The organism is Pseudoalteromonas sp. P1-25, from assembly GCF_001401805.1.
GTDB lineage: Bacteria > Pseudomonadota > Gammaproteobacteria > Enterobacterales > Alteromonadaceae > Pseudoalteromonas.
Window position 1 is genome coordinate 115344 of sequence record NZ_LKDW01000003.1, and the last position, 57671, is coordinate 173014.

Genomic DNA, 57671 nt, shown 5'->3' on the forward strand with positions numbered 1-57671 from the left:
TGTATTTTTTATATTCAAGATATAATTGTTGCGCCTAGTTATCAAAAACAAGGTATTGGTCGTTTAGTAATGACCCACATTGAAAACTACTTAACCAACACTTGTTCTAATGGCGCTACAGTAGGTTTATTAAGTGCTCACGGTAAAGAAAGCTTTTATACACATTATGGTTATGTAAAACGCGATGGCGATGTTTTAGGGCTAGGAATGTGTAAGTTTATTAGCAGGTAATAATAAATATTGCTCAATTTTTTTATATTTCCCATTAACTCTGTAAGTCAGATTGTTCTAGTTAATTCATCATTTTTTTTGATGGCGTGGCTTCGCCACTTATCCGACCTACGTTAAAGGTAGGTTGGTTAAGCCAAAGGTGCCACCCAACAACGTTATAGGTTCACGCCTGAAGCTCCAATGCTAGCGCTGAGCTGAGCTGAGGTAAATTAATATCTAACTCAGCTCTTTTATCGCGTTACTTATTCCATTTAAACTCAGCGGGTACATGCGGTTGTTCATTAACTGTGTAATCAATGCTATTTAGAGTCAACAGATTAATGTTAAGTGGCTATTATTTTGTAGTAAGTTAGTAAGTGATTTGATAAGTTAGCCGGGTAAAGATATTAATATGCATGTTATGAAACGGCATACTATTAGGTTTTATTATTTGATGTTTAATCTACAAGGAAGAAACCATGAAATTTGATATGGCAATTACAGACAACTTCGCATCATTTTATGATGAAAAAGAAGGAAGTCATATTTTCATAGATAGTTTTGATAATGAAAATTTTGAAGTGAGAGTAGGAAGCTTAGAAGATTCGAAGCCCGTTGGTAATGTAGTTGCTTTTACTGATGTTGAACTGAATTCGAAATTATTGGAGTTATATAATAAGCACATTGGAGGTGCATAAAATGATTACTGAAGCTGAAATATCTGCATTAGAAAGTTCGGTCAATGAAATACTCCGTAAACACAATATGTCATTTAAAATGTCAAAACACTTTGTCAAAGACAGGATGAATGACTCTCGTAACACCCCAATGATTATGATTGCTGAACTAAACAGTATATTCAACCGTTTAACCGCGAGACATAAAGAGAATATTTTAAATCTTAAGCACAATAGTACATTTAATATTCGGTGCACAATCTCACATATTAATATGCCGTGCGCTGTAAATAAGATTCAAAGCCATTCTGGTGAGCATCATGAGAACATTGTAATTACAGTAATGAGAAAAGCTGAATGGAAATCAAAGGACTCTGCAGAGTTCTTAATTTAACTATAAATAATAAAATAGAGACTCTAAAAACTAAAACTTGAGTTTTTAGAGTCTGGCGCAATGAGCAAACGTGATTTATTTTCAGAATTAACGACAGCACTTGATGATGCTAAAGCACATTCACAAGGAAAGCTTACGTTACGTACTCATGCGGTAAATGATATTAACGATCTTGCTATCTCACCCGATGAAATAGTAAATAATAGAGAAACATTTAATATGTCGCGCGGTGTATTTGCAAACATTTTACATACCTCAGCAAGAACGCTCGAAAACTAAGAACAAGGGCGCAGCGCACCGAATGGCCAAGCGATAACATTGTTAAAGCTTGTGCAGCGTCATCCTGAAACATTGAACCATATAGCTGAGTTGTAGGCCTCTAGCTACTCTTTTTTCTATCATTCTAAGGGACTAAAATGAATGACACTAACTTTATAATACGTGTGCTAAAGTGGGCAACACTACAAGAAGAGTTTACTTTCTAGCAGCTATGTAAAGCTGTCCTGCTAAGTGAAAAAGAGCAGGAGCAGTTAAAACGGTTAATTCATGATAAATCACTTTTGTTTCACTCACACACATCATTCTATAGTTCGGTAGCCAGACCTGGGTCGGATATTAAATTATTTGCAAGCGCAGAAGATCACTTTAGATTTTTAGAGTATGTAGAGCTTAATGAAGCTAGGGAATCAGCAAAAGATGCAAATAGAAAAGCTTTATTTGCGATTTGGATAGCTATTTTATCTACGGTCGTATCGATTTTTCTATCTATACTGTCAATTGAATCGGATTTAAATATACCGGATAAGCTATATTCAACCATAAATAAAACAAATAAAAGTGTTGTGGGAGAGCTCACCGAAATTAAGAATGATAATCACGAGCTAAAGAAAAAGTTAATCTCGAATTCTGTTTGTTTAATTAATACTGACCCTACCTATAAATAACGCGGTACATCGGCTTGTTTCTAGTTCATTCATAATATGTTGTCGGATGGCGTGGCTTCGCCACTTATCCGACCTACGTCAAAGGTAGGTTGGTTAAGCCGAAGGCGCCACCCAACAAAGTTCTGGATTCACGCCTGAAGCTCCGCTGCTAGCGCTGAGCCGAGGTAAATTAATATCTAACTCAGCTCTTTTATTGCGCTACTTATGCCATCCAAACTCAGCGGGTACATTCTGTTATCCATCAGCTGCTTTATAAAATCAATTGATTGATAGTACGGCCAGTGTTCAACCGGTTGTGGATTGAGCCATGCGACTTTATCAAAGTGGTTGGTTATACGTTGCAACCAAGCACTGCCGGGCTCTTCGTTGTAATGCTCTACCGAGCCGCCCGGGTAGGCTATTTCGTAAGGACCCATAGTGGCATCGCCAACAAATATTACTTTATAGTCGCTGGTAAATTTATTAATCAGCGTCATGGTGTCGATGATGTTTGAATGGCGGCGCGCGTTGTCTTGCCAAACGTGCTCGTATAAACAGTTATGAAAGTAGTAAAACTCTAAATGTTTAAACTCGCTGTGGGCGGCGCTAAATAGCTCTTCGCAGGTATGAATGTAGTCATCCATTGAGCCGCCAATATCAAATAGCATTAATACTTTTACGGCATTATGGCGCTCGGGTGCCATTTTTACATCTAACATGCCGCCTTGTTTGGCGGTTGCACGAATAGTCTCGTTTAAATCAAGGGTATCGCTTGCGCCAGTGCGGGCAAATTTACGCAGCTTTTTAAGGGCGAGCTTTATTGTACGTGAGCCAATTTCTCTGTCGGAGTCTAAATTGCGGTATTCGCGTTTATCCCACACTTTTACCGCTTGGCGATTGCGGTTACCGTCTTGCCCTATACGCACGCCTTCTGGGTTATAGCCGTAGGCACCAAAAGGCGATGTGCCGCCAGTGCCCACCCATTTATTGCCACCTGCGTGGCGTTTTTGTTGCTCTTGTAAACGCTCTTTTAGGGTTTTCATAAGCTCGTCAAGCCCACCCATGGCTTTTAGCTGGGCTTTTTCTTCATCGCTTAGGTGTTTTTCAAACTCTTTGCGTAGCCAATCTTCAGGTAAGTTGTGTTGTTTCTTTAAACTCTCGAGCAAATCAAGGTCGGCAATGCCGCTAAAGTAATCACTAAAGGCTTTGTCGAACCTGTCAAAATGGGTTTCGTCTTTTACCATTATGGTGCGGGCTAAATGGTAAAAGCCATCTACGTCGGCAAATATAACGCCTTTTTTTAAGGCGTTTATTAAATCGAGTAGTTCGCGCAGACTTACCGGTAAGCGGTATTCACGCAGTTTGAAGAAAAACGCAATCAACATATTAACGGCGGCTCATAAAGGCTAATTTTTCGATTAGGCTTATGTCTTGCTCGTTTTTAAGTAAAGCGCCAAACATTGGCATTAAGCCGCCTTTTTGGGTTTTGTCGTGTAGTGTTTTTGCGTCTATGTCTTCTGCCATTAAAAGCTTTAACCAATCGAGTAACTCACTGGTAGAGGGCTTCTTTTTAAGGCCGTTGGCTTCACGTAAGTTAAAAAATACTTCGAGTGCTTGGCGTACTAAATCTTGTTTAACATTAGGGTAGTGTACATCAACAATTTGCTGCATTTCCTCGCTGCTAGGAAAATCAATATAGTGAAAAAAGCAGCGGCGTAAAAAGGCATCTGGTAGTTCTTTTTCATTGTTTGAAGTGATGATCACAATAGGGCGCTCTTTCGCTACAATGCGCTCGTTAGTTTCGTAAACGTGAAACTCCATCTTATCAAGCTCTAGTAGTAAATCGTTTGGAAACTCGATGTCGGCTTTGTCTATTTCATCAATTAAAAGTACAGGGCGTTTGCCGTTAAGCTCGGCATAGTTAAACGCTTGCCACAATTTACCTTTTACAATGTAGTTGCCAATGTTGTGTACGCGTTCGTCACCTAATTGGCTGTCGCGTAGGCGCGATACGGCATCGTATTCGTATAAACCTTGTTGCGCTTTGGTGGTTGATTTAATGTGCCACTGAATAAGTTCGGTATCTAAGCTTTTTGCAAGCTCCTCAGCCAGCATGGTTTTACCCGTGCCTGGTTCACCTTTAATTAATAATGGTTTTTCGAGCATAATGGCGGCATTTACAGCCTGTTTTAGTGAGCTGCTTGCGATGTAATTGTCGGTAGAATTAAATTGCACGGGTTACCCTTATCTGGTCTGAGCAGTATTAAATGTGGTTTATAATGCCATAGTTAATCTGCAGGTCCAAGGTATGCAAAACGAGGTATGGTTTCGCCATCTTTTTCAACGGCTTCTAAAAACATACTTAGTGGGCGTGCCCACATGCCGTACTCGCCATACAGGGCTTGGTATATAACTAGTCGCTCGTCGGTTTCACTGTGTTTAGCTACGTAAAATACTTTGTATTGCGGCCCTTTGTAGTGCTGATATATGCCAGGTTTGAGGGAAAGCGGTTTTATTGCTGTAGTCATGTTTTGATCTCTTGTATAATTGCGTTTGCTTTTTATTATGCCAAAGAATACACCAACATTATGAATTATATTTCTCTCGATGATCACAAAAAGGCCTGGGTTTTTCGTCATAAAGACCTCCCTGTATCTGATGAAGACGCTGCGCGTATAAAACCCATGACCAGCGAACGTGCTGCGGTGCTTTGGAGCACTATGGTGAGTCGCGAGTTCGACCACCCCGATTTTTTTGATAAAACCGATTGGTGCGGTAAAGAAGAAAGTTTTAGCGATGAAGTAAACTGGGAAGAGGCCTGGGAAAATGGCGATGAAAGCTTACCACAAGCCATATTGGCTCATTTAGATTGGCAGGCTAATACCACTGTTTATTTTTGTATGGCGCGCGATAACGTTATCGAAACCACTTTTGATGTATTTAAACGCAATTGGCAAAACTTTATGTTTTTAGCCGATGGCAGTTTATTAATTGGTAAAAAGCGCAATACAGTGGTGCAATTTTTAGAAAGCGGCATTGCTAAGTTAGGTGAAAAGCCAAGCGCTTAAATTGCTAGGCGCGCTTAAAAAATAGCCGTTATTGTGCTATAAAACAGCTACCTAATTGTTTTTTGAGTATAACTATTGGTAGCGAAGAGTCAGCCACTTGCCGCGCAGCAGCAAGAAATATGGCAAAGTGATGCGCAAAAAGTGCTGTATGCACAATTGTGCAATGCGTTTTATCAGCGAGAGGTGCAGCGCCTAGTTGCTGAGCCTAATGCCGATAAACTACGCCGCCAACTTAAAAGCTTACCGTATTACATAGAGCGGGCGGCGACGTTGGTTGCCAATGGGAGTTCGCCGTTTACGCTCGACTCACAAAATGGCTCATGGCTTGAAAAACAAAAGCCAACGCCACCAGAGGTTAACGCTCAAGCAAATGAACTTTTTTATAAAGAATATGCCAAAGTGGGGCTAATAGTGCCGGTGTTATTAAATAGCCATGACCAAGTGAAGCTAAGAATAGACAGCATAGATCAAGTAAGCGACAATAAACTGCATTGCAACGAACTAGGTTGGTTCGATTTTTTTGGCAAGGGTCTAGAGCATGCAAATGCGCAGTTGGTAAAACCCAGTAAAATGAGTTTAACAGCCGCGTGTTGTGGGCATCAGTGGCAATTTTCAAAACGCTGCGCACCTAGGCTACTTTCACTGCGAGAAATGCTATTAGCGGGTAATATTAATTGGCGTAATATAAAACGTCCACGAGCCTAATTTTATTTAAAAAACGAATAGGGAGTGTTAAATGCGGTTGTTTCAGCTTGGCCTGTTGTGCTTAGCACTGTTTATACAATACCGACTTTGGTTTGGTCATAACGGTGTGCAAGATTATACGCGTTTAAAAGCGGCCGTTGTTTCTCATCAACAAACAAACGAAAAACTAATTAAGCGCAATAAAGTACTTACCGCCGACATAGAAGATTTAAAGCTTGGCCAAGAAGGCATAGAAGAGCGCGCTCGTAACGAATTAGGAATGATTAAACCGGATGAAACATTTATACGTGTTTTACCGGGTAAACAACATGAAAATTAATACTACAATTGCTGCCATCGTCCCTGCTGCCGGCGTGGGTAGCAGAATGCAGCACAGCGCACCTAAGCAGTATATTAAATTGGCAGGAAAAACTATTTTAGAACATACGCTTTGTAAGCTTTCGCAGCTTCAAAGTTTAAGCCAAATAGTGGTCGCCGTGAGCCAAACAGACCCTTATTTTGACACGCTTCCATGTATAGACTCTCGCATCTTGCGCGCTAACGGCGGACAAGAGCGTGCTGATTCAGTGCTTAATAGCTTATTATTTTTAGAAAATAACCCTCCTGAATGGGTGTTGGTGCACGACGCGGCCCGCCCACTTGTCACTATTAACGATATTGAAACCTTAATAGCGCATTGTATAGCCGACGACGAAGGCGGTATTTTAGCAAGCAAAGTGAAAGACACCATCAAACGCGGTAGCACGCATAGTGAGCAAACCGTGCCTCGTAATGATTTATGGCAAGCCCTTACGCCACAGTTTTTTAAATATGACGAGCTAAAAAATGCGTTGCAGCATGCGCTTGGTGAGGGCGTAACAATTACCGATGAAGCCAGTGCCATTGAGTGGGCAAGCAAGCCCGTTAAACTAATTTCAGGGCGCAGCGATAATATTAAAATAACCACGCCAGAGGATTTAGATCTGGCGGGGTTTTTATTAAACAAACAACAAAACGAGCAAGCATTATGATTCGAATTGGCCATGGTTTTGACGTACATAAATTTGGCGGCGAAGGCCCAATAACAATTTGCGGCGAAAAAATAGATTACCCGCAGGGTTTTTTAGCACACTCTGATGGCGATGTTGCTATTCATGCATTATGCGATGCTATTTTAGGCGCGTTGGCGATGGGCGATATTGGTAAGCATTTTCCGGATACGGCGAGCGAGTATGAAAATATCGACAGCCGTATTTTACTTCGCCATGTTGTAGGCCTTGCTAAAGAACAAGGTTATGTATTGGGTAACGGCGATGTCACTATTGTTGCACAGGCGCCAAAAATGCTGCCGCACATCCACGCTATGCGCACTAATTTAGCCAGCGATTTAAATTGCGAACTTAGCCAAATTAACGTTAAAGCCACCACCACCGAAAAGCTTGGGTTTGAAGGGCGCAAAGAAGGTATTTCTAGCCATGCGGTGGTTATTATGAATAAAGCGCTTACGAGTACCACCAACGCATGAGCGATTTAAACTATTTATACGGCGCACCGCTTTCTAAAGCAGACTTTAAAACCACTGCTGAAGATTTTATGGTTGATGAAGACCTCGGTATAGAGTTTACCGGCAGTGGTGAGCATGTATGCTTGCAAGTGGTTAAAAAAGGCGAAAACACGCAATACGTTGCTAAGTTAATTGCACAAAAGGCTGGAGTGTCGCCGCGTGAAGTAAGCTATGCCGGCATGAAAGACCGCCACGGCGTGTGTAGCCAATGGTTTAGCGTAAAAGTGCCCATTAAAAAGCATATTGATTTTAGCGAGCTAAATAGCGACAGCATTTTTGTGGTTTCGCAACAGCGCCACGAGCGCAAGTTACGCACTGGTTGCCATAAAGGAAACCGATTCACTATTACCCTTCGTAATGTTACCGAGCCGCTTGATATATTATGTCGTATTAATGCCGCGCGTGCTGGTGTGCCTAACTACTTTGGCGAACAACGATTTGGTCGCGATGGGCATAATTTAGTAATGGCCGAAAAAATGTTTGCCGGGGAGCGTATTCGCGATAAAAAACTTCGCGGTATTATTATTTCCGCCGCCCGTTCTCATGTATTCAATCAAATAGTGAGCTTGCGTGTTAAAGAGCATGGCTTAGCAAAAACCATGCACCGTGAAGTATTTATGCTCAGCGGTAGTAACGCATTTTTTGAAGATGCAATAAGCGATGAAAACATAGCACGTTTAGCCTCTGGCGATATTATGATGTCGGCCCCTATGGTGGGAAAAAGTGAAAAAGGTTTAACTGAACAAGAAAAAATATGGTTAAAACCGTACCAAGCATGGTGTGAAGGCTTAGGCGAATTAGGCCTTAAAAATGAGCGCCGTATGCTGCGCCTCATTCCGCAAAATTTAACCATAGAAACACTAGACGAAACGACTTTAAAATTAAGCTTTGGATTGCCTAAAGGGTGTTTTGCTACCGCTCTTTTACGTGAGCTGGTGGATTACACCGATGCAAGCCCTAATGAGCGAAAAGAAAAGGACAGTCAAAATGAAGATACTGCTTAGTAACGACGATGGTGTAAATGCCAAAGGGATTGCGGTTTTATACCAAGCCCTTACGCAAATTGCCGATGTAACTCTTGTCGCTCCAGACCGCAACTGTAGTGGCGCCAGTAACTCGTTAACGCTCATCAACCCATTACGTTCAACCACCCTTGAAAACGGTTTTATATCTGTTAATGGCACGCCGACGGATTGTGTACATCTAGGGGTTAATCAGTTAGTTGATGAAACCCCAGATTTAGTAGTGGCAGGTATTAACCACGGTGCTAACTTGGGCGATGACACGCTTTATTCTGGTACTGTTGCAGCGGCAACTGAAGGGCGCCATTTGGGTTTACCAGCAATTGCTGTATCACTTTGCTCGCACCATGGTGAGCATTTTGAGACCGCAGCTGCTGTAACCGTAAACATAATTAAAGGGCTTGCCTCGCACCCACTGCCTAAAGATCAAATTATCAATGTTAATGTACCTGATGTTCCTTTAAGTGAATTAAAAGGCGTACAAGTAACACGATTAGGTGCTCGTCATAAAGCGGAAACCATGACCAAACAAACAGACCCATGGGGGCGCGATATTTTTTGGTATGGTTCGCTTGGTATTGAAAGTGATGCAGGTGAGGGTACTGATTTTTACGCTATTAATAATGGCTTTGCATCAGTAACGCCATTAAGTGTAGATATGACAGCAAAAGAGAGTATTGAAGCGGTAGGACAGTGGTTGGCTGAAATGGAGATAAACCGTGCTGGCTAATTACTCGCGCAGTGCTAATGCGCTTTCTAAGCTTTTAGAGCAAGAAGGGGTAGAAGACAAACAGGTATTAAAAGCCATTGCCGATATACCACGCCATGCTTTTATTGATGATGTGCTAAAGCACAAAGCATATGAAAACACGGCCTTGCCTATAGGACAAGGGCAAACTATTTCGCAACCTTATATTGTGGCGCGCATGACCGAGCTGCTTTATTTAGCGGGTGTGCGCGACAAAGTATTAGAAATTGGCACAGGCTCTGGTTATCAAACCGCGGTGTTAGCCAAATGTTTTAATAAAGTATTTTCGGTTGAGCGGATTAAAACGCTGCAATGGCAAGCTAAACGCCGTTTACATCAACTTGATTTATACAATGTAACCATGAAACATGGAGATGGTTGGCAAGGCTGGCAATCTCAAGCTCCGTTTGATGGTATTATAGTTACTGCCGCCGCTTCAAAAGTGCCTCAGGACTTGCTCGGGCAGTTAGCTGATGGTGGTGTATTGCTTGCCCCTATTGGAGAGCAAGAACAAAAATTAACCATGATTATTCGCCAAGGCAATGACTTCGCAGAGCATGTTATTGCACCCGTACGGTTTGTCCCCCTCGTCCCTGGTGATATTGAATAGGAATTCACGTTGAAATTGTTTACTAAGTTATACGATATGGCCCTCGTGTGGGCAAAACACCGTTTTGCTGAGCGCTACTTAGCAGCCATGAGCTTTGCAGAGTCGGTTTTTTTTCCGGTGCCCCCTGATGTCATGCTTGCCCCTATGTCGCTTGCACAGCCAAGTAAAGCGTGGCGTTTTGCAAGCTTTGCAACGGTTGCCTCAGTGCTTGGTGGTATTGTAGGTTATTTTTTAGGGTACTGGTTATTTGAGCCGGTTGTTCAGCCGTTAATAGAGCAAATGCATTGGCAAGAAAAGTTTGAAACAGCGCTTACGTGGTTTAAAGAGTATGGTGTGTGGGTGGTATTTTTAGCAGGGTTTTCACCGATACCTTATAAGGTATTTACCATAGGTGCAGGGGTATTACAGATGGCCTTTTTGCCATTTTTAATCGCTTCAGCAATTGGCCGTGGTGCGCGTTTCTTCTTAGTTTCTGCTTTAATGAAGTGGGGCGGAGTTAAAATGGAGCAAAAATTACGTCAATATGTTGAAGTACTTGGCTGGGGTTTAGTTGTATTAATAGTAATAGCGTACTTTTTTCTACGTTAATTGCTAAAAATAACACTTTTATAGTTTTGGAGTAAAACCTGTTGAATAAACGATTTTCACTTTATTTAATTGTATTTGCAGCAGTTTTACTCCATGGTTGCTCATCTCGGAACGCGCCAGCTCCAGTAAGTAGTTTAAATAGTAATGTTAACGATTTTCAAAAAGCTGTTAACATTCATGGTAGTAAATACAGGGTGCAAAAAGGTGACACACTTTATTCGATTGCCTTTAGCGCAGGAAAAGATTTTAGAGCGCTTGCAAAAAACAATTTAATTCCATCACCTTATGTTATCTACCCTGGCCAGGTTATTGACCTAACCGCCAATGATAAAAATAGTATTGTTAAAAACTCTTCAAATAAGAGTAAAAGCACTAAAAATAAAACACAGAAAAAAAGTAACAAAAAATTAAAGAAAAGTCTTGATCAGCCGAAACAACGAGAGTATGTTCGAAAACAAGCCAATGAAATAGTTAGTAATGCTAAACCTTCGTCGAGCAGTAAAGTAAAGTGGTTTTGGCCTGCAAAGGGCAAAGTGACTAAACGCTTTTCTAATAAGGAAAACGGTTACAAGGGTTTACAGATTACTGGCCGTACAGGGGCTTCAGTTTTAGCCGCAGCACAAGGAACGGTGGTGTATGCGGGTAATGCGCTTCGAGGATACGGTAATTTAATCATTTTGAAACATAATGATGATTACCTAAGTGCTTATGCACACAACTCGAAACTACTTGTTAAAGAAAAGCAGAAAGTTAAGGCAGGACAAAAAATAGCAGAAATGGGCAAGTCAGAATCTTCGGTCACTGCGCTTCGTTTTGAAATTCGCTACCGTGGGCAAGCTGTCAATCCTGCTAAATACCTTCCCTAATTTCTAGGTATTGATAATTGCTCGGGAGAAGGCTTATGGCTAACGCAGCAAAACTTGACAAAAACACCACCGACGAAAAATTTGATGACACCGCAGTAGAGGAAACTGCAGCCCTACTTGAAGAGGTAGAGAACGAAGAAGAGATATTTGCAAAAGAGGAAGTAACTAAAAACCTCGATGCGACCCAACTATATTTAGGAGAAATTGGTTTCTCTCCCCTGCTTAGCGCTGAAGAAGAAGTCTTTTTTGCCCGCAAATCACTACGTGGATGTGAAGCATCTCGCAAGCGTATGATTGAAAGTAATCTACGTTTAGTTGTAAAAATTGCCCGCCGTTATAATAACCGAGGTTTAGCACTTTTAGATTTAATTGAAGAAGGTAACCTAGGTTTAATTCGCGCTGTTGAAAAGTTTGACCCTGAACGCGGTTTTAGATTTTCAACTTACGCAACTTGGTGGATACGCCAAACAATTGAACGCGCTATTATGAATCAAACGCGCACTATTCGATTACCAATCCATGTAGTTAAAGAATTAAATGTTTACTTGCGTACAGCACGCGAGCTAACTCAAAAGCTAGACCATGAGCCTACCGCTGAAGAAATTGCTGAGTGCCTAGGTAGACCCGTAGAAGACGTAACTAAAATGCTACGCTTAAACGAAAAAATAGCCTCAGTTGATATGCCAATTGGTGGTGAAAACGACAGCGCTCTTTTAGATATCATTGCCGATGAAAAAAGCGCAGGTCCTGAAGGTGAAGTACAAAACAACGATATTAACAAACATATTGTTGATTGGTTAGGTGAGTTAAACCCTAAACAACGTGAAGTATTAGCGCGCCGCTTTGGTTTACTAGGCTACGAGCCATCAACACTTGAAGATGTTGGCCGTGAAATTGGTTTAACGCGAGAGCGCGTAAGACAAATTCAGGTAGAGGCACTGCGTCGTTTAAAAGATATTTTACAACAAGAGGGGTTAAGCACAGAAAGTTTGTTTGACCAGTTCTCGTAACTCATACTTAGACTGTCTATGTGTTTAAAGGCTGAAGGATAAAACCTTCAGCTTTTTTTATGCCAAATTAAATTTAAAGCAGCGCTTAAAGCAGCGCTTAAAGCAGCGCTTTTAATTTATAAAGTAATTCGTGTGCTTGACGCGGCGATAGATTATCAGGGTCAATGGCACTGAGTTGCTCCTCAACCTCTGATGGCTGTGGCGCAGGTAACTCATTAGCAAAAGAAAACGCTTGCTGCTCTGAATTTGGAGCAGTCACGCTTTGGTGGTTTTCGAGCATTTTAAGCTTTTGCTTTGCTTGAGCTATTACGGCCTTTGGCACACCAGCAAGCGCTGCAACCTGTAACCCAAAGCTTTTACTTGCTGCACCATCAAGTACAGTATGCATAAATGCAATGGTGTCGTTGTGCTCTATGGCATCTAAGTGCACATTCACTAACCCCGCTTTTTGCTCTGCAAGTTCTGTTAATTCAAAATAATGCGTAGCAAATAATGTTTTAGCAGATATTTTTTGTGCCAGATGATCAGCGGTTGCATAAGCAAGTGATAAGCCATCGTAGGTACTGGTGCCTCTGCCTATTTCATCCATTAATACTAAAGATTGCGCAGTTGCATTATTTAATATTGTGGCGGTTTCTGTCATCTCTACCATAAAAGTAGAGCGACCAGAGGCTAAGTCGTCGCTTGCGCCAATGCGAGTAAATATTCGGTCAATATTACCAATTTTTGCACTATCAGCAGGGACATAACAGCCAATATGCGCCATCAATACGATAAGTGCTGTTTGACGCATATAGGTTGATTTACCACCCATGTTAGGACCAGTAATAATCAACATTTTACGCTGGCTATTTAGCTCCACAGGGTTAGCAATAAAAGGTTCTTTCATTACTTGCTCAACCACAGGGTGGCGACCTTGCTTAATACTTATATTATCATCATCGCATAGTTGTGGTTTTGCATAATTAAGCGTTTGTGCTCGCTCTGCTAGGTTATTGAGTACATCTAAATCGGCCAATGCACTAGCCATCATTTGCAGCTGTTCAATATGCGGTGCTATAAATTCAAATAGCTCTTCGTATAACTGTTTTTCAAGTGCGAGCGCTTTTGATTGGCTGCCTAGTACTTTATCTTCATGCTCTTTTAGTTCAGGTATTATATAGCGCTCATTATTTTTAAGCGTTTGGCGGCGAATATAATCAGCAGGTACTAAGTGCGAATTAGCACGACTTACTTCGATAAAAAAGCCATGTACCTTGTTATAGCCAATTTTTAATGTGCTGATCCCCGTGCGCTCGCGCTCTCTAAGCTCTAGTTGCTCAAGTATATCAGTAGCGCCTTTACTCAAGTTTCGCCATTCATCGAGCTCGCTGTTGTAGCCTGGTGCAATAACGCCCCCATCGCGAATGAGTACTGGTGGGTTATCAATTACAGCGCGCTCAAGTAAAGCTTGTAGTTCAGGTAGCTCTGGAGAATGGCGAACAATGCTGGCGATACGCTCATCATTAGCATCGTTTAATAATGCGTGCAGTGGTGCGAGTGCTTGTAAGGCATTGCGTAGCCGAGTTAAATCGCGCGGGCGTGCGGTGCATAAAGCAAGACGTGCTATTACGCGTTCAATATCACCCATTTCTTTTAATGAGTCGTGTAGCTCGCCATATAACTGCGCATCTAAAATAGCGCTAATAGCATTTAAACGTGAGTTAAGTTCATTTTTATTGCGCACAGGTGTATGAATACGGCGTTTAAGTAAACGTGATCCCATGGCTGTGGCAGTCTTATCGAGTACCTGAGCTAAGGTGTTTTCAAAGCCACCTGATAAATTAACAGTTAACTCTAAATTTTTGCGTGTTGCAGCATCTAATATAACGGCATGCTCATTATGCTCAAGTGTAATAGCACGAATGTGAGGCAGGGCAATACGTTGTGTATCTTTTACGTATTGCATTAAACAACCCGCAGCGACCAAAGCAGCATGCGCTTTATCTACACCAAAGCCTACTAAATCTTTGGTGCCAAACTGCTCGCACAGTAAGTGTTGAGCGGTATCTAAGTCAAACTCCCATTCAGGGCGTCGGCGTGCCCCTTTTATATGTTCAATTAAATGTGTGCTTTCAAAGCTTTCACAGTATAAAAGCTCAGCAGGAGCTAAACGCTGTAGGGTTGAAGTAAACGCTTCGTCGGTGTTCACTTCAACTATATTGAAACGCCCTGAATTTATATCAAGGTAGGCAATACCATACAGGCCTTTTTTATTTTGCCATACGCTGGTAAGCAGGTTGTCTTGTCGCTCTTGTAAAAGCGCCTCATCTGAAATAGTGCCTGGTGTTACAATACGCACTACTTTGCGCTCAACAGGCCCTTTACTGGTTGCGGGGTCACCAACTTGCTCACATATAGCGACTGATTCGCCCATTTGCACTAAACGTGCTAAATAGTTTTCTACTGCGTGATAAGGAACACCCGCCATAGGGATAGGATCGCCACCGGCTTTACCACGATGCGTTTGCGAAATATCAAGTAATTGGGCCGCGCGTTTAGCATCGTCAAAAAAGAGTTCATAAAAATCCCCCATACGATAAAACAATAAAATATCGCGATGCTCAGATTTAATTTTTAGATACTGCTGCATCATAGGGGTTTGTTGTTTTATAGTGTGCGGTGCATAAAGATCAAACGACATGTATTTACCCAAAGGCTGAATATGGAATTACATCAAGAGATTAAAACACTTGCTGCGCAATTGGGCGTTATTTTAACGGATAAACGCTTATGGATCACTACCGCTGAATCATGTACTGGTGGTGGGGTGAGTTATGCGCTGACAGATACACCTGGCAGCTCTGCTTATTTGGGCCGCGCATTTGTTACTTATAGTAATGAAGCTAAGCATGAGCTGCTTAATGTGGCTGATACTACGCTTGAGCAATTTGGTGCCGTAAGTGAGCAAACCGTAAAAGAGATGGCTTTTGGTGCCGCAAGCGCTGCCAAAGCTGATATTGCAATTGCTATTTCGGGTATCGCAGGGCCAGGCGGAGCAATGCCTAATAAACCGGTAGGCTTTGTGTGGTTTTGCATACAAATTGCCAATGAACAATTTACGTTTAAGCAAATATTTAAGGGAGATAGAGCACAAGTTAGAATGCAAGCTATTGAATTTGCATTAAAAAGCACTATCGATAAGATAAAGTTATAAATTTAACTTGATACTGTGATTTCATACAGTATACTTGTTCGCATTAGCCGGATTTGGAGAACAGAATGAACGATAATAAACAAAAAGCGCTGGACGCTGCACTATCACAAATTGAGCGTCAATTTGGTAAAGGCTCAATTATGAAGTTGGGCGATAACAAAGCCCTAAACATAGATGCTGTATCTACAGGCTCACTTGGGATTGATATTGCTTTAGGCATAGGTGGTTTGCCTATGGGGCGTATTGTTGAAGTGTATGGCCCTGAGTCATCTGGTAAAACAACGCTTACTTTGCAAGTTATCGCACAAGCACAAAAAGAGGGCAAAACATGTGCCTTTGTTGATGCTGAGCATGCTCTAGATCCGGTATACGCGCAAAAGTTAGGTGTTAACATTGATGAGCTATTAGTTTCTCAGCCAGATACCGGCGAGCAAGCTCTTGAGATTTGTGACATGTTAGTACGTTCAAGTGCTGTAGATGTTGTTATTGTCGATTCTGTTGCTGCACTTACACCGAAAGCTGAAATTGAAGGCGATATGGGTGATTCGCACATGGGCTTACAAGCACGTTTAATGTCGCAAGCATTACGTAAGCTTACAGGTAATATTAAACGCTCAAATACGCTATGTATTTTCATTAACCAAATTCGTATGAAAATTGGTGTAATGTTTGGTAACCCTGAAACCACAACTGGTGGTAATGCACTTAAGTTTTACGCGTCAGTTCGTATTGATATTCGCCGTATTGGCTCTGTAAAAGAAGGCGATGAGGTAGTTGGTAACGAAACCCGTGTTAAAGTGGTTAAAAACAAGGTTGCACCACCATTTAAGCAAGCTGAGTTCATCATTATGTATGGTGAAGGTATTTCTAAACAAGGTGAGTTAATTGATTTAGGTGTTAAGCATAAAATTGTTGAAAAAGCAGGTGCTTGGTACAGCTACAATGGCAATAAAGTAGGCCAAGGTAAATCAAACTCTATTAAGTTTTTGAAAGAAAACCCAGAAATTGCTGATGAGATTGAAGGTAAATTACGCGATATGTTGCTATTAAAAGCAACCGTTGAGCCAGAAGATGGCGAAGACGTACTAGGTGATGAGCCTGATCTTTAAGTGTTAAATGTTCTCTAAGCTTGATTTGACCCGAGCTTTAAAAGGCGCTAACCAGCAATGGTTAGCGCCTTTTTGTATTGTAACTTTAAAAAAACGGCACTAAAAAGTGCCGTTAAATTTAAAAGCTGTGCTTTAAAAGTGCCTCATATCATAGAGGGTATTATAGCTGCCAGTTTACTGATAGCGCGTAATTACGCGGGGCACCGTAGTAACCTTGAGCCCAGTAAAGGCTGTGTAGGTACTTTTCGTCTGTGGTGTTATTTACGTTAAAAGTAACACCTACGTTTTCTGTGATTTTGTAGTTAGCCATCAGATCAAGAATACCGTAAGCATCTTGATTAGTGGTTACAAGGGCGGCACCGGTTGCATCTTCAACTTGTACGCGGCTAACAGAATCTTGCCAGCGGTAGTTAGCACCAAATGTTAAGCCTTCAACAAACGGAACTTGATAAGTTGCAGCAAGTTTTAACTGGTTCTCTGGTGTGTAATCTTCAACTAAATCATCACCTTCAATACTTAAATTACTAAAGCTGATGCTTGCACTTAAATCGTCGGTTACTTTACCACTTAGTTCTATTTCAAACCCATCACTGTTGATACCATCAGCACCATAATAACGAGTATCGCCTGGTAATGAATCAGGTAATGCAACGGCTAGGTTTTCTTGCTTTGCATCAAAGTAGGCAAAGGTGACAAATACTTGGTCATCTAAAAGCTGTGCTTTTAAACCAATTTCGCTACTTTTACCTGTAATAGGCGCCAATTGCTCAGCATTAATATCTAGCTCTTTTTGCGGTACGAACGTTTCAGTGTAACTTGCATAAGCTGAAAGTGATTCATTGAAATCGTATACAGCTCCAACATATGGAATAACTTCACTATCGTCACGGGTTTGCTCAACACCATAAGCTGTTCCTGATGTTTCCCAATCTGTGTAACGTACACCCGCAAGTACACTTAACGGTGCGCTTAATTTTATGCGAGTAGATATATAGGCAGATTGCTGTTTGTTTTCTATCTCACTGCCGTTTAAACCATCAGCAAGGGTTGCTTCAGGTATTACACCATCCCACGTGTCAAGCGAAGGCATTGCTGGGAAGCCATTACCCGTGGTGTAATCATAAAGTGACTGCTCATTGTAATCCATTTTTGCTTGGCTAACACCAAATGATAGGTCGTGCTCTTGGCCAAATAAATCAAATTTACCGCTGGCGTATAAATCAAACAAATCGTGCTTGTCTTCGTAGTCGTAACGGCTTGCGTAACCTGTTAAACCAAGGCCAGTTTCGCTATCGGGTGTGCCATATACGTAAAATAGCTCTGAGTCTTGCTCATTTTCTATGTGTGCATAACGTGCCGTTGCAACCCATGTAGCAGATAAGTTTTGCTCAAGTGTTACGTAGACTTGCTCTGCGCTATTATCCCAGTATGACCAATCAGCTGCAGTGCTTGTAGATACGTCGTAATCTGTTGCTGTGCCATCGGTATAGTAAAGAGGCAATGCTCCCCAAAGAGGGCTGTCGGCATCTTTTTGTTGGTTAACATAGTTGATGCTTAACGTTGTATCGTCAGTTAACTTACCTTCGTAGGCAAGGTAACCAATTGTTTTATCTGTTTCGTAACGATCAAGGTATGACTCAGATTTTTGCTTTGTGAAAACTGCACGCACAGCGTGATCATCATTAATCGGTGTAGAATAATCGAGCTCTAAGCGCTTGTTATCCCATGAGCCGTAAGATAAAGATGCGTGAGCTTGTGTTATGTAGGTTGGTTTTTTTAGCACCATATTTACAGTGGCAGAAGGGTTACCTGCACCTGTCATTAGGCCGTTTGCGCCTCGTACAATTTCTACACGGTCGTAAATAGAAGTATCTAAAGTGCCTTGAATAGAGCCTGAACTTTGTGGGATACCTAAACCATCAACCTGAAAGTTTGTGATTTCAAAGCCGCGGGCTTTAAAATAAGTACGGTCTGTTTCTATTTGCTCTACAGTTACGCCAGGCGTGCTTTCTAGCACTGAGTTAATATCATCTAGTGAAAAATCATCCATTAAAGCGCGAGAAACAACAGAAATACTTTGAGGAGTTTCTTTGATTGTTAGGCCTAGTTTTGTAGCAGATTGCGCATCTTCAGTGATGTAGTTTTTATGATGCTGGCCGTATACCGCTATTTTTTCTAATGAATCATCTGTATTTGTTGTAGTTTCTTGTGCAAATGCATGACCAGATAAAACAAGTGAAGTAATAAGGCTAAGCTTAGATAAACGCAAAATTTGTTGGGACGACATGTGTTTTTCCAATAGGTTCAAAAAAGAAGTGCATAACATAATCTAAATGAGAGTGATTTTCAATAACAAGGTTGTTATATAAACAAAATAATTAGGGCTTACCAGAAATTATTGATAGTTTGGGAATTTTAGCGCCTTAATAGCTACTTAGTTTGATGTTAAGGCAACAATTATATTAAGTGGGATAGGGGATTGAATTACAAGTTCTACTGAGCTTTTAGCTAAATCGTTATTTAGACGATTTAATATGTTAGTCAATTAGTTACTTTAAAATTTGCTACTAAACATTTTTAATGCCTCACGTTAGCAGACGATTTAACAGCTAATCACTCTACTACAACTGATGTAAACGTTGCTAAAGTACAGTTTACGCTGATTAATAGTAAATAGCGCTGGTTCAGTCTTTTTTCAAAGACTAAAAAAAGCGGCCTAAGCCGCTTTGGTGTTATTAATATGCTTAATTAAAAGTTGTACTTAACAGAAAACTGTAAACGGTCTAAATCTCCGTCAATACCACTTTCAGTTTCACGCTCGGCATGCTTAAACTCAGCACCAAATGTCAAACGTTTAACGGGTGAGTATAAAATGTTTGCACTGAAGCTTTGACTTGATTCAACAGGGTCACCCGAAATGGTTAATAAATCAGTGTTGTTATCAGCACTAAAGAAAGAATATAAGAAAGTTGAGCGCCACTGGCTTGTCCACTTATGCTGATAAGCAACAAAGCCCGAGGTTGAGTCAATTGCATCTAACTCATCACCATCAAGTACTGCACCGTGTGCTACATTTAAGCCCACGTAACGGCCAAGGCCTTTACCTTGAGTAAGCATAAATTTAAGGTAGTCTTCACCAAAATTTACACGGCCCGAAGCGCTAATACCAAATGAAGTTTCATCAGCGTCCACATCGCCTACTTTATAAGTAAGTTGGCGAGCAAGTGCTGCAACTACAAAGTTACCCCAGTCGGCGTTATGTGTGTAACGTGCAGTAAAATCAGGAAGTGATGCATCGTCTGTTTCTACACGCGCGCCACCTTGAGTGGTAATAGTGCTCTCTGGGTTCTCTAAAGAGAACGACCATGCGCCTGTTGTGTATTTAATTTGTGTTTGGCGAACAAAAACAGTGCCCTCGGCTGGGCCGACAAAATCAAGCGTTTCAGCAAGTGCACCTACGTTTTGAAAGTTTGACCATGTTTGGCCAAATAACCAACCGTCGTAAGTTACAAATGCATGACGAATACGTGGAGCATAAGAATTTGATACACGCTCGTTACCGCCAGGGGCAGAAGCTAAAAAGTCTAGCTCAATTTTAGTTTTAACTGTTTTACCGTTATCCATTAATGTGGAAGTACCAAAGTTAAAGCGTGACTCACGTGCATGCATATCAAATACAGCATCTGAATCAGCATCATCGCCTACGGGCACTGTGCTTGGTACATAGAAGTCACGCCCTACACTTGAACCAGAAGGGGCTCCTGCAGAGTAGTCACTCCACATAGTATCAAGCTTAATGTATCCGCCGTAAGTAAATTCTGTGTTGCCTACTTTAGCTGCAGTTGCCGCACAAGCTGTGCTTGTTAAGGCACATAACACAGCGCTCGCTGCAAGAGTTTTTAATGGGGTAAATTTCATTGTGGTGTCCTTTAAAGGCTACTTGTTGTTTGTTGCTTTTTATACGTTCAAATGTATTACTTGCTACTGGTATTACTTACGAACAAAACTTTTACTTATTTTGCTTCACGCTATGAATTCATCCGTTAAATAAAGGTTTGAGTAGCATGGTCACATTATTTTAATGCTCGAAACCACTTTTAAATATGTGCAAAATTTACTCAATTACCTATTGGTCTATAAGACGAAGGTTTAAGAGTAATTTAGTGACCACTTACTTATATTTAACATATTGTATTTCTATGTAAAAAAGTCATGAGCCGCGTGATTATAAACCACAAAACGGCAATTAGAAGGGTTGTACAACTAAGGTCTAATACTTAATAAAGTACTGCTGAGTAATCCTTAATTCATGGCAAGTTATTAAAATGGAGACTGAGATGTCACAAAGTATCTATCCTGTTCCTGCACATATTGAAAAAACGACGTTAGTTGATAACGATAAATATAAAACACTCTACAAACAGTCGATTGATGACCCACAAGGGTTTTGGCGTGAACATGGCCAGCGCTTAGATTGGTTTACTCCTTATACCAAAGTTAAAAACACCTCATTTGATAAAGGCCATATAGATATTAAATGGTATGAAGACGGCGTTTTAAATGCTTCTTACAATTGTATTGATCGCCATTTAAAAACCAAAGCTGATAAAGTGGCGCTTATTTGGGAGGGGGACAACCCAAACCAAAGTGAAAACATTACCTACCAACAATTACATGATGAAGTGGCGCGCTTTGCCAACGGTTTAAAAAAACTAGGCGTACAAAAAGGTGATCGAGTAGCTATTTACATGCCAATGACACCGCAGGCAATTTACGCCATGCAAGCTTGTGCGCGTATTGGCGCCATACACTCGGTTGTATTTGGTGGTTTTTCTCCTTCAGCTATTGCTGACCGTATTAAAGACTCAGGCGCTAAAGTGGTGATCACATCTGATGAAGGGCGCAGAGCGGGCAATTGTGTACCATTAAAAGCTAATGTAGATGAGGCGGTAGCCCAAGAATCTGTTACAACAATTGAACATGTTGTTGTACACCAGCTAACCGGTGGCGAAGTTGATTGGAACGAGCATGACATTTGGTGGCACGATCTCGTTGCTGATTTACCTGCGCAGTGCGAACCAGAGCCCATGAATGCAGAAGATCCACTCTTTATTTTGTATACGTCGGGCTCTACCGGTCAACCAAAAGGGGTTGTGCATACTACAGGTGGTTACTTAGTTTACTCATCAATGACCCACGAGTACGTGTTTGATTTACAAGAGGATGACGTATATTGGTGTAGCGCCGATGTGGGTTGGATCACAGGGCACAGCTATATTGCTTATGGTCCATTGGTTAATGGTTGTACACAAGTAGTATTTGAAGGGGTGCCTACCTATCCAACAGCAGGGCGTATGGGTGAGGTGATTGATAAGCACGGCGTCACCATTTTATACACTGCACCAACGGCTATTCGTGCGTTAATGGCCAAAGGTGATGAGCCAACCGCGTCTTCAAAGCGTGAAAGCTTACGTATTTTAGGCTCGGTGGGTGAACCTATCAACCCAGAAGCATGGGCTTGGTATTACGAAAATATTGGTAACGCTAGTTGCCCAATTGTAGATACGTGGTGGCAAACTGAAACAGGCGGCATTATGATCACCCCACTGCCGGGTGCAACCCAAACAAAACCTGGCTCAGCAACCCATCCATTTTTTGGTATTGCACCCGCGTTATTTGATGCAGAGGGAAATACGCTTGAAGGTGCGGTTGACGGTAATTTAGTTATATTAGATAGCTGGCCATCACAAGCGCGTACTGTTTATGGCGATCACGAACGCTTTGAACAAACCTATTTTAGTGCTTACCCTGGTGTTTATTTTACAGGTGACGGTTGTCGTCGTGATGAAGATGGCTATTACTGGATCACAGGGCGAGTAGACGATGTGCTTAATGTATCAGGGCATCGCTTAGGCACCGCTGAAATAGAAAGCGCGCTGGTAGCCCACGAAGCAGTAGCAGAGGCTGCAGTAGTAGGTTACCCGCATGATATTAAAGGCCAAGGTATTTATGTTTACATTACGCCAAACGAAGGCGTTACTGTCAGTGACGAGCTCACAACGCAAGTGCGTAATTGGGTACGTAAAGAACTAAGCCCGATTGCCTCCCCTGATATGATTCAATGGTCGCCGGGTTTACCGAAAACGCGTTCAGGTAAGATTATGCGTCGAATTTTACGTAAAATAGCCGCAAATGAGCATCAACAGCTAGGGGATACATCAACCCTTGCAGACCCAACCGTGGTAGATGAGCTCATAGAAAACCGATTAAATCGTTAAATGCGCGTTAAAAACTTGATTACAAGTTGATTCTAAACGTAGTATATCGGCTGTCAGTAAGTATGTTATACCTTATTGGCGGCCGAATTTATTAGGAGCGAACCATGAGTCAGTTTTTAATAGCGGATGATCATCCGTTATTTCGTGAGGCACTAAAGGGAGCATTAAGTGCTAAGTTTGACGATTTAGAGGTATTTGAATCATCAGATTTTGACAGCACATTGCAAGTACTCAGCGAACAAGAAGATCTTGATATATTACTGCTAGATTTACACATGCCAGGCAATGGTGATTTATATGGCCTGATCCGCATTCGCGAAGACTACCCAAGTTTACCCATAGCGGTTGTCTCAGGGAGTGAAGACATCAACATAGTCTCTAAGGTAATGGGTTATGGTGCAATGGGTTTTATTCCTAAGTCATCGTCTTCAGATGATATTGCCAATGCTATTAACCAAATACTTGAAGGCGATACGTGGCTACCAAACGAATTAAAAAATAAAGTAGCTGAAATAGAAGGAGAGGACAGAGAAATTGCCGCACAAGTCGCCTCGCTCACGCCGCAGCAATACCGTGTATTGCAATACCTGCATGAAGGGTTACTAAACAAACAAATAGCTTACGAATTGCATATTTCAGAGGCAACCGTAAAAGCACACATTACTGCTATTTTTAGAAAGCTTGGGGTCTATAACCGTACACAGGCTGTTTTAATTGCCGCTAAACTACAGTTAGAGCCAATAGAGCAAGCATAAATATAATATAAAAGTGAGGGCGTTTTATTTTCAGCTATTAAATCGCCCTAGCTTGTAAAACGTTTAATTAAAAAGCCTGCTCGTCTCTACACAACTTAATTTTACACTTAAAATGTACACGTCATTTACCTTTTATACATGATCTCTTTTGCAAACAATGCTAGGTTAGCGCAATTTTGTAATTTATAGAGCTAAGTATGACAGACTCCACACACTCACCTAATAATCAACCTAAAGACAATAACGGCTTGTTTAATCGCTTCTTAGCAACCGTTGAGTTTTTAGGAAATATGCTTCCGCATCCCATTACTTTATTTGCGATATTTGCAGTTTCAATTGTGTTGATAAGTGGTATAGCAGATTGGTTCGGATTAAGCGCCGTTGACCCAAGGCCTGTTGGCGCAGCAGGGCGTGCACCTGATGGCGTGATTGAGGTCGTTAGCTTACTCAGTGCTGAGGGGCTACAGCGTATTATGGCAGGCCTGGTTACTAATTTTACCGGTTTTGCGCCCTTAGGCACCGTACTAGTGGCACTACTTGGGGTAAGTGTTGCTGAGCACTCAGGTTTACTCTCTGCTGCGATGCGAGGCATGGTTATGGGCGCGTCAAAGCGCTTAGTTACCTTTATGGTGGTGTTTGCAGCCATTATGTCTAACACGGCTTCAGAGCTTGGTTATGTGGTTTTAATACCGCTTGCAGCGATGATATTTCATAGTTTAGGGCGCCACCCTTTAGCTGGCTTAGCGGCTGCATTTGCTGGTGTGTCTGGTGGTTATAGCGCTAATTTACTACTCGGTACAATAGACCCACTATTAGCGGGTATCACAACACCTGCCGCACAAATGATTGACCCAAATTACGAGGTTGGGGCTGAGGCTAACTGGTATTTCATGATGATATCGGTATTACTTATAGCCGCCCTTGGTACACTGGTTACCGAAAAAATAGTTGAGCCACGTTTAGGTAAATACAACCCAGATGAAGCCAGCATCGACTTATCACAAAACAATATTGATACACTTACCGCGCTTGAAAAAACCGGTTTAAAGTGGGCGGGCGTCGCGCTATTAGTAGTGCTATCTCTATTTGCTTGGACGATTATTCCCGCCGATGGCATTTTACGCCATCCAGAAACAGGCCAGGTAGCAGGCTCACCATTTTTAAAAGGCATAGTTGCCATAATATTTGTCACATTTAGTGTGCCAGGCTTTGTTTACGGGCGTGTTGTTGGCAGTATGAAAAACGATAAAGACATTATTAACGCAATGAGTAAAAGCATGAGCTCAATGGGTTTATATATTGTTTTAGTGTTCTTTGCCGCACAGTTTGTGGCCTTTTTTAAATGGACTAATTTAGGCACTATTTTGGCAATTAACGGTGCAGCCCTGTTACAGGCCTTAAACCTAACTGGTCCAGAAGTATTTGTATTGTTTATATTAATGTGTGCATTGGTGAACTTGAGTTTAGGCTCATCATCGGCGCAGTGGGCGATTACAGCACCTATTTTTGTGCCTATGCTTATGCTTATTGGTTACGCGCCAGAAACTATTCAAGCGGCTTATCGTATTGGTGACTCTGTAACTAACTTAATCACCCCAATGATGAGCTACTTTGGACTTATTTTAGCGGTGGCGGTTAAATATAAAAAAGACATGGGCATAGGAACGTTAGTAGCCACTATGCTGCCATACAGCATCGTGTTTTTTATTGGCTGGGTTATTTTATTTTACGTATGGGTATTTGCTTTAGGGCTGCCAGTAGGGCCTGAATCACCTATTTACTATACGCCTTAACACGTTAATTGGCATAAAAAAGCCAGCAAAAGGGAAGAGCCCTTTTGCTGGCTTTATAGTATGTAAAAGGGGTTTTATACAAATCCGCAATAATACTTAATCATTTTCAGGGGTTAAACGTGTCACTATCTGCGTTAAAAAATTCTCATTTACGACTGCATGGATGCAGAAGGTAGAGCAATGCAGGAGCAATTGCCGAGAGCAACTAAATAGCGAATTTTTTGCCTTGCTATCAACACGTTTATCTATCCTCAAAATAGATCACTTAATTATGCGGATTGGTATTAGCTAAATACCACGGTTTTATTACCGTTAATAAATAGCTTGTGTTCAGAGGCAAGCTGAAGCGCTTTGCTAAATACAGTCTTTTCTACGTCTTTACCCATTTTAGCCATCATTTCAGCGGTGTTAGCGTGCGTTACGCTAGTGACGTCTTGTAAAATAATAGGGCCCTCATCTAGCTCATTATTTACAAAGTGAGCTGTGGCACCAATAATTTTTACGCCGCGCTCAAATGCTTGATGATACGGTTTAGCGCCAATAAAGGCCGGTAAAAATGAGTGGTGAATATTAATAATTTTGTTCTCAAACCGGCCCACAAATTCTGGGCTTAGTATGCGCATGTATTTTGCCAAGCCAATAATGTCTGGGTTATAAGAGGCAATTAAATCACCTACTTTTTTATCATGCTCTGCACGGCTTAGGCCCACGTGTGAGACAACATGAAAAGGTACATTAAAGCCTTTTGCTAGTGGTTCTAAATCTGGGTAATTGGCGATTACAGCCAATACTTCAATATTTAACGCTTGCTCAAATTGCTTGAGTAGTACAGTCCCTAAACAATGCGCTTCTTTTGTTGCAAGCAGCACCACTTTAGTTTTTGTATCATCATGCAGAGCAAGTTGTGCACCCTCAGGTAATAATGCGCGTAATTGCGATAAAAAGTCGTTTTGTGGTTCGCCCGTTAGCTCAGTGCGCATAAAAAAACGTTTGGCGTCTTTATCTACAAACTCGTTATTACGTGTAATATTTAAATTGTGCGCGTGGCAAAGCCCAGTAATTTTGGCAATTAGGCCTACATCATCGTCACATTGGGTGGTTAGTATATAGCTCATTTTCCTCATTCTTACCCAGATTATAATTGCTTCATTATTTGGTTTTTAGCGCATAAAGCAAGGAGTTTATGCGTAAATTTAGAATTAATTAGTCAAATAGGTATAAATGATTCAATAAAGTGAAAAACAATTAAAAATACGTTAACAGCATGGCACATACACACCCAATTTTTAACAAGGTGGTGTTTACAAAAAGGGTTAAACAGTTAGTAGGTGGTGCGCGGTTTGTAACCTTGTTGGTTAGGCTAAAAACCGCGAGGCCGGTTAGCGCTTACAAATATAACAAAGCGATTGTTAAGCTTTGGGCTCTGGCGTTGAGTTTTCTTCTTGCCTTAAATAGCCTGCAGCCTCTTCATCCTCTTTCGTTATAGCTTGCTGAGTAGGGATTGCACGGGTCTGTTGGTTTAGTTGATGTATTTGTGATGCATTGCCTAAATCGCGTTCACTGGTAATTGAAGCGATTGATTCGCGGTCTTTTAGAAAGGCTATCACATCATTTTTAATCGCTTGTAATTGACCTTCGTCTTTATGCATTTCCATAATATGGCGAGGGTGCTCAAGGTTTTTCATGCCAGTAGCTGCAAATGTGCTCGAAATAACACGAGAGACAATGACCCAAGGCGTTATACTGCTACGCACTAAGGTGTTTTCAGAGCGAGTGCTATCGTGAATACCGGTTCCTGTTGAAATTTTTGACTCAGTAAATGTGCCTTCGCATTTGAAGTAAACTAGTAATGATTCAAACTGCATTTCAGCAAAAAATAAGTGTGCGCAGTTAGCCAGTAAGCGCGCAAAAGCTTTAATTATCACTGCTATTATTAAAATATGAACACTGCTCATTAGTAAGCTACTAAACTGTGTAACATTTTGATTATTAAACGCTTGTTGTAGATTGTTAATGTTAGCGCTATCTATATAGTAATAAATATCTATTAATGAATAGGCTAACAATACCGTTAATACTAACGCCACAATATAAAGTAAATTAGCACTTATGAGTGAAACTAATCTTGCGAGGGTAAAGTTTTTTCCAAGCTCCACAGTGTGAAGTTTAGGTTGTACCTCTTGAATCATTTCGCCTCTAAAACCGCCTTTGCCTTCAATTTGCTCTTGCAGTTTTGGGTCTAACTCGCGGTAAACTCTATTTGGCACTTCTTTGTAGCGCCTATTTGCCATAACAAGGTTATCAAGGTTTATAAATACTTCATCAGGGTGAACAGACTCTTGCCAGTTTTCACGTAATTCTGATACTTCTGCGCTAGGGGTTACAGTATTTAAGCGTGCTTTAACCATTGTAAATACAAGTGTGCAGCTTAACGTTGCTAATATAATAATAGCAATCAGGTACAAGCCAGCATGTAAGTTTGGCAGCTGCGCCAGCCATGTGTCTATTTCTTGCTTGCTGATATGCTGCTCTTGCATCAACCACGACATAGACAGACCAATAACAATAGGCAAAATAAACGACAACGAAATAATTTTAGCTAATGTCCCGCCTCCCAGCGCTTCAATGTTTCTTTCAGCATTGCGAGAAATCGGCTTGCTACTCGAACGCCAAGAAAAAAGCACATAAAACATCAAAATAGCACTGTAAACCGGAAAGGCTAATTCGCCGGCTTCGCCGGTAAAGCCCGACAACGAAACAAAGGCAACAAGCCCATAAGCAACGAGTGCAACAAGCGTACTCACCCACGAGCCAAATAACCGCTGTGCGACATTGCGTATAGGATAAGGTAAAAATAATAGTTTGGGGATTAAGCTGTGTAACAAACGAGATAAAAAGCCGTTTGGTTCTTTAAAAGTACTGTTTTTACGACCAACCAGCATTTCTTCAAGTGATTGAGCATTATAGGCAACCTCATTTTTTTCTTCCTGCGCTGTAGAGCTTTCTGACTTACTAAAGTTGTACGCAAGCGAAGTGGGGTGATTCCTGCCAACAAAGTATTTTAAGGTAGCATAAATACCCGTTGATAAAGAGCGAATACCCAGCGCTAAAATGAACATGCCAAACAGCATTAAAACCCAGCCTGCGGTGGTATCTTCTTTCACCGAGCTTGCAGCTATAACAAGTAAACTGATGCCTGTAATTGACTCAACAAGACCTCTTGCTGCAGTTACTTTACCCTCTAGTTTAAAGGGGTTTTTTAATCCTAGATCAATAGAACCATAATCAAATGCCATTGTATGCTCCTTTTAAACAGCACATTTTTGAAGGGGAGGTTATTATTTGCGTGTATTTTGACCAGATTTAAGCATGGCTAAACTGAGCCACAAGGTGCTGTTTATATGCTGAACCAGGCAATTAAACGCGAGCTTTTTTATATTATTATTGAATTTTTGATTATATATCAATTACGTTGTTCAGTTTAAGGTTATTTTACAGTGATACATTTGTTAAAAATGGTTTAAGTTGCTTGGAGCGCAAATGAAACTGATTTACGTAGATGATAATTTACCCGGTATAACTCGTAAGCGCAAAAACAAAACGTGGCTGTACTTTGACCCTATAGGCAAGCAAATTAACGAGCAAAAAGTGATTGATCGTTTAAATGCGTTAGCGTTTCCGCCCGCTTATAAAAATGTCTGGTTTTGCCCTGAAGAAAATGGCCATATTTTAGCTACCGGGTTTGATAGCAAAGGTCGCAAGCAGTATCGTTATCACCCTGAGTTTAGAGCCCAGCAGGAGGCTAAAAAATATCAATCGTGCGGTATATTTGGCAACAAGCTCCCCCTTTTACGTGCCCGTTTAGAAAACGATTTACAAGGAGATGAGCTCAGTGTAGAGCGAACCCTGGCTGCGGTAGTTAGACTTATGGACCTAGGCGCTTTGAGAGTTGGGAATGAGCGAAATGTAAAGCAGAACAAAAGCTTTGGCGCCACCACATTGCGTACACGCCATGCCAAGCTGACGGGTAAAAATATACAGCTACGGTATCGGGCTAAATCGGGCAAAGAGCGCGAGGTAAACATAACCGACAGAGTGCTTAGTCATGTAATTAAAGATCTTCAAGATTTGCCCGGCCAGCATTTATTTCAATATATTAGCGATGGAGAGCGCACAAACGTAACCTCTAGTGAAATTAACCAGTATATTCAACAAATAATGGGCGAGGACTTTAGCGCTAAGCACTTTAGAACTTGGCGAGCCAGTGTTATTGCCTTTAAGCAACTAGTAAAAGCAAAAGGTGCACTTAGCTTAAAAAGTATGCTCGAGAGCGTGTCTGAACAGCTAGGTAACACGCCAGCTATTGCCCGTAAATCGTATGTTCATCCTGATTTAATTGCCTTGTGTAAAGAGGATGAGCAAACCCAAACTGCGTGGCGAGAGTCATTATCTTTACCACGAAAAACAAAATATTTAAGCCGCTATGAACGTGGTTTTTTAGCCTTTTTAAAGGATTAATTGCTGTGGCAACTTTACACACTACAGCAAATTAATTACACAATGCGATACACTAAACCTGCTTGTATTAAAAATGGAATATATTAAAACTTGTTTAATATCAATTGATTAAAGTTATATTTAAGTTTGGCACTGGCGTTGCACCTTCTTGTTACTGATTAGCAGTAAGTACAAAAGCATTTATCAACGATATTTAGCGAGGAGGTACACAATGAAGGGGTTATTTTCAAACCAAGTGTCTAAAAAGGTAAAAAGCATCACATTAAGCACCGCTTTTATAGGGGGAGCTTGCATAAGCTCTTTACCTGCTTTGGCCGCCTCTGAGCTTGAAAGTACTGCATTAGCAGGCTCTTCATTAATCACCTATAGCTCGCAGCAGCACCTTAAAAGCAACCAAAACTACTACTTTGATCAAAATGCAGCACAACTAATAGAACGTACTGAAAAAGCAATTAACTGGTATAAAGAAATTGTCAGCAATGGTGGTTTTATTCCGCTGCAAATAAGTGAACTGCTTGAATTAGGCAGTACAGGTAAAGAGGTAAACTTGCTTGCAGAGCGTTTATACCAGGAGCGTGATTTAAAAAATAATGCATGTACCGATGCGGAGTGTACTTTTGATCAACAAATTGAACAGGCCGTAAAGCAATTTCAGCGCCGCCATGGCTTAAAGGTTGATGGACGCGTTGGCAAACGCACTGTTGCTAAATTAAATGTACCTGCAAAGGTGAAGCTAAATAAGTTAAAGCTAAATCTTTATCGTATTACTAATTTTGCTGGCTCAAGCGATGAACAATATGTTTATGTAAACATACCTGAGTACACATTACGGTATGTAAAAGCGGGCGAGGTAAAACTACAAAATAACGTCATCGTCGGCAAACCAAGTTGGAAAACACCAGCCTTTAGTGACGAAATCGAAAAGTTTGTTGTAAATCCCGAGTGGCGCATACCTACCTCTATTGCAACCAAAGAAATAGCGCCAAAGGTGGCAAGAGATCCTCACTACCTTGCTAAAAATAATATCGAAGTAAGAAAAAATAGTTACCTAGACTCTAAAACAGTAAACCCCAGCAATATCGATTGGCAGGCTATTAAACCCTATCAGTTTGATCATTTTTTAGTTAAGCGTGCAGGGGATGAAAACCCACTTGGCGAAGTGAAGTATTTGTTTCCAAATCCTGAAGCCATTTATGTTCACGATACCCCAGCAAAGCAACGCTTTGGGCAAACACAGCGTGCGTTATCGCATGGCTGTATTCGAGTCGAAAAGCCATTTTCTTTAGCGCGTGAAATAATCAAGCACCAAGGTGAAACTCACACATTAAAACAAATGGATGAAGCTAGGGTAAACGACACCACGCAAACGTTTCATTTAGATGAGCCGTTACCTATTCATTTAGTGTATTGGACGGCCTGGGTTGATGAGGACATGCTCGTTAATTTTAGAGATGATATTTATCAGCACGACACAAAAGCATTACTTAATGACGAAGAGCAATCAGTTATTGCTGCATTAATAAAATAGATTATGAGGGGATTTATGCCGTTTATTCCATGTATTTTAGGGTGTGTACTAGCGCTTTGCGTAAGCCTAGGTGGTTATGCTGCAGAGCCTGTAAAAAAAGTGCACCCGAGCGTTAATATTCAAAATAAAGCAAATTTTGAAGATGCAGAATTTAGCCTAAAAATTAACGACATAGTAATGCCTTATTCGGTGTTTTCTGTTTTTGTGATGCCTAATGAAGCGGTTGAATTTGAAGTACTTTACGCACAATCAAAACGCAGCTATTCGTTTATTAATGACGACAGCAACGCCACCTTAACTGATACAAACCGATGGCAGTGGCGGGCACCTAAAAAGCCAGGTTTAACACAGGTCATTATTGAATCCCCCGACAAAAAGCAGCGCATGACAATTAATGTGTTTGTAAAAGTGCCTGCAGATGAAGTACAAGGTGGAAAGCTTAAATATTACCATATTGGTCATTACCCAAAACCTTCGCAAATTAAAGACAGTGAGCATTACATAGTGCCCAATGGCTTTGTAAAGGTGACACCTGAGAACGAAAATACAAAAATATCACCGCATTTTTCTCTTAAAGAATTTGTGAGTAAGCAACGAAGTAAACACCCTAAATACTTATTTTTACAAAACAAGTTGTTACTTAAACTTGAAAAAATACGCAAAGAGCTGATTTTAGAAAACATACCAGTTAAAAATATGGTGGTAATGAGCGGTTACCGCACCCCTTATTACAATAAAGCCATTGGTAATGTAAAGCTTAGCCGCCATGTGTTTGGCGACGCTGCCGATATATTTATAGATAACGATGGCGACTACCGTATGGATGACATAAACAACGACGGTAAGCACTCTATTGGCGATGCACAGGCGATGGCTGGTATAGTGGAGTCGCTTGCTAAGCGAGAGTCATTCAAAGGCTTATTAGGCGGTTTAGGTGTTTACGGGCCTAAGTCGCACCGCGGCGCATTTATACATGTTGATACACGGGGTTTTAAAGCGCGCTGGGTGAGTAAATAATATATGTTTAGTGGTCAGTTATTACGTTAGCAAAATAAGTATTGCTAAATGTTGATCACGTTTTATAGCTTACTCACAATTTAAGTGCAAAGCTTTAAATCAATACCAGCCATGTTATTAAAACACTTAAGGTATAAGACTCGTTAAAATGGATTAAGCGCAGGTTGAAAATATCAGAAATTAAACGGTTCCAAATTTCTTTAAACAGTGCTGACAAAATACAGGCGCTTATAATCCACATTGCTAGTAGTAGCGCCATTTTTACTGTGAACGAGTGTATATAAATATCAATAAGGCTATTCGTTTGATATGTATTTCCTACATCAAATGTCATTAACGTACACAACAAACTAATAGCCCACAAAGCTATACTCGCAAAGATATTAAAGCGCGTAGTAATTCCTTTTTTCATTAAAGTTAAGTCCTTTTTATTTATCGTTAGCTTTATTATTGTAAGTTACCAATAATGGTACTGGTAATCTACTGTAGCATAAAAGTTTCGTACTCAAGCTCTTCAAATTGTTTTGATAGCCAATACAGGCCAACGACCGAAGTAATTATAGTCGAGAGCGCAAAACCGTAACCATAAAACTGTGGCCCTAATGCAATTGAGGCAATCGTAAATACAATATTGATAAACAAAAACAGCCCAGATAAAAATAATACGGTGGCACGCTTATCTAGATAAAATAAAATATTTAAAATAGATAAAAATATTACCTGTACACCTACACCCACCACATCAATAAACAACAGTGTTTTGTAGTTAGGGTCTATACCAATAAAGCTCAGTATTTGTTCTCCCCACAATAATAAGCACGCAACGGTTATACCTTGGATTTTAAATATATCGTAAAGGCCGCCTTGCGCTGTTTGCACCATTTTATCTTTTAGGTAAAAAATTTCTTCAAGTGATGAGCCTCCTCTAATGGCGGTATAAAAACGGTCGTACTGTTCTACAAAGTCGGTTTCCATTCTGACTAAAAATACCGCCATGCCTGGAATAATGGTTAAATAGGCTAAGAATATAGGCAAGTCGTAAATAGGGCTTGCTCTTAATGTGCCAATAATTTGAATAGAGGTAGCGGGGGTATACCAAAAAATAATTTTATCGGCCCACACGCCTACATTGTAAAAGAGCCCACAAAAAAAGAGACTGTAATACACTTTTTTATTGTTTAAAAAATCAAAACTAATAAGTTCACCGCCGGGGTAGCGGCGAATAATCATAAACAAAAAGCTAAAAAACAGTAGCGCTTCACCGGCAAAAAACGCAAAAAACAACCCGTCTATTTGCCAGTCGCGCAGTAAAAATGCCAGTAACACCATAAAGCTGTAACCGCTTAACATGGTCACTAAAATAAGCCGGTATTCTTTCATTCCTGATAAAAATATAGCGCCAAGCCATTGGTTACATAAGCTTACAAATGCCCCCAATATGATTATTTTAGTGACTACGGGCAACGGTAGTATTGGCCAAACGGCTAAACCAATAAGCAAGGCCGCAACTGTTGTTACTAGTTGTGCCCCCAGTAAGTTAGGCAGTACTTGCTCATCCTTTTTTTGAAAAAACAGATCGGCAACAAAGCGTGTTAGTAACAGCTGTAGTCCGCCAGTTAATATAAGAGACGCTGCCATCATGTAGGTAATGAGCGTTAAAAATTGAACAATTAATACTTTAGGCAGTACAACACCCAAGCTTAAAATACCAATGAGCATGAGCGCTATAATAGAAAGTAGCCAAGGCCCTGAGCCTATTAATCCTGCGTAACCGTAGGCTTCAAAAACAGAGAGTAGGGTATTTTTTTTGAGAATTTTACGTATCTCAAAACCTATTCCGGCCATGCGATTGTATCCTTGTAAAGTTTATCGTAACGGGCAAACATGTGGCTCTCGTCGTAGTATGTTTTAACACGTTTGAGGCCGCTTTGTTGGTACTGATACCATGTTTGCTCGTTTTGTAATATCGTGTTTATTTGCTGTGCGGTCTCGCTAGGTGAAGCAATAGACACTACTTCGCCAGCCTTACCAAGCGCCTTGTCTTCTTCGCTTCCTCCTTCTATTATTTCTCGGCACGATCCTACGTCACTTGCAAGCACAGGTACGCCTGCAGCCATTGCTTCAAGCAATACCAGAGGCTGTGCTTCAGAAATTGAAGTCAACGCCACAAGACCTAATTTGGGGAGTATTTCTGCAATGTTTTGCATGCCGGTAAACGTAATGTTTTTGCTCAAATCTAGGCTGCTTACCAGTAACTGACACTCTTTGTAATACTGTGGGTCTTCCTCAAAAGGGCCTATAATCCAGCCTTCTATTTCTGGCATGTTGGCTTGGACCTCTTTAATGGCACGGATAAAGGTTTTAATATCTTTAATTGGCACTACACGGCCAATTAACCCAACCACCCTCGGGACCGATTTAGGTCTTGCGTTAAGTGCATCAACAAAGCGTTTTGTTTTTATACCATTAGGGACTACCGAGGCTTTGCTTTCACTGGCGCCATCTTTAATTTGTCGTTGTCTGTTACCCTCATACAGAGAAATGATTTTGTCTGCCTGATGATAAGTAGTGCGGCCAATTTGCTCAAAGAAGCTGATCCACATTCGGCGAATAAAGCCCATTTCAGTATTTAGGTTTTTACCGAGACTTTGCTCAGACTCTTTTATCCAGCTAGCTTGTATTAAATCTATTTTACGTTCTTTAGTGTAAATACCGTGCTCGGTAAGCAAAAATGGCGTGTTGTGTATAACGCTTGCACCTGCGCCTAATATGCCCGCATAACCTGTCGAAATAGAATGAATCAGTTTAACATCGGGGAGGGAGCGAGCTATTTCGGCTATTTTAAACAGCGGTTTATATAAATTTCTGTACGACCAAAAAAAGTCGATAAATGAGGATTCATCGCAATAGGTTAAATAATAGTTTGCCAGTACTTGCCACGACGATTCGCTATATAAAAAATCGGTTTCGTTTATGCCACTTTTTTTAGCTAGGTTTTCAAAGGCAAACTTGACTAACTCTGTGGGGATAGGATCTTTACAGTCACGGAAATAGCTTTGCAGTTGCTGCCAAAAATCAAACAGCTCTTTTTTATATTTAACGCCATGTTTAGCGCTTATTTTTGCATTATGGGGCGTAACTAAATAATGTTCGTGCAGTTTTGTCACATTACTTGGTAACGTGTATTGAATATCGCTGTAGTGTTCGGGTGCGCCACCGACAAATACAAGTTCAAAGTTATAATTGGGTAGGCCTTCTATTATCTGGTGCACCCAGCTTGATACGCCGCCCCTAACATAGGGGTAAGTGCCTTCAAGTAAGAGTAGAATGTCAGCTTTTTTTTCACTCATGCCAATACTCCTGTAAATGGCGTAACTCAGAACCCTTGGGCTGTAGCGCTAATTCTTCGAGATAGCGCTGACAGTCAGTGTAATTATGTAATCCAAAGGCAACTTCGGCTTTATAAGGCAATACGTGGCGTCTGGCCATGCCCAATTGAGTGGCTAGATTTAAGTTTTGTTGTGCATCATTTAATTTACCCAGCGCTAGCTGAATACGCCCTAAAAACACATAGCTTGCTGGTTGAGGATCAAACTCTATACTTGTTAAAGTCAGTGTTTCTGCTTTCTCTAGTACGTATTTCTTTAGTGCGCCTTGTGCTAACCCTAAGTAACTAAGCTCCCAATAAAGCTCTGCTTGTTGGCGCTGCAGATTGCTTAATTTGGGTTGCTGAGTAGTATTGGCTATGTCTTGCTGGCACTGGCTTATTTTTTCGTTCAGTGTTGTTTCTTTGCTATCTAAAGTTGAATAGGCAAGTAAGCGAATATCATCTTCTAAGTCTTTTAAGGCCAGTTTGAGAATAGGAATAGCCTGGGCATCGCTCATGTGCCGAGCAGCCATTACTGCACTTAGGCGTTTATTGGGCTCACTGGCGTGTTTTAAAATAGCTTTTAATCCACCCATTGAGTAAATAGGCGTTGCTGAAACACTTCTTGCTTCAAAAGGCAGGGCAGGAACCTTGTGCTCTACAATATCAACGTCGCTGTTTTTAAGCGGTTTACTAAGGGCAAAAGTAATGGCAAATACCACCCCTAAAATACCAAACACTGGCAAGGTAAACAGCAGCAAAAATAACAGCGCTGAGCCACTTTTTAAGGTGGTTTTATATTTGTTAGGCATAAAAGCATGGCTAACAAAGGTAAAGCACAGGCTAGCAATGCCATGCAATAAAACAATCAATAGCCAGTTAGGCGCATCTAAAATATGCGCAAACGCAAAGTATTCACATAAACAGCCAATAAAAGCGGCAGCAATAATTTTAATCATGAGGTGCAACTAGCTTAGCGATGTGTTCGCTACTTATTGGTAAGGCCATTTGTTCTTCTATTTTAATATGCAGTTGCTCAATGGTTTTGCCAAAGTGTTCAATACACCATGTGTTAATGCGCGATATAAATCCGCTTTTATCCAGTTCATTTGCCATTGGCATAAGCAATAACAGAGTGTGGTTCTCACTGTCGTAAAGGTAAATATCTAGTCCCCGACGAGCCTCACTTAAATACTCTAACAACTGACGCGACTCCTCACTTGTTTGCACTGCTTTTAGTTTAAGCAGCTGCGAGGGAATGTTATAGCGTTTAGCTTCTTTGTTTGCTCTGCGTAGCTGCCTTACAAAATAAGGCGTTTCTTCTGGGGTCATTACCGGGTTGGTTATTTCATGGCGAAGTAAATCACCGATATTACCGGCCATAACCGCAAGCAAGGTGAGAGTGGTGTTTTTGAGCGCAAAAAATTGAATGTTTTGTACTAAAATAACCCCATAAATGGTGTTATTAATATCAACCAGTGGGATAGCAATGTGGTATTGGCTAAACGTATTTTTAATCTCTTTTACCGAAACCAATTCGCGCTCTTCAAACATAGCTTTTATAAGTGGGTCGTCCAGCTTTAGCTCCCCCATAGCACCTATACTTGCTAAGGGCGGCTCTATTATGGCGTTGTTTTCTACTTTATAAAGTGCGGCTTTTTCGAGTGAGCCATACTCAACAAATAAGTTTAAAATGCTTGTTGCTGCACTGTCTAAGCGTCTTTGTGTTAGTTGCCCGATAACGGCCCGAACCGCTTGAAGTGATTCGCGAAGGCTAAGAGTATGACCTGCCAGCATTTGCTCAATCCGGTCATGGGATGAGTTTATTAAATGATATTGGCGGGTAAAGGTCTCTAATCGGTTAGTGACATATTCAAGTTCAATGCTTTGCTGTTGATTGGTGCGCTCCCATACATCTCTGAATTCGCCAGCAATCATAATAACAATTAAATAACCAATCATAGCGTTGATATTAAACTCGCTAGGTTGCGCTAATACCTGGCTTTCACTTAACAATAACTGCCCAGCTAATAAACATAATATACTTATAAAACCTTTTGAAAAACCGTAGCGTAGAGCCACTAACAGCGGCCCTAGGACTGGCCACGAAAACCCATTTTCCGTCCAAAAGGGGTCTGCGGCGTTAAATATAACCGGCAGTACAATTGCAAGCGTGGTAAATATAATTACCTCAGCCCAAATTTGTAGCTCAGGAACCTCTCTTGGTCGAAAAAAATGTGTTTTCACTCACTAACCTCAATGTACGAAATTAAATCGGCAATAACATCTTGTGCTGTGGCGGCAATACTATCGCGTCCCCAGCCACTTTTGGCGATAGTACCGGTCCAAAGTGGTGTTGTTTGACCTGTAGCCGTTAAGCTGAGTGTTAGTGCTACTACAGGCTCACCATCGAGGCCTGCTTTATAACGCCATTCTTCAATGCTGCCTGATAATACATAGTCTGTTTGCTGCGTGTTTAGCCACTGCATAGCTTTATCAAGGCGGTATTGGTCATCAAGCGGCGGAAGCTCCTTGTTATTATTTCGCGGTGCACGTAATAACTTTGGTAGCTTATTTTGCTGCCAAATACTAGCCAGTATATCTTCTGCACGTTCACCAGCTAGTGGGGTTTGCGCATGATTTACCAAAGGCAGTAACGCCACGGTAGTTGATGGTCCCAGCTCTACATCATCAGCCACACGGCTGGTGGTACATGCGCTGAGCACTAATACCAAACACGGTATGATTAAACGAAACATATTCTCTCCTAACATTAAAAATGTACGTAATAGCCCAATTGTAATTGTGTATCTGAGTTGCCCACTTTATTACTACTTTGATAACCCAGTTGTAATTTAAATAAGTCATCCCCTAGCACAGACCAGCCTGCTCCACTTGATACTGACACATCAAGGGTATCATTTAACGTTTGATAACCCGTACTGATGTCAAATAACCATGAGGGACTTTCGCCTAAGTATGGCGGAGCTAAGTTTGTGTTTGACGAAAGCGAGGTACCCAGAGCAAAGCGCCTAAATGGTTGTATATCAATAAGTTGCGGTCGTGCTCTTTGGTCTACACCTAAAGGGGCGAGTGTGCGCTCAAAGTCTTGCCATTGCGCACTAAAATAGGTATTCCAAATAGGGCGGTCTTTTAAAATAGTGTATTGATAGCGGGCGTTGTATTCTTGGCCTTTTACAAGCGTTGAGCTATCGCTGCGGCGTTTAAACGCCATTGCAGCTGCCGAGAGCTGCACGTTTTGGCGACCATCAATGGCGTAATTAATATAAGCCGTGGTTTTATTTAATTTAGCAAAGCTAAGCAAGGTTTCTGACTGACGGTTTTCAACATTGTGCTCAAGTTTTACACCTACCTGCGTGCGCGAGTCCCATTGGTAACGCGTATCTAGGCTCAGGCCTTGGCGGCTCATTAATTTGCCCTGATGCGAGTCTACTTTTGCATCAAAGTACCAGCGGCCCCACGTCATTTTATCTTCAATGGCAAACAGTAACCCGTTGTTATTTAGATTTTGCTGATTACTAATACTTAGTTTCCATTGCCCTTTAGCATACGGAAAATAAACATTTACATCGTATTGGCTAGTGTTTAGACCTGCCTCGGGCGATAGATTAATCTCTAATGCTCTAAAGTAGCTGGTGCGGGCATTACGTAATAAAGACGTTTCGGCTAGTGTTGGCTCTTGTGTTAACTCCTCATACCAATGCTGCATAGTTGCATAAGGTTGCTTTAAATATAATAAAGCGCTGAGTTCATCTACTTTGCCTAACGTTTGTGTATTTACCAGCGCCTTCACTTTATTAAATTCGCCGTTGCTCATAGCTAATTGTAGCTTTTGCCATGGCTCAAGCTTTTGTGCTGCCCGTCTTGCTAACCACCAGTTAGCGGTTGCGTTGTTTATAGCCTCAGGCGCTATGTCATCTAAGCTACTAAATTGGCGTAAGTGGGGCACGGCCATAGCACCTGCCCACTGGATCATTAAACCGCGGTATGCGTATTTGTCTTTTGGTAAATGGTTTAATAAATAATGTTTAAGTTCGCTGGCGTTAGCGTAGTAGCCTAATTGGTTCATCACATCGGCTAAATTTACTAAAGTGGTTAAATCCCGAGGATTACTAATAGCTAACTGGCGCAGATAAAAGTAAGCACTATTAAAGGCTTTTTGATGAATAGATAAACTCGCCAGTAATTGTGCCCAATCTCGGTTGGGCTCATTGCTTGAGTAGTTAGCTAAAATACGCTTAATCATAATGGTGTCGTGCATTTGTAATGCAAGCCAGCCTTGTGCCAGTACCACATCGGGATTGTATTCGCTTAGTTTTGCTGCACGGTTAAGTGTTGTGTACGCGTAGTTTAAGTCACTTTGGTTTTGGTACCAGTTTGATAAGATTAACCAGGCTGGGTAAAGCGCTTTATTATAACGCTGCTTTTCAAGTGCCTGATGAATACGTGTAACATATTTTTCATCGCCAATTTGCGTACTTAATAAGGTGATTTGAATTAATTGTCTATCGGTCAATGGCGCTTGCTGCCATAGGTAATTTAATAAACCTTGTGGGTTGTCGGCAAATTTTAACTGCTGATAATGCAGCATATCACCTACACTCAAAGGGGTGATGTTTTTTAATTGCTCTAAGGCGTACAACTCTTCTTGTTTATCGTTCACACGCATAGCCATATCAACACGTGCACTCCAAAACTCATCATCGTTACTGTGCGCTTTTTGCTTTAGAATGGTCAAAGCAGTTGTAAAGTCATCATTCAACCAATGTGCTCTTGCAAGCCAGAGTAAATCTTCTTCGTTTTTTGGCCCTGCGTAGTGAGGCCACAAGGCTCTTAATCCAGCTAAATTACCGGTATCGTGTAACACCTTGGCTTTCCAAAATTGAGAAAGTGGTGTTTTACCGTTTATTTTTTCATAGCGCTCAATATGGTTAAGCTCTTGTTTTGCATTACCAATAAATTCGTTGGTTTGCATCCAATTTGCAAAGCCATTGCCTTTAAGTTGCCTGTTCTGGGCTTTATATTCGTAAATGTCGTTAGCGTCTTGGTACAAGTAAAGAGCGTTGGCGTCATTAATACTATCGGTCAGCATAGCCACATCAACGGCTTTGTGAGCCATTAACCATTTAAATTCTTTAAGCGCTTGCTTTGGTTTGTTTTGCCAGCGCATAATTTTCCAGTTTAAAAGCCTAAGCGCTTTATTATTTGGGGTTTTAAGTAATAACTTTGCGATTAATTGCTCAGCCCCTGGTGCATCGCCATTAGCTAAGCGTAAATGCATGGCTTTGGTTAAATACTCGCTGTTATTAGGTTGTGCTTTTAGTAATATTTCAACCGCTTTCAAGGCGGCTGCATCATCACCTGCTAGGCTTGCATAATATAATGTACGCTCAGAATTTGCGGTATCACCGTATTTTTTCCACCATCGGTAGGCTTGCTTTGGGTTGTTAGCGCCAAGCGCAGTTTCAATTGCTTTTTGAGCTACATCAGCATTTATATGGGTTTTATAAATGGCCAAGGCCTTGGCTGGCTCTCCAGCGCTTAACCAAAAATCAGCGGCTAGTAATGGCTGAGCGTATCGCTCATAGTATTGGGCTACGCTTGTATTAAGCCCTGTTGCTTTGGCTATTTCTAATAATTGTTCATCCCAATGTGTGAATGCCGACAATTTAAGAGTTAATTCTTCAAAACGGTCATCTTTTTTAGCACCGCTATCAACCCATAGTGCGTATAAAAGTTTAATTTCTAGCTCAGTTTTTTTATCACTTTTAGGAAGCTTTTTAAGCTCGCTAGTTGCTTGTGAATATTCATTTAAACCAATATGAATGGCTATTTTTTTTGCACGTAGTTTTTCATTATAGGGGTCTGTACTTAACGCGGCATTTAAGTAGGTTTTTTCAAAGGTATAATCTTGCGATAATGAGTCGTCTTCAAAAAAGAGGGTGTGTGGGAACAGCGCGTAAAGAGAAAAGCAGCTTACGGCTAAAATAATTAAAATAGTTTTAACAGACACTAAGTGAGGGCGTTTTTTATTATTCATCATTGAGCCCTTGTTGCGCAGTTTAAATAGCCATAAAATTCGCCAGCAGGTAATGTAAACTGCGTTTTATTACCAAACCTTTTTCCACTGTAACGCTCACCCATATGAGAGATAAACTGACAGTTTTGGGCATTTCTTAGCTCAATTTTAGCTTCAATCCACGCTTTAAAGCTGACAGGGCCGTTTACCTGCCAATGACTAAACGCTACATTGGCAGAAAGCAAATAAGGTTGGTTATCAGGGGTTGTATGATCAAAGTTGATTGTGGCTATTTCATCGCCCACGTGAATATAATTGCCTTTCGCCGTTACCCCTAAAATACCGTGGCTGTTAGTCATGTTAGGTACATCAAAAATAGCAGGCAAGCGTAGCGTTTTTATATATTTAGAGCTAAAGAGCCATTCGCCACGCGCATTTTTAGCAAGCGCAGAGAAATAAAAATCTTTGGCGATACGTGCATATTGGCTCAAATGCACAGGGGTGTTTTCTCTGGCTAATACATAATCCACATTGTAATGCAGCGCGTCAAGCCCCGCCGGCACCTCGCCAGAGTAAAAATGAAAGTAAATTGTGTAAGGTTTTAACCTGTATGGCTTCTCGGTTATTTCAAATGTCTCTACTAAACGCTTAAAGCCATAGTAAGGGCCATGCCATAAGTTAGTGTAAACATTTTCGTTTAAAATAGGGGCGTATATTTGATACAGCAAATCTCGCTCAGGGCGGCCAATAGGCGAAATATGCGACAAGCTTGGGTTATCAGCATTGACGTCGGTATTTCCTCCATTTACGTTAATTACTCCCGCATTTCGTGCAAGCTCAAGCGCTTTAGGCCCAGGGGTCGCATCACCCGACCATAGCATCATTACGGTTTTTTTGTTTTTTGGTGCGAGTCGCTCATTAATGTAATTTATTGAACCAGTTATTTCTTTGTTTAAGTCTATGGCGTCATAGCCGGGAACATCTAAATGAAACCCGTAGTCGGTATCGTCTTTATCTATTTCTTTTCTGCCAGATAAGGCTGTCCAAAAATAGGGGTGGCTGTAGGTGTGTGATGCAACCTCAACATAGGGAAGCGCAAATATTTCTTTGGCTATTTTTTCAAGCTTTGGGCTGTCAGCGCTATGCAATCCATTAGGTTCAATATCAGCTTGAATAATTGAAGAGGTTAATGGCAGCTTATATTTTTTTATAAATTCATCACGGATTATTTCTGCAGCATAAGGCTTACCTGCAAAGTGCGCAATGCTCGTGAAACCGTCGCCATCAATATGCAGTGTCAGCATCCGCCGGCCACTTAATGTGGTGGTATCAGGGGCAAGTATTGGTGCAAGTCCCATCGCATCAGTTAATAAAGCAACTGGGTCTACAACCCAGTTGCTGCCCTCCATAGGTAATGTATCTATTAGCCAGGGGGCCGCAATGAGTGCACCGTACTTTGTTTTGCTGGCCTGAGTTAGCGTGGTGCCATCGTCAGCGTGTATTGATATTAATGATTGCGCGTTCGTTGTAAGTGTTAATAAATACGGTTTTACAATAGCGGGCGCGCTGGAAGATTCACCCTTTAGCCAAGGTACCATCGTTGCAAGCTTATAAGGCCCATTTGAGGGAGTGTTAAGGGTTTCTACCCCTAAACTTTGTAATAATTTATTAGAGGGTGGAAGCTCGCCGAGAATCAGTTGTGGTACCACCCCCAAGTTACCTTCGAGCCACTCAATAACTTGAGCATCATAAAACTGATCGCTCGTTGTCCACGAGATAATGCCAGCATGGAGGCTAGTATCTACTTTAGGTAAAGGCGTATTTGCTACATCAATGTAATCGGGGATGTAGCCTAAATACTCAATCATTGTGGCAAGTTTTAAATGGACAGTGGTGTATATCAGTGGCTTTACATTACTGTTATACGGAATGAGTATACGCCTAGGCACAGGCTGGATGCTTGATGTCCCCCAAGTTTGAAGGTGTCCATCAGTAACCCAAGGTGCATAGCCTTGATCGCTAATTTGTTTTGCCATTGCAAGGCGAGCCTGCGGTCTTGCATAGTCAATAACCTGCACATTAAAGCCAAGTTTTTGTGCTTTGTTAAGCTGTGCATTTAACCAGTTTTGATCATCCACAGTGGTGAGTTTGTAACTGTTATCGACTGGGTTAAAGTGGCTAAAGAGTCCTTCGGCAACTAAATCAGATGCGTAATTATTAAGCTTAGGCAATAACTCAAATCCTCTGTTGAGGATTAAGTGTTTGTTAAACGTACTCGACAAACCTTTAATTATATCAACAAGGCCCGCTTGTTGAGCTGCTTTATCGTAATCGGGTTTTAATAATTGGTAGCTGTCGAGCGTGTCTAAAAACAAACCGTTAAAGCCGCGTTGCTTTAACTGATTCGCTTGTTTTTGCAAGTGTTGTTGCCAATGCTCAGCGGTTAAATCAGCAATGTGGCTATCCCAATGTGGGTTTTGAGCTACTGAAGATTCATTCTCAGTGTACGATTCTCCTACACTCAGATAAGCATATACACTAATATCACGCTCTTTTAGCCAATTCAGTTCGTGTTTAGTGATATTTTGTGGTTGCACAACAACCCGTGAATAAAAGGTCATTTCAGCCAGTGGCATGGGCGATGAATAGTAAAAAGCAATACTCTTACTGGCAGGTTGAGCGCACACGTTTAAACAAATTAACAACGTTAGATATAAGAAATACTTCATTATTTTTTAAAAACCACAGCCTAAGTTAACGTTGAACATTGTTCCGTTTTTCGTATAAGTATTTATTATTAGAATTGTGATGATTATATGTTAAATAAAAATGCCTGGCTACCTTAATGTGAGGTGAAGACCGGCTCTATTGCTTAAGTGTTAACTAAATAAAAGGTAATAAAAACGCGTTACTGCACAGTATTTTCGATTAAAATTACGACTAATGTCGAGTGATACTATATATCTAAAGCGCTGTAATCTAATTATAATGCGCCCACCTTGCCAGCCCTTGGCAAACCCCTATGCTATTTATAAATTGGTATAAATAGTGACATATTGAATGCTTACTTTATTACGTTGATTGCTGCAAAGCAGACAGTGTTAACGTGTATAACTTATTTGTGGAGATTTAATGAGTAACTTAAGCTTGAGAAATAAACTTTTGTTACTGGCTATTTTACCGTTGAGCTTGTTATTAATTAGCTTAATGGCCAGCTCGTACTATTTAGAATCGCAAAACCAGCAACAAAATTTTGAAACAATTAAGTCTAAACTCATTAAAGACAAACACACGCTACTTGCCACTGAAGTGGAAATCGCAAGCAAGTTGGTACGCCATCAGTTGGATAACGGATCTACACAAAGTGTTAAAAATGTCCTTAGGGAGCTTACTTTTGGTGACGACGGTTACTTTTTTATTTACGACACACGCGGCGTTAGCGTGTTCCATGCCCTGTTAGGAAGTGCTATTGAAGGGCAAAATAAAATAGGGATGACAGACCCAAATGGTAAAAAAATAATTATTGGATTATTAGAGCAAGCACGTAAAGGTGGCGGGGCATTTAATTACCATTTTCAAAAGCCAAATACCAATGGACTGGTAGAGAAAATAGGGTATGCCGTGATGATACCAGGTACCGATTGGATGATTGGCACCGGTGCCTATATGGATGATATACAAACAGAGCTTGCATATTATAAACAGACTATGCAATCGCATACTCAAGAGAAAATCACCACCTTGTTATTAATTGCCTTATTTTGGGTTGTAGTTAGCGTTGTGGGCGCACTTTTAGCGTCTAACGCTATGGTTAAACCTATCCAAATAATGGGCCAAAGCTTAGATGATATTGCTAAAGGTGAAGGCGACTTAACAAAACGCCTAGCTATACATACGCATGATGAAATAGGGCAGTTGGGCGAATCGTTTAATGTGTTTGTTAGCAAGCTGCAAAGCATTATAAGTAATGTGGCTGATGTTACTAATGATGTAAAAAATGCTTCAAGCAATATTAATTCGCAAACAAAACTGTTTGAAAATAAACTACTTAATCATAACCACGAAACGGATTTGGTGGCCACAGCGATTACCGAAATGGCGGCCACTTCTCACGAAGTAGCTAAAAATACCACGCAAGTTGCTGAGTCTACTCAGACAGCAACACTAGAAGTGGCAAAAGCGCAAGAGTGCGTAGATATATCACTTAGTGAAGTTTCTAACCTTATGGGCGAAATTAACCTCGCTGCTGATCAGGTAAACTCTTTAAGTGAGCAATCTAAAAAAATTGACAGTGTACTTAGTGTAATAGGTGGCATTGCCGAGCAAACTAATTTGCTTGCCCTTAACGCGGCCATAGAAGCAGCACGTGCCGGTGAACAAGGTCGGGGTTTTGCCGTGGTGGCTGATGAAGTAAGAAGCTTAGCGAGTCGTACACAACTTAGCACCCATGAAATTAGTGAAATGCTAAGTGAGTTACATAACTTAGTGGGCGCCGCGGTAGATGCCATGCAGGCGAGCCAAGCAAGTTGTAATCGCTCAGTTGAGTCATCGCGCGATATATCGCAAAGTTTAGGTGCCGTGACTACGTCGGTTACCAGCATAAACGATATGAGTACGCAAATTGCGACCGCTGCAACAGAGCAAAGCTCAGTGACAGAAGAGATAAACCGTAATGTGTTTGCCATTCAAGAAATTGTCAATGAACTAACTCAAGCAAGTAAAGCCACTTCTGAGGTTAGTCGAGATTTAGCTGGGCGCGGCGAGAGCTTAGGGCAATTAATAGGGCAGTTTAAGGTTTAAAGTTTTAAACGGTATTGTTTAAATTACTAATAGCCGCGACTTACGTTGCGGCTTTTATTATTGAAAGTACGCTAACCCTAGGGAATTTTATTAATTATGTGTAGTCTATTACACGCATTTTAAATAAACTGAGTAACCCTTATATGCAACAAAGTATGCCTTCGATAAATAGCTGTAACCGAGCACAATTAATACCTGAGCAAGATTTAGGGCGAGTAATTTCGTTTTTACGTTCAAAGCTTTCTAGCCATATTGATACACAGCTTCAGTCAATGGGTTTAACGTCGGCCCAATATATTGTGGTGGTATTATTAGCAAAAGGCTCGGCAAATACATTAGCTGGGCTGTGTGAGCATATGGTTTACGATAAAGGGGCTATGAGCCGCTTGCTAAAGCGCCTAGAAGAAAAAGATCTTATAGCAAAAACTCAGTGCGAGTTCGATAAGCGCTCTACCATTTTAGGTTTAAGTGAAAAAGGCAAAGCCTTGTACCCGCAAATAATGCCTTTGGTAAATGAGGTATATGCTAAAGCGCTTAATGGATTCTCTGAAGATGAAAAACAGCAAGTTATAGATTTATTATTTAAAGCAATAGCCAATTTAGACTCACCTACCGAATAGATTATCAACATTTTAGCGATACTGTTTCAATAAAAACTTAGCCTGCTAAGTACTAGTTCTCATTGTGCGGCAAATCCAATCTTGTTAATATAGTTGCCTAGGCAATTAAAGTTATCATCTTGTTAGGTTTGTTATGATTGAAAATAAGTTGTTATCACAATTACAGCAGCAGTTTCCTGAACATGTATTTATGCAACAGTATTTAAGTGTTGTTCATAAAGGGCGTTTTGCGAACGCAATTGTATACAGGTACAAAGATGATACGTTTGACTTAATAGTAAAAGACTTTAGCCAAAGCCCGTGGTTTATCCGTAAAACCTTTGCCAAGCTTTCTGTAAATCAAGAATTTAAAGGGTTGAGCCGCTTAGCACAGCTTGATGCAGTTGCTAATCGGTTTAGCCGTTTATCTCCGATAGCGGTGGCGTATGACTACATAGAAGGCACGCCGCTTAGCAGCTTAATACAGCAGGGTAAGACGTTGCCTGTTGAGTTTTTTATTGAGCTTGAACGCCAAGTTGCAAAAATGCACCGCCTAGGCATTGTGCATTTAGATTTACGTAATATGGGCAATATATTATGTGGTAGCGATGGCAAGCCTTATATCATTGATTTTCAGTCAACCATTAGCTTTTCGCGCTTTGCGCGTTGGTTGCAGCGTTTTATGCGCGGCTGCGACATGTCGGGCGTATACAAAGCGTGGGATAAGCTAAGTAGTACACCTTTGCCGCGTGCTAAGCAGCAGTATTTGCAGCGTTTTAACCATGTTCGTAAGCGATGGATATTCAAAGGCTACCCAATACAACGTGCATATGCATGGGGTGCTGCAATGGTCACGCAGTTTGTGGACTCTGACCTAATACGTAACTTAACCGATAGATTTTAATTCCTCTTTTTTCATTGTGTAACTTTGCCCGTAACCGCTTAGCGTTATGGGCTTTTTTTGGCTAAAAATAAGGCCAATTACTTCTTTTTTAATTTTTAAAATAAACAGTAGTATCGCGGGTGTTTTTGCCCCTACAATGCGCAAAAAAATGAGTGCAGTTTCAAATGCTAAAGCTTAAAGTGCTTTAATAAGTTTAGGTTTTTTCTGCAATTTTTTATTGTTCAAGTAAACTATAAGCAATGTGCATTTTTAAATTTAAGGTTTCAAGATGATTGAGTATCCAGTCGACCAACTACCGCAGCTAATAAACGATTTATTACAATGCGAAACACACGCACAAAAAAGCCAGCTTTTAGCCGATGCACAGCTTAATTTATCTACTGAGCATTTATCACTACTTTTTGAAGCCATACCCAAAGAGCAGCGCCTAGAAATTTGGCAACTATTAGATAAAGACACGCAACACGAAATATTTGTCACCCTCAGTGATGACAGCTGTTTATGGTTACTACAAACCTTAGATGATAGCGAGGCGTACGCGTTATTAGATGAAGTAAATGTTGAGGAGTTACTTGAGCTTGAAGAGGTTATCCCTGAGCGCTTTGTTGATTATGCAAAAAAGCAACTCGATGAAGCACAAACCAAACAATACGATCTTGCTCAACAGTATTCGCCTGAGCAATTAGGCCACTGGGCTGGTTTCGACTTTTTAAAAATAACCGAAAAAGTAACAATAGCAGGTGTTAAAAAACTACTGCAAAAAGGGTTGCCGCAATACAGCGAAGTGGTGTATTTAGTTAGCCGCCAAGGCAGCCTAATAGGTGAACTTGCAATAAATGATTTAATAAAAGCCGATGAAGGCGATAACCTATTGGCGCTGGCAAACTATGACTTTTCATCATTACATGCAGATGATGATTTATACGAAGCGGCAGAAGTGGTTATTCACAGTGAAAAAATGGCGATGCCGGTGGTTAATAGTGATAATAAATTGGTAGGGCGTTTAACCATTAGCGCGGCATACGAATTACGCCAAGAAATTGCCGATGAAGCCGCGGCAAAAGCCGGTGGTTTACGTGAAGACGAAGACCTGTTTGCGAGTGTCAAAAAGAGTGCTAAAAACCGCGGAATTTGGTTGGGTATAAATTTAGCGACGGCGTTTTTAGCATCGTGGTTTATAGGTTTGTTTGGCGCAACAATAGAGCAAGTTGTGGCCCTGGCGGTGCTTATGCCTGTGGTGGCCTCTATGGGCGGAATTGCGGGTAGTCAAACGTTAACAGTAATAGTGCGCGGTTTAGCGCTTGGGCAAGTCACCGACTCTAACCGCAATGCACTTTTAAAAAAGGAGCTACGGGTAGGCGCTGTAAATGGTTTGGTGTGGGCCTTAGTGATTGGCGGGTTAACTTTTGCTTGGTTTAGCGACACCATGCTTAGCATTACAATTACCATTGCGATATTGCTCAACTTAGTTGCTGCGTCGTTAGCTGGGGTTGTTATACCGTCTATTTTAGACAAAATGAAAATAGACCCTGCGCTTTCTGGTTCGGTAATATTAACCACTGTGACCGATATAGTCGGGTTTGTGACCTTTTTAGGGTTAGGCAGTTTATTACTGCTTTAAGCTATAAAACAACAAAGCCGCATTAAGCGGCTTTGTTTGTTATTACAAATGCGCGTTGTTATTAATAGTCACTACGCGTTGCGGGAACGGTATTTCTATCTCAGCGCCATTAATGGCTTTATAAACACCAGCATTAATAGCTAGTTTGGTTTCTATAATTTTGGTTGTAGGTACCCAATAGCGATAACTAATGGTAACGCCGCTATCGGCAAAGCGTTCTATACCCACTTGTGATAGGGGATTTTGAGCGACCTGGTCATGGGCCTTTAACACTTCTTCAATAAGGCTAACAGCGGTATCAGCGCATGCAGTGTAGGCTATGTCTATTTCTCCTTTAACTAACGAGTAGCTAAAGGAGTTATGAATAATTTCACCCACTATGTGCTTATTAGGAATCGTGATCTCTACTTTCTCTTCATCAATTAAAATGGTGTAACCCAGCTCAATTGTTTTTACTTGGCCGCTGACCCCTTTTACTTCAATGGTATCGCCTACCACAAAGGGACGCGTGGCAATAATAGCAAGGCCTGCGCCATAGTTTGAAAGCATTCCTTGTAAGGCTAAACCCGCACCTAGAGAGGCGGCACCTATAGCCGCTACAAAGGGGGTAACACTAATGCCTATTTTGCCAAGCGCTATAACGATGACCATCACAATAAGTAATACTTTTACCACGTTACTCACAAAACTGGTAAGTGTGACATCTACATTGTGACGAGCCATCAATTTTGCGACTAGGTTTGAGAGTTTTTTTGCAACCCACAAACCTAATATAAGTATAAGAATGGCGCCCACAATTTGCATGCTGTAGGTAACCAAATACTCAGTGAGCATGGTGTAGTATTTTTCAAATTGTTCTATTTCAGAACTGATCATAGTGGGCTCTTTATATTGCGTAATTATTTTTGCTAACTATAGCAAAGTGTTGATTAAAAATGGATATAGCACAGGGACGATAATTGCCGTTAGTAGTGCACTTAAGGCCATAGCAACTGAGGAAAGTGCGCCTATTTTTGGGTGTTCAGCAAGAGCTGCCGCGGTGCCTATAGCATGGCAAGCGGTTCCCATTGCTACACCTTGAGCTTGGTGATTATAAACACCCACCCACTTAATGAGCATTAAGCCAAAGAGCGCACCGAGTAATCCAATAAAAATAACTAACGCGGCGGCAAGTGAGCTAATCCCCCCTAAAGACTCCGTAACTATTAACGAGATAGGCGTAGTTACACTTAATGCAGCTACGGATGCGCTTAAGTTAGCAGGAACATCAAATAAAATACTTAAAATAAAGGCCACAACCGTGGCGTTAATAATACCTAAGCTACATGTACTTACTATTAAAAGAAGATTTTTTCTGACATGAATAAATTGCTGGTATAAGGGTAAGGCTAGGGCCACTATAGCGGGCTCTAATAGCCAACTAAGTAGTTGGCTGTGAGCAAAAAAATCAGCATAAGGTAAGCTTAAATTAACCAGCACTAAGGCAATAATCGCAATACTTAAAAACACCGGGTTGGTGAGCGACTTCACTACACTGTGCTGCCAGCGTTTATTAAACGCTCTTAATAGTAAAAACAGCATAATAATAGCGGGGGTCGTTAAGTACCAAAGCGTTACGTGCTGTTCAGTCATTGTTATGTTTCCCTTTTTTGTAGCTAACAACGCTACTTACCAGTAATAGTGTACTGGTAGGAACGAGCAAAATAACGAACACTAAATACGGCCAATGCAGTTTTATAAGTGCTATGTGCTCGATAAAGCCCACGCCTGCAGGTATAAAAAATATTGGCATAATATTCAAAATAGGGGAGGCGCAGGGCTTAATATGGTGCTCTTTAACTACACCTAACAGTAGTAAACTTAGTAAGATAACCATGCCAAGGAGGGGGGCAGGAAAGCTGCCACCTATCAAATGCATTATTAATTTAGCACACCCTAAACACAGTAAAATAATTGCACTGCTAAGCAAGTACTTCATGATAATGGCTCATTAGTATATAAAAAAGCTAACGTTAGCAAATCCACCCCATTTTTAAATGCGAACTTAGTCTTACCAGCGTTTAGAGTTTGCATAGTTTATATCTGCTTTCCCTTTTGTTTTGGCGATCGCTTTTTTTGTGTTGGGGTTGAGTAGCAAACGAACTTGGCTAAACGTTTCTTTAGCTAATATTTTTCGTTGGTTTGTTGCATAGCTTTGCTGAGTAACGCGCTTTATAGCGGCCAGTGTGTCGGGGGAGCGCTCTAGTAATGTATTTAACATACGTTGGGTGGCTTGCTCTGTATTACTTGTTAGCTCTGTGACTAATCCAAGCTCGTAAGCTTTTTGCGCATTAATAGGGTTTGCGTGGCTTGCAAGCCAAAGCGCTTGGTCACGTTTTAATAAACCAGCTAGCACTGCATTGGCACCCATATCGGGGCATAATCCCCAGCGCGCTTCCATAATGGCCAGCTTTGCTTGAATATCAACAATTCTGTAATCGGCGCCTAGCGCTATTTGTAGCCCACCTCCTAAACAATTTCCATTTATTTGTGCAATAACTGGTACGCTTAAAGATTGCCATCCCAGCACCACTTTTTGCGCTAGGTTTTGATTGCCTGGCAACCATTTGAATAGCAGCTTTACAATATTCAAAGGTGAAGCCATAACGCCTGCAACATCAAGCCCTGAGCAAAAATGCTCACCGTCACCTTTTATCACTACAGCGCGAACACGCTTATCTTTTTTGATACGTTTAATTGTGTTGTTTAATTGCATAAACATATCAAAGCTAAGTGCATTTTGTTTTTCTGCGCGGCTTAGAGTAACGTTAGCAATGCCTTGTTGTATTTCTAGTTTTATCATTGCGCTCTCCTATTAGCGTGTGTTTGAGCTTATGACGTACGCAGTGCTAAGTAAAGTAACAGTTTGTTTTATAATACAAAATAAATTGAATTATTTTTAACTTTTTTAGTCAAAGTACGTTGAATCTTATTCAAGCTTAACCACACATGAGCTGGTAACAAAAAAGTCATTATTTTTTGGTGTTTTTTCTCAAATCACAGATGAGTTTTGGTATTATGTGTGCACTTAAAATGCATTGAGGTTTTACCCATGTCAGGCCCACGTTTATACAGCGAAGAAGAAGTTACCCATCAAGCGTACGATATTTTTTTAGAGCTGGCGCCAAATAATCTTAGCGAGCAAGATGTTGAAGACTTTAACGAATACCGAGAAGAACTTGGGTTTATTGAAGAGGGCGAACCTGATGCGCAATGGCAAGACTTTGTAGCACTTGAAATAGAGCCGGAGTTATTTGTACAGGTGTTAGTGGGGTTAGAGTTTGAAAACGAAGATGTGTTGTTTGCAAAAATTTTAATTAGCCGTGATAAAGACGCGCCGTTTTGTCATATTTTGTGGAAAGAAACAGAGCACGCTGAGTAAGCAGTTTTGTTTGTATGTGCCAGAGAGTTTACCGTGCATAAGTATTTACTATTCGTGTTTTTAATAATGTGCAGCCGTTGTTGGGCTGTTGACCCATTTGAAGACTTTCATGAATATGGACAACTCTCTGATGAAGAAATTCACGAGCTGCATAAAGGCGAAATGCTTTATGGCGATACTGAATTTGGCTTGATTTTAAGTAAAGGTAATACTAACTCCACTAGTTTTAAATTTAGAGGAAATTTATACCAAGACTTCGAAAACTGGCGCAATCAGTTTAAATTAGACACTTTATATAAACGCGATGAAAATGACGACACAGGGCAAACAGACGTAACAGCAGATCGTATTTTTGTCTCAGCCCAGGGTAACTACAAGGTGGGGGTTAAAAATTCTTCATTTTTTATTTACGGTGACTACGAAGAAGATAAATTTAGCGGTCTAGAATACAAAAGTACAGTCGCTACTGGTTATGGTGCCAGAGTATATCAAGGTGTAAAAAATAAAGTAGATATTGATATTGGCCCCGGTCTATATCGCTCAGTGGCTGATGATGAGTCAGAAGTAAGTGAAGAAGATGAAAACAAAACCGGTTATTTAGTACGTATTGCAATGCAGTGGGAACGTTTGGTATCAAAGCGTACGCGCTTTAATCAAGATGTGAGTATTGAACAGTCTTTATCGGGGTTAAATTCACGTTTGAAGTCAGAAACCGCTTTGATTAGTCAAGTCATAGGCGCGGTATCGTTAAAGTTTGCCTACATGTATCGTTATAACTCAAAACCTGAAGACGATAATCTTAAATACGACTCAGAATTAAGCGCCACGTTGGTGTACAGTTTTTAATAATAAAGAGAGCGTTATGTATCAGCATAAACAATATGCGGTGTTTATATTTTTTGTTTTAGCATGGATAGGCGGCTTTGTAGCCTTAGCCTGGAACTTAATGGGGGCAGATGCGCCATTAATGGTATTTGCCGGTGTACTCGTTTTAGTTGGCTTTTTGTTTCATGGTTTAACTGTAAAAGTTGACGAGCAAACAATTAGTTGGGCTTTTGGTCCTGGCGTTGCGGGGCAACGATTAGCGCTTGCAGACATAGTAGAGGCTAAAGCGGTGCAAAACTCCTACCGCCACGGTATTGGTATTCGTATTACACATGATGGGTGGGTGTATTCTGTATCAGGCTTTAGTGCAGTGCAGCTAACCTTAAAAGACGGTACTAATTACCGAGTAGGAACAAACGATCAGCAAGGCTTATTACGTGCGCTTGAGGGTAAAATAACACCTAATGAAACGCCTTTAGAGCAACCGGCGCCAATAAAAACCGCGACCTACAACAATATGTTATAAAAAAAAGCGCCTTAGGCGCTTTTTTATCAACGGCACTATGATTAGTGATCGTGACCACAACCGCCTTCACCGTGCACGTGGCCGTGCGCAAGCTCTTCTTCAGTTGCTTCGCGCACCTCTAAAATTTCTACATCAAAATTAAGAGTAATACCCGAAAGCGGGTGGTTGCCATCAACTATAACGTCTTCATCTTGAATCTCGATAATCATTACAGATTGATCACCATCATCAGTTGACGCTCTAAATTGCATACCTACTTCAATCTCCATGCCATCAAACATTGACTTAGGCACCGCTTGCATTAGGTTATCGTGACGTTCGCCGTAACCTTCTTCAGGTTCTACTTTTACATTTAATGTATCACCGGCTTGCTTGCCTTGGAGTGCATTTTCAAGCCCTGGGATTAAGTAGCCTGTGCCAATAATAAAAACCAGTGGCTCGCCATCAAAAGAGTTATCAATGGTATTGCCATCGTTATCCAGTACTGAATAATGCATTTTTACTACTGTGTTTGGTGCAACGATCATAGTCATTCCTATTTATTCATCTTCAAGAGAGTAAGGTAGAGGCAGAATGCTTAGCTCTACCTGAGGGGTGTGCTTTGCACGAAGTACGTGTGTACTTGGTGTATCGTTTGGCAGCACAACAAGGCCAAATAAGGTTTGGCTATTTTCGTTATAGCTTTGGGCAATTAGTTTACCAGCGCGGCGCCAGTTCTCGCCCACTTGGGTTTCAAGCTCTGGCTCTTCAAGTAGGCCATCACTTTTACCTGTAACAATATACATAGCGCGTTTGTTTTTACCTAGGTACTTCATACGGGCAACGGTTTCTTGGCCGGTGTAACAGCCTTTTTTAAAACTAATGCCGTTAATCGCCTGAAGATTCACCATTTGTGGTACGTATTCGCCAATGGCGTCACTATTTAGCTGTGGCTCGCCCGCTTTTATAGCGGCCTCTTGCCATAGCGCGCAGTTATCTAAAGTAGACACATCATCTGGCATACTAAATTGGCTATCAACCATTAATAAAACGCGATTTGGCGCTAATTTTAGTGCTTTACCGCTTGGAAAGTCACAGGCTGTTTGCTCGTCAGAAAAACGAATATCGAGCTTTTCAAGCACTGGGGCTAAATCGTCACTGATCAACCCAATTAGTCTATTCGTAGAGATATCTATATCTACTTTGGCAAACACAGCGTATTTTTTTAGCTCGATAAGCGATTGCTCTACCTCAGGCTGTGAGCCTGCTAGGTAATAACTATCTTGATGGGAAAATAATTTAAACACACCCCACAGCTTGCCTTTGGCACTGCAGTGGCCAGCCCATAAATAATTGCTGTTAGATAGTTTATTGAGATCTTGAGTAATTTGTCCGTGAAGATAAGACAATTTATCCGCACCGGTTAGGCTAATAAGCTGGTGAGATAACGGACATGCATAAACGCTCGACATAAAAACCTTCTGTGCAATACAAATGAGTAGACATAATAACGCAGTTATAACCAAGGGTACAGCAACGAAGCTGGGCAGTTTTTATTATTTGGCCAATGATTAATAGCTGCTAATTATGCAGGTATTTGTTAAACTCAGGGCAATTAAGTATGAGGTTTAAAATGACTGAAATTCATAGTAAAGCACGTATACGCTGGGCTTGTCGCCGCGGCATGTTAGAGTTAGATGTTTTGTTTATGCCATTTGTCGAGCAGGCATATGATTCATTAAATGCACAGCAACAGGCTGTATTTCAGCGTTTGCTAACCCAAGAAGACCCTGATTTGTTTGCATGGTTTATGGGCCATGAAGAATGTAAAGATGCTGAGCTTAATACTATGGTATCGCTAATTTTAGACCGAGTACGTGTATAGGTTTACAGTAGTAAATAACAAAGCAGAACATCGGCCTGTGGTGCTGTTTTTCTGCTTATTGAGTGTTGTAATAGGGCTTTACTTGAGCTCTTTTTTTAGCATTGTTGTCTGTTTAACTCTAAATGCAATTGCACTTTGCTGGGTATGGCAAAAAATACTCGCAATTCACCCAGATAGTGGCGTTATTATTTTAGAGCATAAACAAATACGCTTTGAAAACGAAAACGTAAAGATTCAAGGGCAAATCACCCCAAAAACTATCATATTAAATACCAGTGTATGGCTACATATTAAAGGCTTTAATAAACGTCAGTGGTTAATTATCTCAGCCAATAGTGTGAACAATCAAAGCTACGCGCGGTTAAAGCGCGCAGCTTTGATTGCTATTAATGGCGAGGAGGAGTCAAAATAGTAGGTGTTGGGTTTTCATTTTGCTCAGGGTAGTCAATTGTATAGTGTAAGCCTCGACTTTCTTTACGTTGCATTGCGCTTCTAATAATAAGTTCGGCTACTTGCACTAAATTACGAAGCTCCAATAAGTTATTACTGACTCTAAAGTTTGCGTAATAATCATGTATCTCTTGCTGCAATAATTCAACACGATGTAGTGCTCGCTCTAGGCGTTTAGTTGAGCGCACAATACCTACGTAATCCCACATAAATAATCGCAGCTCGTGCCAATTATGGGTAATAACAATTTCTTCATCAGAATTACTGACTCGGCTTTCATCCCAGCTTGGAAGTGCAAGAGGTTCAGGCGCCTTATCGAGCTTACTTAAAATATCTTTCGCAGCAGCATGGGCAAATACAATGCACTCTAATAGTGAATTGCTCGCCATACGGTTTGCACCGTGCAAACCCGTGTAGGCAACTTCGCCTACAGCGTATAAGTTATCTAAATCAGTTTTACCGTTAAAGTCACTCATTACACCGCCACAGGTGTAATGCGCAGCAGGTACAACCGGAATAGCCTCTTTGGTTATATCCAGCCCTACACTTAAACATTTTGCGTAAATAGTCGGGAAGTGCTCAATGATAAAGTCTTTATCTTTGTGGCTAATATCTAGGTACACACAATTTGCACCTAAACGTTTCATTTCAAAGTCGATAGCCCGAGCCACTATGTCGCGCGGAGCAAGCTCTTCT

General features: G+C 41.0%; 55 protein-coding genes and 1 pseudogene (3 of these 56 running past the window's edge). 33 read left to right on the forward strand and 23 right to left on the reverse strand.

The genetic code is table 11. The features are described 5' to 3' along the window. Positions 1–38, forward strand: the 3' portion of a protein-coding gene (locus AN393_RS20700; protein ID WP_327077722.1) for a hypothetical protein. 187 nt of this gene lie to the left of the window's left edge; the window shows 38 of its 225 coding nt (coding positions 188–225); its start codon lies beyond the left edge, outside the window; it ends in the stop codon at positions 36–38. After that, on the forward strand, positions 1–231 hold the 3' portion of the coding sequence (locus AN393_RS20705) for a GNAT family N-acetyltransferase (protein ID WP_327077723.1). Its footprint begins 9 nt before the window's first position; only the last 231 of its 240 coding nucleotides appear in the window; the start codon falls outside the window, past its left edge; its stop codon occupies positions 229–231. Before AN393_RS20700 ends, AN393_RS20705 begins: the two co-directional genes overlap by 47 nt. 458 nt (positions 232–689) lie before the next feature. After that, entirely contained in the window at positions 690–908 is a 219-nt protein-coding gene (locus AN393_RS03655; RefSeq protein WP_055017349.1) for a hypothetical protein, read from the forward strand. A gap of 1 nt (position 909) precedes the next feature. Next, the gene (locus AN393_RS03660) at positions 910–1281 is read left to right on the forward strand and encodes a hypothetical protein (RefSeq protein WP_055017350.1); all 372 of its coding nucleotides are present in this window, start codon (positions 910–912) and stop codon (positions 1279–1281) included. 60 nt (positions 1282–1341) lie between these two features. Further along, positions 1342–1656, forward strand: a pseudogene (locus tag AN393_RS03665) (helix-turn-helix domain-containing protein). A 745-nt stretch (positions 1657–2401) separates the two neighbouring features. Here the strand turns inward: AN393_RS03665 and AN393_RS03675 are convergent. The 3 genes from AN393_RS03675 to AN393_RS03685 are packed head-to-tail and all read right to left on the reverse strand — an operon-like array spanning position 2402 to position 4732. Further along, positions 2402–3589: a VWA domain-containing protein gene (locus AN393_RS03675; protein WP_055017352.1), complete on the reverse strand. Its 1188-nt coding sequence runs from the start codon at positions 3587–3589 to the stop codon at positions 2402–2404. 1 nt (position 3590) lies between these two features. Next, a complete protein-coding gene (locus AN393_RS03680; protein ID WP_055017353.1) occupies positions 3591–4439 on the reverse strand; it encodes a MoxR family ATPase in 849 nt (282 codons plus the stop codon). A 53-nt stretch (positions 4440–4492) separates the two neighbouring features. Continuing rightward, positions 4493–4732, reverse strand: a complete 240-nt coding sequence (locus AN393_RS03685; protein WP_055017354.1) for a DUF1653 domain-containing protein — start codon at positions 4730–4732, stop codon at positions 4493–4495. A 60-nt stretch (positions 4733–4792) separates the two neighbouring features. Between AN393_RS03685 and AN393_RS03690 the strand changes: the two genes are divergently transcribed. The 11 genes from AN393_RS03690 (at position 4793) to rpoS (ending at position 12364) form a co-directional block, all read left to right on the forward strand. Next, positions 4793–5272 carry a DUF2947 domain-containing protein gene (locus tag AN393_RS03690; RefSeq protein ID WP_055015417.1) on the forward strand — a complete coding sequence of 160 codons (480 nt, stop codon included), beginning with the start codon at positions 4793–4795 and terminating at the stop codon, positions 5270–5272. A 75-nt stretch (positions 5273–5347) separates the two neighbouring features. After that, on the forward strand, positions 5348–5977 hold the full coding sequence (locus AN393_RS03695; protein WP_055015409.1) for a hypothetical protein: 630 nt from the start codon (positions 5348–5350) through the stop codon (positions 5975–5977). A 31-nt stretch (positions 5978–6008) separates the two neighbouring features. Further along, complete coding sequence (gene ftsB / locus AN393_RS03700) at positions 6009–6296, forward strand: cell division protein FtsB (RefSeq protein WP_055015408.1); 288 nt, start codon at positions 6009–6011, stop codon at positions 6294–6296. Then, entirely contained in the window at positions 6286–6987 is a 702-nt protein-coding gene (gene ispD, locus AN393_RS03705) for a 2-C-methyl-D-erythritol 4-phosphate cytidylyltransferase (protein ID WP_055015407.1), read from the forward strand. Before ftsB ends, ispD begins: the two co-directional genes overlap by 11 nt. After that, complete coding sequence (gene ispF / locus AN393_RS03710; RefSeq protein ID WP_055017355.1) at positions 6984–7481, forward strand: 2-C-methyl-D-erythritol 2,4-cyclodiphosphate synthase; 498 nt, start codon at positions 6984–6986, stop codon at positions 7479–7481. Before ispD ends, ispF begins: the two co-directional genes overlap by 4 nt. Further along, positions 7478–8524, forward strand: coding sequence for a tRNA pseudouridine(13) synthase TruD (gene truD / locus AN393_RS03715; RefSeq protein WP_055017356.1), 1047 nt, complete (start codon positions 7478–7480; stop codon positions 8522–8524). Before ispF ends, truD begins: the two co-directional genes overlap by 4 nt. Next, on the forward strand, positions 8508–9272 hold the full coding sequence (gene surE / locus AN393_RS03720) for a 5'/3'-nucleotidase SurE (protein WP_055017357.1): 765 nt from the start codon (positions 8508–8510) through the stop codon (positions 9270–9272). Before truD ends, surE begins: the two co-directional genes overlap by 17 nt. Further along, a complete protein-coding gene (locus AN393_RS03725; RefSeq protein WP_055015403.1) occupies positions 9262–9900 on the forward strand; it encodes a protein-L-isoaspartate(D-aspartate) O-methyltransferase in 639 nt (212 codons plus the stop codon). Before surE ends, AN393_RS03725 begins: the two co-directional genes overlap by 11 nt. A gap of 9 nt (positions 9901–9909) precedes the next feature. After that, positions 9910–10488 (forward strand): YqaA family protein, encoded by a 579-nt coding sequence (locus tag AN393_RS03730; protein ID WP_055015402.1) that lies wholly within the window; start codon positions 9910–9912, stop codon positions 10486–10488. A 41-nt stretch (positions 10489–10529) separates the two neighbouring features. Beyond that, the gene (locus AN393_RS03735) at positions 10530–11354 is read left to right on the forward strand and encodes a peptidoglycan DD-metalloendopeptidase family protein (protein ID WP_055017358.1); all 825 of its coding nucleotides are present in this window, start codon (positions 10530–10532) and stop codon (positions 11352–11354) included. 35 nt (positions 11355–11389) lie between these two features. Next, positions 11390–12364, forward strand: coding sequence for an RNA polymerase sigma factor RpoS (gene rpoS, locus AN393_RS03740; protein WP_055015400.1), 975 nt, complete (start codon positions 11390–11392; stop codon positions 12362–12364). Between the two features lie 97 nt (positions 12365–12461). On the opposite strand, the gene mutS is transcribed toward rpoS, so the two are convergent. After that, the gene (gene mutS / locus AN393_RS03745; protein WP_055017359.1) at positions 12462–15047 is read right to left on the reverse strand and encodes a DNA mismatch repair protein MutS; all 2586 of its coding nucleotides are present in this window, start codon (positions 15045–15047) and stop codon (positions 12462–12464) included. Positions 15048–15068: 21 nt separating this feature from the next. On the opposite strand from mutS, the gene AN393_RS03750 reads away from it, so the two are divergent. Together AN393_RS03750 and recA are read left to right on the forward strand one after the other, a co-directional pair. Further along, on the forward strand, positions 15069–15560 hold the full coding sequence (locus AN393_RS03750; protein WP_055017360.1) for a CinA family protein: 492 nt from the start codon (positions 15069–15071) through the stop codon (positions 15558–15560). Positions 15561–15625: 65 nt separating this feature from the next. Beyond that, entirely contained in the window at positions 15626–16669 is a 1044-nt protein-coding gene (recA, locus tag AN393_RS03755; RefSeq protein WP_055015397.1) for a recombinase RecA, read from the forward strand. A 160-nt stretch (positions 16670–16829) separates the two neighbouring features. On the opposite strand, the gene AN393_RS03760 is transcribed toward recA, so the two are convergent. Next, complete coding sequence (locus AN393_RS03760) at positions 16830–18956, reverse strand: TonB-dependent siderophore receptor (RefSeq protein WP_055015396.1); 2127 nt, start codon at positions 18954–18956, stop codon at positions 16830–16832. Positions 18957–19417: 461 nt separating this feature from the next. After that, positions 19418–20587, reverse strand: coding sequence for a DcaP family trimeric outer membrane transporter (locus AN393_RS03765; protein WP_055015395.1), 1170 nt, complete (start codon positions 20585–20587; stop codon positions 19418–19420). Positions 20588–21006: 419 nt separating this feature from the next. Between AN393_RS03765 and acs the strand changes: the two genes are divergently transcribed. The 3 genes from acs (at position 21007) to AN393_RS03780 (ending at position 25495) form a co-directional block, all read left to right on the forward strand. Beyond that, positions 21007–22947 (forward strand): acetate--CoA ligase, encoded by a 1941-nt coding sequence (acs, locus tag AN393_RS03770; protein WP_055015394.1) that lies wholly within the window; start codon positions 21007–21009, stop codon positions 22945–22947. Between the two features lie 104 nt (positions 22948–23051). Next, a complete protein-coding gene (locus AN393_RS03775) occupies positions 23052–23702 on the forward strand; it encodes a response regulator transcription factor (RefSeq protein WP_055015393.1) in 651 nt (216 codons plus the stop codon). A gap of 197 nt (positions 23703–23899) precedes the next feature. Further along, positions 23900–25495, forward strand: coding sequence for an AbgT family transporter (locus AN393_RS03780; RefSeq protein WP_055015392.1), 1596 nt, complete (start codon positions 23900–23902; stop codon positions 25493–25495). A gap of 284 nt (positions 25496–25779) precedes the next feature. Here the strand turns inward: AN393_RS03780 and purU are convergent, their stop codons facing one another. Together purU and AN393_RS03790 are read right to left on the reverse strand one after the other, a co-directional pair. Then, entirely contained in the window at positions 25780–26610 is an 831-nt protein-coding gene (purU, locus tag AN393_RS03785) for a formyltetrahydrofolate deformylase (protein WP_055015391.1), read from the reverse strand. A gap of 294 nt (positions 26611–26904) precedes the next feature. After that, the gene (locus AN393_RS03790) at positions 26905–28791 is read right to left on the reverse strand and encodes a hypothetical protein (RefSeq protein ID WP_055015390.1); all 1887 of its coding nucleotides are present in this window, start codon (positions 28789–28791) and stop codon (positions 26905–26907) included. Between the two features lie 244 nt (positions 28792–29035). Between AN393_RS03790 and AN393_RS03795 the strand changes: the two genes are divergently transcribed. From AN393_RS03795 to AN393_RS03805, 3 genes are all read left to right on the forward strand, one after another. After that, a complete protein-coding gene (locus AN393_RS03795; protein WP_055017361.1) occupies positions 29036–30013 on the forward strand; it encodes a DNA topoisomerase IB in 978 nt (325 codons plus the stop codon). Positions 30014–30224: 211 nt separating this feature from the next. Next, on the forward strand, positions 30225–31541 hold the full coding sequence (locus AN393_RS03800) for a murein L,D-transpeptidase (protein ID WP_055017362.1): 1317 nt from the start codon (positions 30225–30227) through the stop codon (positions 31539–31541). Positions 31542–31556: 15 nt separating this feature from the next. Then, complete coding sequence (locus tag AN393_RS03805; RefSeq protein WP_055017363.1) at positions 31557–32558, forward strand: D-Ala-D-Ala carboxypeptidase family metallohydrolase; 1002 nt, start codon at positions 31557–31559, stop codon at positions 32556–32558. A gap of 94 nt (positions 32559–32652) precedes the next feature. Here AN393_RS03805 and AN393_RS03810 read toward each other — a convergent pair whose 3' ends face one another. From AN393_RS03810 to AN393_RS03845, 8 genes are all read right to left on the reverse strand, one after another. Continuing rightward, entirely contained in the window at positions 32653–32970 is a 318-nt protein-coding gene (locus AN393_RS03810) for a hypothetical protein (RefSeq protein ID WP_055015386.1), read from the reverse strand. 68 nt (positions 32971–33038) lie between these two features. Next, positions 33039–34403, reverse strand: a complete 1365-nt coding sequence (pelG, locus tag AN393_RS03815; RefSeq protein ID WP_055015385.1) for an exopolysaccharide Pel transporter PelG — start codon at positions 34401–34403, stop codon at positions 33039–33041. Next, positions 34391–35908: a GT4 family glycosyltransferase PelF gene (gene pelF / locus AN393_RS03820; protein WP_055017364.1), complete on the reverse strand. Its 1518-nt coding sequence runs from the start codon at positions 35906–35908 to the stop codon at positions 34391–34393. The genes pelG and pelF overlap by 13 nt, the downstream gene beginning before the upstream one ends. Beyond that, positions 35901–36884: a HEAT repeat domain-containing protein gene (locus AN393_RS03825; RefSeq protein WP_055017365.1), complete on the reverse strand. Its 984-nt coding sequence runs from the start codon at positions 36882–36884 to the stop codon at positions 35901–35903. Before AN393_RS03825 ends, pelF begins: the two co-directional genes overlap by 8 nt. Further along, positions 36877–38172: a PelD GGDEF domain-containing protein gene (locus tag AN393_RS03830; RefSeq protein WP_055017366.1), complete on the reverse strand. Its 1296-nt coding sequence runs from the start codon at positions 38170–38172 to the stop codon at positions 36877–36879. The genes AN393_RS03825 and AN393_RS03830 overlap by 8 nt, the downstream gene beginning before the upstream one ends. Next, entirely contained in the window at positions 38169–38684 is a 516-nt protein-coding gene (locus AN393_RS03835; RefSeq protein ID WP_055017367.1) for a hypothetical protein, read from the reverse strand. The genes AN393_RS03830 and AN393_RS03835 overlap by 4 nt, the downstream gene beginning before the upstream one ends. Before the next feature lie 14 nt (positions 38685–38698). Continuing rightward, complete coding sequence (locus AN393_RS03840) at positions 38699–41986, reverse strand: tetratricopeptide repeat protein (RefSeq protein WP_055017368.1); 3288 nt, start codon at positions 41984–41986, stop codon at positions 38699–38701. Beyond that, positions 41986–44694: an endo alpha-1,4 polygalactosaminidase gene (locus AN393_RS03845; protein ID WP_055017369.1), complete on the reverse strand. Its 2709-nt coding sequence runs from the start codon at positions 44692–44694 to the stop codon at positions 41986–41988. The genes AN393_RS03840 and AN393_RS03845 overlap by 1 nt, the downstream gene beginning before the upstream one ends. A 403-nt stretch (positions 44695–45097) precedes the next feature. Here AN393_RS03845 and AN393_RS03850 point away from each other — a divergent pair, with 403 nt between their 5' ends. The 4 genes from AN393_RS03850 to AN393_RS03865 all read left to right on the forward strand — a co-directional run bounded on the left by AN393_RS03850 (position 45098) and on the right by AN393_RS03865 (position 49889). After that, entirely contained in the window at positions 45098–46765 is a 1668-nt protein-coding gene (locus AN393_RS03850; protein ID WP_055017370.1) for a methyl-accepting chemotaxis protein, read from the forward strand. 143 nt (positions 46766–46908) lie between these two features. Next, positions 46909–47385: a MarR family winged helix-turn-helix transcriptional regulator gene (locus AN393_RS03855; RefSeq protein ID WP_055017371.1), complete on the forward strand. Its 477-nt coding sequence runs from the start codon at positions 46909–46911 to the stop codon at positions 47383–47385. Positions 47386–47518: 133 nt separating this feature from the next. Continuing rightward, entirely contained in the window at positions 47519–48268 is a 750-nt protein-coding gene (locus tag AN393_RS03860; RefSeq protein ID WP_055015376.1) for a serine/threonine protein kinase, read from the forward strand. Positions 48269–48536: 268 nt separating this feature from the next. After that, positions 48537–49889, forward strand: coding sequence for a magnesium transporter (locus AN393_RS03865; RefSeq protein ID WP_055017372.1), 1353 nt, complete (start codon positions 48537–48539; stop codon positions 49887–49889). A gap of 42 nt (positions 49890–49931) precedes the next feature. On the opposite strand, the gene AN393_RS03870 is transcribed toward AN393_RS03865, so the two are convergent. From AN393_RS03870 to AN393_RS03885, 4 genes are all read right to left on the reverse strand, one after another. Beyond that, entirely contained in the window at positions 49932–50765 is an 834-nt protein-coding gene (locus AN393_RS03870) for a mechanosensitive ion channel family protein (protein ID WP_055015374.1), read from the reverse strand. Positions 50766–50801: 36 nt separating this feature from the next. Further along, positions 50802–51521 carry an LrgB family protein gene (locus AN393_RS03875; RefSeq protein WP_055017373.1) on the reverse strand — a complete coding sequence of 240 codons (720 nt, stop codon included), beginning with the start codon at positions 51519–51521 and terminating at the stop codon, positions 50802–50804. Further along, positions 51514–51867, reverse strand: coding sequence for a CidA/LrgA family protein (locus AN393_RS03880; RefSeq protein ID WP_055015372.1), 354 nt, complete (start codon positions 51865–51867; stop codon positions 51514–51516). Before AN393_RS03880 ends, AN393_RS03875 begins: the two co-directional genes overlap by 8 nt. Positions 51868–51939: 72 nt before the next feature. Then, complete coding sequence (locus tag AN393_RS03885) at positions 51940–52731, reverse strand: crotonase/enoyl-CoA hydratase family protein (RefSeq protein ID WP_055017374.1); 792 nt, start codon at positions 52729–52731, stop codon at positions 51940–51942. A gap of 249 nt (positions 52732–52980) precedes the next feature. On the opposite strand from AN393_RS03885, the gene AN393_RS03890 reads away from it, so the two are divergent. From AN393_RS03890 to AN393_RS03900, 3 genes are all read left to right on the forward strand, one after another. Continuing rightward, positions 52981–53310 (forward strand): HI1450 family dsDNA-mimic protein, encoded by a 330-nt coding sequence (locus AN393_RS03890; protein ID WP_055015370.1) that lies wholly within the window; start codon positions 52981–52983, stop codon positions 53308–53310. A gap of 66 nt (positions 53311–53376) precedes the next feature. Then, positions 53377–54156, forward strand: a complete 780-nt coding sequence (locus AN393_RS03895) for a DUF481 domain-containing protein (RefSeq protein WP_146258063.1) — start codon at positions 53377–53379, stop codon at positions 54154–54156. A gap of 16 nt (positions 54157–54172) precedes the next feature. Then, positions 54173–54661, forward strand: coding sequence for a hypothetical protein (locus AN393_RS03900; protein WP_055015369.1), 489 nt, complete (start codon positions 54173–54175; stop codon positions 54659–54661). 41 nt (positions 54662–54702) lie between these two features. On the opposite strand, the gene AN393_RS03905 is transcribed toward AN393_RS03900, so the two are convergent. Then, positions 54703–55188, reverse strand: coding sequence for a peptidylprolyl isomerase (locus AN393_RS03905; protein WP_004586217.1), 486 nt, complete (start codon positions 55186–55188; stop codon positions 54703–54705). Positions 55189–55200: 12 nt separating this feature from the next. Then, the gene (locus AN393_RS03910) at positions 55201–56112 is read right to left on the reverse strand and encodes a folate-binding protein YgfZ (RefSeq protein ID WP_055015368.1); all 912 of its coding nucleotides are present in this window, start codon (positions 56110–56112) and stop codon (positions 55201–55203) included. Between the two features lie 161 nt (positions 56113–56273). Here AN393_RS03910 and AN393_RS03915 point away from each other — a divergent pair, with 161 nt between their 5' ends. Both AN393_RS03915 and AN393_RS03920 read left to right on the forward strand, forming a co-directional pair. Beyond that, positions 56274–56525, forward strand: coding sequence for a succinate dehydrogenase assembly factor 2 (locus tag AN393_RS03915; protein ID WP_004586219.1), 252 nt, complete (start codon positions 56274–56276; stop codon positions 56523–56525). A 40-nt stretch (positions 56526–56565) separates the two neighbouring features. Then, a complete protein-coding gene (locus tag AN393_RS03920) occupies positions 56566–56937 on the forward strand; it encodes a protein YgfX (protein ID WP_327077724.1) in 372 nt (123 codons plus the stop codon). On the opposite strand, the gene nadB is transcribed toward AN393_RS03920, so the two are convergent. Beyond that, positions 56912–57671, reverse strand: partial view of an L-aspartate oxidase gene (nadB, locus tag AN393_RS03925; RefSeq protein ID WP_055015367.1) — the end only. The gene runs 851 nt beyond the window's last position; the window shows 760 of its 1611 coding nt (coding positions 852–1611); its start codon lies beyond the right edge, outside the window — the gene reads right to left on this strand; the stop codon is at positions 56912–56914. The genes AN393_RS03920 and nadB overlap by 26 nt on opposite strands.

Excerpts from the sequence above, each read along its gene's own strand:
- AN393_RS03910 (WP_055015368.1), bottom strand. The coding sequence starts at position 56,112 with ATGTCGAGCGTTTATGCATGTCCGTTATCTCACCAGCTTATTAGCCTA.
- AN393_RS03775 (WP_055015393.1), top strand. The coding sequence starts at position 23,052 with ATGAGTCAGTTTTTAATAGCGGATGATCATCCGTTATTTCGTGAGGCA.
- AN393_RS03805 (WP_055017363.1), top strand. The coding sequence starts at position 31,557 with ATGCCGTTTATTCCATGTATTTTAGGGTGTGTACTAGCGCTTTGCGTA.
- AN393_RS03655 (WP_055017349.1), top strand. The coding sequence starts at position 690 with ATGAAATTTGATATGGCAATTACAGACAACTTCGCATCATTTTATGAT.
- surE (WP_055017357.1), top strand. The coding sequence starts at position 8,508 with ATGAAGATACTGCTTAGTAACGACGATGGTGTAAATGCCAAAGGGATT.
- AN393_RS03795 (WP_055017361.1), top strand. The coding sequence starts at position 29,036 with ATGAAACTGATTTACGTAGATGATAATTTACCCGGTATAACTCGTAAG.
- AN393_RS03825 (WP_055017365.1), bottom strand. The coding sequence starts at position 36,884 with ATGATTAAAATTATTGCTGCCGCTTTTATTGGCTGTTTATGTGAATAC.
- AN393_RS03800 (WP_055017362.1), top strand. The coding sequence starts at position 30,225 with ATGAAGGGGTTATTTTCAAACCAAGTGTCTAAAAAGGTAAAAAGCATC.
- rpoS (WP_055015400.1), top strand. The coding sequence starts at position 11,390 with ATGGCTAACGCAGCAAAACTTGACAAAAACACCACCGACGAAAAATTT.
- AN393_RS03810 (WP_055015386.1), bottom strand. The coding sequence starts at position 32,970 with ATGAAAAAAGGAATTACTACGCGCTTTAATATCTTTGCGAGTATAGCT.
- AN393_RS03760 (WP_055015396.1), bottom strand. The coding sequence starts at position 18,956 with ATGTCGTCCCAACAAATTTTGCGTTTATCTAAGCTTAGCCTTATTACT.
- AN393_RS03780 (WP_055015392.1), top strand. The coding sequence starts at position 23,900 with ATGACAGACTCCACACACTCACCTAATAATCAACCTAAAGACAATAAC.
- AN393_RS03895 (WP_146258063.1), top strand. The coding sequence starts at position 53,377 with ATGTGCAGCCGTTGTTGGGCTGTTGACCCATTTGAAGACTTTCATGAA.
- mutS (WP_055017359.1), bottom strand. The coding sequence starts at position 15,047 with ATGTCGTTTGATCTTTATGCACCGCACACTATAAAACAACAAACCCCT.
- AN393_RS03840 (WP_055017368.1), bottom strand. The coding sequence starts at position 41,986 with ATGAATAATAAAAAACGCCCTCACTTAGTGTCTGTTAAAACTATTTTA.
- AN393_RS03865 (WP_055017372.1), top strand. The coding sequence starts at position 48,537 with ATGATTGAGTATCCAGTCGACCAACTACCGCAGCTAATAAACGATTTA.
- acs (WP_055015394.1), top strand. The coding sequence starts at position 21,007 with ATGTCACAAAGTATCTATCCTGTTCCTGCACATATTGAAAAAACGACG.
- AN393_RS03900 (WP_055015369.1), top strand. The coding sequence starts at position 54,173 with ATGTATCAGCATAAACAATATGCGGTGTTTATATTTTTTGTTTTAGCA.
- recA (WP_055015397.1), top strand. The coding sequence starts at position 15,626 with ATGAACGATAATAAACAAAAAGCGCTGGACGCTGCACTATCACAAATT.
- AN393_RS03855 (WP_055017371.1), top strand. The coding sequence starts at position 46,909 with ATGCAACAAAGTATGCCTTCGATAAATAGCTGTAACCGAGCACAATTA.
- AN393_RS03750 (WP_055017360.1), top strand. The coding sequence starts at position 15,069 with ATGGAATTACATCAAGAGATTAAAACACTTGCTGCGCAATTGGGCGTT.
- ispF (WP_055017355.1), top strand. The coding sequence starts at position 6,984 with ATGATTCGAATTGGCCATGGTTTTGACGTACATAAATTTGGCGGCGAA.
- pelF (WP_055017364.1), bottom strand. The coding sequence starts at position 35,908 with ATGAGTGAAAAAAAAGCTGACATTCTACTCTTACTTGAAGGCACTTAC.
- pelG (WP_055015385.1), bottom strand. The coding sequence starts at position 34,403 with ATGGCCGGAATAGGTTTTGAGATACGTAAAATTCTCAAAAAAAATACC.
- AN393_RS03765 (WP_055015395.1), bottom strand. The coding sequence starts at position 20,587 with ATGAAATTTACCCCATTAAAAACTCTTGCAGCGAGCGCTGTGTTATGT.
- AN393_RS03875 (WP_055017373.1), bottom strand. The coding sequence starts at position 51,521 with ATGACTGAACAGCACGTAACGCTTTGGTACTTAACGACCCCCGCTATT.
- AN393_RS03845 (WP_055017369.1), bottom strand. The coding sequence starts at position 44,694 with ATGAAGTATTTCTTATATCTAACGTTGTTAATTTGTTTAAACGTGTGC.
- AN393_RS03915 (WP_004586219.1), top strand. The coding sequence starts at position 56,274 with ATGACTGAAATTCATAGTAAAGCACGTATACGCTGGGCTTGTCGCCGC.
- ispD (WP_055015407.1), top strand. The coding sequence starts at position 6,286 with ATGAAAATTAATACTACAATTGCTGCCATCGTCCCTGCTGCCGGCGTG.
- purU (WP_055015391.1), bottom strand. The coding sequence starts at position 26,610 with ATGAGCTATATACTAACCACCCAATGTGACGATGATGTAGGCCTAATT.
- AN393_RS03885 (WP_055017374.1), bottom strand. The coding sequence starts at position 52,731 with ATGATAAAACTAGAAATACAACAAGGCATTGCTAACGTTACTCTAAGC.
- AN393_RS03850 (WP_055017370.1), top strand. The coding sequence starts at position 45,098 with ATGAGTAACTTAAGCTTGAGAAATAAACTTTTGTTACTGGCTATTTTA.
- AN393_RS03870 (WP_055015374.1), bottom strand. The coding sequence starts at position 50,765 with ATGATCAGTTCTGAAATAGAACAATTTGAAAAATACTACACCATGCTC.
- AN393_RS03790 (WP_055015390.1), bottom strand. The coding sequence starts at position 28,791 with ATGGCATTTGATTATGGTTCTATTGATCTAGGATTAAAAAACCCCTTT.
- AN393_RS03675 (WP_055017352.1), bottom strand. The coding sequence starts at position 3,589 with ATGTTGATTGCGTTTTTCTTCAAACTGCGTGAATACCGCTTACCGGTA.
- truD (WP_055017356.1), top strand. The coding sequence starts at position 7,478 with ATGAGCGATTTAAACTATTTATACGGCGCACCGCTTTCTAAAGCAGAC.
- AN393_RS03660 (WP_055017350.1), top strand. The coding sequence starts at position 910 with ATGATTACTGAAGCTGAAATATCTGCATTAGAAAGTTCGGTCAATGAA.
- AN393_RS03905 (WP_004586217.1), bottom strand. The coding sequence starts at position 55,188 with ATGATCGTTGCACCAAACACAGTAGTAAAAATGCATTATTCAGTACTG.
- AN393_RS03685 (WP_055017354.1), bottom strand. The coding sequence starts at position 4,732 with ATGACTACAGCAATAAAACCGCTTTCCCTCAAACCTGGCATATATCAG.
- AN393_RS03835 (WP_055017367.1), bottom strand. The coding sequence starts at position 38,684 with ATGTTTCGTTTAATCATACCGTGTTTGGTATTAGTGCTCAGCGCATGT.
- AN393_RS03880 (WP_055015372.1), bottom strand. The coding sequence starts at position 51,867 with ATGAAGTACTTGCTTAGCAGTGCAATTATTTTACTGTGTTTAGGGTGT.
- AN393_RS03860 (WP_055015376.1), top strand. The coding sequence starts at position 47,519 with ATGATTGAAAATAAGTTGTTATCACAATTACAGCAGCAGTTTCCTGAA.
- ftsB (WP_055015408.1), top strand. The coding sequence starts at position 6,009 with ATGCGGTTGTTTCAGCTTGGCCTGTTGTGCTTAGCACTGTTTATACAA.
- AN393_RS03690 (WP_055015417.1), top strand. The coding sequence starts at position 4,793 with ATGAATTATATTTCTCTCGATGATCACAAAAAGGCCTGGGTTTTTCGT.
- AN393_RS03890 (WP_055015370.1), top strand. The coding sequence starts at position 52,981 with ATGTCAGGCCCACGTTTATACAGCGAAGAAGAAGTTACCCATCAAGCG.